We start from the raw sequence: 57,671 nt of genomic DNA on the forward strand, positions 1-57,671 counted from the left end.
TGGGTGCGCTTGCCCAGAATGTCGGGGATGGTGCCGAGCAGGTTGTGGCCTACGTAAACGTCGTAGTTTTCTGAAGGCTGGGTGCCGGTGACGGGTATGACGGTGGTGGCCTGGTCGCTCACGCTTGACCCTTTCGGTTCTTGATGATGAAGTTCTGAATTTCGGCTGCCATGTCGGCAATTCCCCTGCCGCCACAGGCATCCAGGGTGTAGCTGGCGAGCTCTTCATAGCGGTCCCGGCGGGCCTCGAAAATTTCGGTCCACTTTTGTACCGGGTTGGGCTGGAGCAGGGGTCGGGTTTTGCTGTTTTGGATGCGGGGGGCTACGGTTTCAGCGTCAACCTTGATGTAGATAACGGTTTCATCTTTGAGCACCCGTGCCACCTCGGGGGTCATGGGCGCTCCCCCGCCCAGGGAGAAGATGGTGTTGCGCCGGGCAGGTGAAGTGAGCACCTCACGGATTACTTCAGCCTCGATACGGCGGAACTCAGCTTCGCCGTAGTCAGCAAAGATTTGTGACACCTCACCGTATTTTTCGACGATGAGGTGGTCAGAGTCGAGGAACTCGTAGCCGTAGAAGCGCGCGAGGTGCGTGCCTATATACGACTTACCCGCCGCCATGGGGCCGATGATCACGACCGGGCGGGATTTTTCGATATAGGTTTCTTGCACCTCGCGCACCTGGTTGGGTGCGAGCACCTCGGTCATGTCGATCGCGTGGTCACGTGATCGGGGGGTCATGGTTAGGCGTCCCACCCTGCTACGTTGGATTCCCAAGCCAGGGATTCGGGGATGGCTGCCAGGTAGGAGTCCATGTTGCGGCGGGTTTCGGTGATGGAGTCGCCGCCGAACTTTTCGAGGGCTGCCTCTGCCAGCACTAGGGCGACCATGGCTTCTGCGACAACGCCGGCTGCGGGCACAGCACAGACATCTGAGCGCTGGTGGTGGGCGCGGGCAACTTCACCGGTGGAGGTGTCGATGGTAGCCAGGGCCTTGGGCACGGTGGCGATGGGCTTCATGGCGGCGCGTACACGGAGCAGGTCACCGATGGTCATGCCACCTTCGATACCGCCTGCGCGGTTTGAGACGCGCTGGACGCCGTGCTCACCGGGTACGATTTCGTCGTGGGCGCGGGTGCCGGGGCGCTTGGCGGTTTCAAAGCCGTCGCCAACTTCTACGCCCTTAATGGCCTGAATACCCATGAGGGCTGCGGCCAGGCGGGCATCGAGGCGGCGATCCCAGTGCACGTAGGAGCCGAGTCCCGGGGGAAGACCGTAGGCCAGAACTTCTACCACACCGCCCAGGGTCTCGCCGTCCTTGTGGGCCTTATCGATGGTAGCGACCATGGCTTCGGAGGTTGCGGCGTCGAAGCAGCGCAGAGGGTCGGCATCGAGGGCAGCAACATCGCGAGGGGTAGGACGCGGGGCGTCGGCGGGGGCTGCTACCTCAGCGATAGCGGTGGTGTGGCTGACCAGTTCTACGCCGAGAGCCTTAAGAATCTGGGCCGCAACGACGCCCAGGGCTACGCGGGTTGCGGTTTCGCGGGCGCTGGCGCGTTCAAGGACGGGGCGGGACTCGTCAAATCCGTACTTCTGCATACCGGCGAAGTCTGCGTGGCCGGGGCGGGGGCGAGTCAGGGCCGCGTTGCGGGCGCGCCCCTCAATCAGGGCGGGATCAACGGGGTCTGATGACATTACATCAACCCACTTGGGCCATTCAGTGTTGGCGATTTCGATGGCTACAGGGCCGCCCTGGGTTTTACCGTGACGGACACCGCCGAGGATGCGCACGCGGTCCTCTTCGAACTTCATACGGGCACCACGGCCGTAGCCGAGGCGGCGGCGGGCTAGAGCATCGCGCACCATCTCGCTGGTAAGTTCGACACCTGCCGGTACGCCTTCAATAATTCCTACCAGGGCTTCGCCGTGGGATTCACCGGCTGTGAGCCAACGTAGCATCTCTAACCTTCTTTACGTTTGCCTGTGGGTCTTGTGTTCTAAGATTTCCAAAAATAGCGGTCGATAGCAAACCGCTACTTCACGATTCGGTACGAGTAGTCTCAGCGTGTGAGCCAGGCTGATTCGTTCACCGATTCGGGTTCAAAGTCTGTAACCGGTAGCCCTACCGCCTGACGCATGGCGGTGAGCACTTCGTCCTGCCGGGGTAAGGGGTGGCTCCTGTCGTGGCCGGTAAAGAGCTTGACCTGGTCTACTGCCTGGTACATCAGCATCTCAAGGCCGCTGGTCACGGTACCGCCGCGAGCTTCCCACTCCCCCGCTAGAACCGAGGGCCAGGGGTCATAGGAGACATCCAGCAGGTAGCCCGCAGATTCACCCTGTTCAGCGGTAGCCAGCAGCCCATCGGCTGCTCCAGCAGGCAGGGTACAAACGGTTACATCAAACTCCGCATAGCTTTTTGCGAAGCTATCGATGGGCAGGAAGTCAAGGTGCAGGCCCAGGCGGGTGGCGGCGTCCGCAACCCCCTGAGCCCGGCCAGCATCGCGCACAAAGACGCGGACGCCGTCCGCCCCCATGGCGCGCAGGGCAGCGAGGGCTGCGGTAGCGGTACCACCGCCACCAATAATCGCAGCACGAGCAGGCTTGCCGACGAAACCGGCCTGGCGCAGGGCATTGACGATACCCGACACATCGGTGTTATCGCCCCAGCAGGTCAACTGACCATCAGCATCGTGCCGCCAGTAGACGGTATTGACCACACCGACCGCTTGGGCAAAGGGGGTCAGATAGTCCAGCTGCTCTTTGACCGCTGATTTCAGCGGCATGGTGACAGAAAAGCCGCGGGTGCCCCGCTCGGGAGTGTAGCGGGCAAAAACGTCGGCCAGCTGGTCCTCGCGAGTATCTAGCCGGTCGTAGCCCATCTCAAGCCCCATAGCCCGGTAAGCGGCCAGATGCAGCAGGGGTGATTTACTGTGCTTAATGGGGTGCCCCAAGACATAAGCCTTGGGGCACTCGGTAACCTGCTTACTCATTAGGAGCAGACACCCTCGTGAGCTTTACAGAATTCATCGTATACTTCAACATTCTTCAGATGCTGTTCGTAGGTCTTAGCGAAGAGGGTCTCACCGGTGAAGAGGTCAACGGTGACCCAGAAGTAGTAATCGTTCTTCTCAGGGTTGGCAGCTGCCTTAATAGCCGCTAGACCGGGTGAACCGATAGGACCTTCGGGCAGGCCCTTGTAGTAGAAAGTGTTGTACTTGTTACTGGCGTCCTGCTTCTGTTCATTAGAGATATGGTAGCTCTGAATACCCAGACCGTAGGCAACGGTTGCATCGGACTGCAGGAAGCCGCTGGTTTCGCCATCTGGGTTATTCAGGCGGTTCTCGATAGCACCGGCAATCGGGTAGTAGTCAGCCTCGCGACCTTCGAACTCCAGGATTGAGGCAACGGTAATCACGTGGAAGATTCGGTCATCGCCAGAAACACCGGCCTCTTCTAGAGCGTTGAAGGTGTTATCAACCATCATTTGCAGGATTTCTTCAGCACCGGCGTCCTTGGGGAAGCGGTATTCGCCCGGGAAGAGGAAGCCCTCAATGGTCGGGAACTGTGAAGGAATACCGAAGCGGGTGGGGTCGGTTGATAATGCCTTGAACTCTTGGGCGCTAATACCGGTGCCCGTAGCAAGAGCTTCAAAGGTCTTATCCATACGCCAGGTGCGGGCAACCGCCACGTAGTTGGTGTTGGCTTCGTCAAAACGCAGGAGCTCACCCAGAGCAGCAGCGCTGCTCATTTCTTCTTGCATTGTGTACTCACCGGGTTGGAAGAACTGGTCCTGGCCTTTATCTGAGTACTCCTGCAAGAAACGGTCGGCGTTTGCAATGATGCCCTGCTCTTCCAGAGAGTTAGCGATGCTAATAGCCGATGCGCCCTCGGGAATAGTGAAGGTGACTTCGGTGCCGTTGCCCTCGCCCGCGTAATCCTTACGTTCGAACCAGCCGTACTGGGGGGCCAGAATCGATACGACCAGCACCAGGGCGACCGCAAACACAAGGCCTGCGGAAATCACAAAGTTGCGGGAGCGACGGCGGGTGCGGTCACGGTCTGCTGCGGTGTATTCCTCTTCGTCGACGGCGGTGAAGAACCCACCGTTAGCTCCGTCTTCGGTTGAGCCCAGCAGGCCGTCAAGATCGGTCTGCTGGTTCTTGGTGCGGCGGCGCGGCGGGCGGCTAGAACTCGAGTTCTCAGACATTCGGGTTCTCCGTTTCGTCGTTGGAGGTGCTGGAATCAAGCTCATCGTGAGGGATCGTGAGCTCAACACGGTAACCGGCCAGATGCTGACCAGCCTTGAGGGTATCGACGGCATGCTGCAAGATATTGACGGCAGCAACCTGGTCAACCATGGTCTTGAATTCTCTGCTTGAAACCCCGGCCTCGTGGAGCGAGCGGTGGGCGCTCACCGTGGTGAGTCGCTCATCGACCAGCCACACGGGCACGGAGGCATCGTCAGCAGCAAGTTCCTGCACCAGGGCCTCGGCATACTCGCGGGCCATGAGGGTCGAGGGGCTCTCTCCCCCGCGCATGGTCTTGGGTAGCCCCACAAAGACTTCGGTGACTTCGTTAACCTCAATGAGCTTGCGAAGTACCCGCCGGTCTGAGTTCTTTTTCAGGTCGCGACGGAGGGTCTTGAGGGGCGTTGCGAGTATGCCGTCGGGGTCGCACAGGGCAAGGCCGACGCGGGCATTGCCCACGTCGACTCCCATGCGGCGGCCTCTGGTGAAGGTCACTGGGTTAGGCCCCCAGCTCTGAAATGGTGGATCGGATAGCGGTGAAGGCTTCGTCGATCTTGGTGGCGTCCTGGCCGCCGCCCTGGGCGACGTCGTCCTTACCACCGCCACCGCCGCCGAGCACACCGGCAGCGACGCGGACGAGGGCGCCCGCCTTAACACCGGCATCGCGGGCGGCCTGGTTGGTGGCAACCAGAATAACCGGACGGCCGTTGTTCACACCGGCAACTGCTACGGTAGCAGCGTCCTCACCCAGGCGTGAGCGCAGGTCAAGAGCGAGTTCGCGCACGGCGTTGGCATCCAGTTCCCCTGCGTTGTGCAGAAGGGTGCGGACGGAGCCCACCATCTGGGCGGTTTCGGTCAGCTTACCGGCCTCAGCCTGCAGCTTTTCCTTGCGGAGCTTAGCCAGTTCCTTCTCAGCTTCCTTGAGCTTGGCCAGGGTCTGGTTGATCTTTTCGGGCAGTTCGGTGGAGGACTGCACCTTCATCAGACCGGTCAGCTGGTTAACCAGGGTACGCTCGGCAGCCAGGTGGTTGAAGGAGTCCAGGCCGACCAGGGCTTCAACGCGGCGGTTGCCTGAACCGACGGACTGCTCGGTGAGCAGGGTCAGCGAACCGATCTGAGCGGTTGAACCGACGTGGGTACCACCGCAGAGTTCGCGGGAGAAGTCGCCGCCCATTTCGACCACGCGCACGATGTCGCCGTACTTTTCGCCGAAGAGGCTCATGGCGCCGAGCTTCTTGGCTTCGTCCAGCGGCATTTCGCGGGTAATGGTCTGGAAGTTGTCGCGGATAGCGGTGTTAGCGACCTCTTCAACTTCCTGCTTGGCAGCATCGGAGAGCCCCTCGCCCCAGGCGAAGTCGAAGCGCAGGTAGCCTTCCTTGTTGAAGGAGCCGCGCTGGGTTGCCTCGTTACCGAGTACCTGGTGCAGGGCTGCGTGGATGATGTGGGTACCGGAGTGGGCCTTTTCGCCGTCCCGGCGACGCTGTACGTCAACCTGGGCAACAACGGGGGTACCTGCGACAACTTCGCCCTCGCGCACAACCGCGCGGTGCACAGAAAGACCCTTGACGGGCTGCTGGACGTCTGAAACGTCAATAGTGAAGCCGTTACCGGTGATGACGCCGGTATCTGCGGCCTGGCCGCCAGCCTCAGCGTAGAAGGGGGTTTCGTCGAGTACGATTTCAACCTTCTGACCTGCGGACGCCGCAGGTACAGAAACACCGTCGACCAGGATAGCGCGCAGGGTGGTTTCGGTGCGCAGCTCGTCGTAACCGGTGAAGATGGAGCCTCGTTCGTCGGCCAGTTCGCGGAAGACTGAGAGGTCGGCCATGCCGCCCTTCTTGGCCTTAGCGTCGGCCTGGGCGCGGTGGCGCTGTTCTTCCATGAGGGCACGGAACTGGGCTTCGTCGACCTTCACGCCGGCTTCTTCGGCCATTTCGAGGGTCAGGTCGATGGGGAAACCGTAGGTGTCGTGCAGGGCGAAGGCGTCTGCACCTGAGACTTCGCCCTTACCAGAGGCCTTGGCTGAGGCAACAGCCTCTTCCAGGCGGGTGGTGCCTGATTCGATGGTCTTGAGGAAGGCCTTCTCTTCGGCGTAGGCGATGCGGGAGATGCGCTCGAAGTCTTCGGCTACGTAGGGGTAGGCACCAGCCATGGCGTCCTTAGAAGCGGGGAAAAGGACGGGCAGGCAGGGCTCGGTGACGCCCAGCAGGCGCATGGCGCGGATAGCGCGGCGCATCAGGCGGCGCAGGATGTACCCGCGGCCCTCGTTGGAGGGGGTTACACCGTCTGCAATGAGCATGAGAGAAGAGCGGATGTGGTCGGCTACTACGCGCATGCGCACGTCGTCTTCGTAGCCTTCGTCGTTGGCGTTTTCGGAGCCGTGGTACTTCTTGTCGGAGAGCTTGGCTGCGGCATCGAGGACGGGGCGCACCTGGTCGGTTTCGTAGAAGTTCTCTACGCCCTGTAGCAGCATGGCCAGGCGCTCTACGCCCAGGCCGGTGTCGATGTTCTTCTTGGGCAGGTCACCCAGAATCTCGAAGCTGTCCTTGCCGGTACCTTCACCGCGCTGGTACTGCATGAAGACCAGGTTCCAGATTTCGATGTAGCGGTCGTCGTCGGCTGCGGGGCCGCCTTCCTTACCGTACTCGGGGCCGCGGTCGTAGAAGATTTCGGAGTCGGGGCCTGCGGGGCCGGGCTGGCCGGTGGACCAGTAATTCTCTGCCATGCCCATCTTCTGGATACGTTCGGCGGGGAACTTTACGTCGTTGACCCAGATGTCGTAGGCTTCGTCGTCACCCTCATAGACGGTAACCCAGAGACGCTCGGGGTCAAGGCCGTAACCGCCATCTTCAATGGATGAGGTCAACAGCTCGTAGGCCCAGGGGATGACTTCTTTCTTGAAGTAGTCACCGAAGGAGAAGTTACCGGCCATCTGGAAGAAGGTGCCGTGACGGGCGGTTTTACCCACCTCTTCAATATCGAGGGTACGGATGCACTTCTGCACGCTCACTGCGCGGGAGAACTTGGGGGTTTCACGGCCCAGGAAGTAGGGAATGAAGGGCACCATGCCCGCGATGGTGAACATTGCACCGGGTTCGTGTGAGACCAGTGACGCTGAGGGTACTACGGTGTGCCCGCGCTTTTCGAAGAATTCGATCCAGCGCTTTGAGATTTCCTGTGAGAGCATCGAGGCTTTCTTCCTTCAGTTGGTAGTAAATCTTGGGGTGGTTCGCTTATGCGAAGAAGTCTTTGCCGAGTTCGGCATCGCGCTCTAGGCGGCGCCTGATATCGGCTTCTCGTTCTTCCAGGCTTCCGGCCTGTGGCAGGGCAACAGATTCGATGAGCTGGTCGCCCGCTAGTTGCTGGGGCTCGCTCCCCTGCTGCCAGGTGTCGAGGGAGCCGGGGCGGGCGTCCTTGGCCTGGGCGTCGAAGCGGTCTTTGAGTTCTGCTTCTTTTTCGTCCATGCCCGCTTTGACGGTCGCGGCGAAGCCGATGGCCTTGAGGGCGGCACCTTTAAAGGGGGCGCCGTATTTTGAGTCAAAGAATTGAGCCATGGTGCTACCTTCTGCTGTGAAGCGCTGCAGGGGATGATTCGCTGAGACTTCAAGGTCGGTGGACGCCGGTGCTGAGGTGCGGGAGCGTGAGGCAAGATAGCCTGCGGCGGCTCCACCTGCGATAAGGAGTAAGTTTTTGAGCAGTCCCATTTAGTGGCCTTCGGGTGAGGTTCCAGTGAAACCCTGGCTTTCGGTTCGGGGTGCTGCCTGGTGTGAACTAGCTGGCGCACCGCCGTCCCCCTTTACCGCCTTGCGGATACCGTGAGAGAAAGCTGCAACCTTGATGAGGGGCTGGCCTACGGTTGAGGTGACCAGTGACGAGAGAGCAGAAACGTTTGCTGAGGCGTCAGAAACGTTGCTGGTGATGTTATCAACCTTTTCGATCTGGGCGTTGGTGCTGGCGACGGTTTTAGTGACTTCACCGATGAGGGGGGTGGTTTCGTTATTGAGGGACCGAATGGTTGCGGTGAGTTCGTCGAAGACCTTGCCGAGTTTGATGATGGGCAGGGCTAGCAGGGCTACGAGAATCGCGAATACGCCTGCGGCTATGAGGCCCGCGATATCTGCTCCGCTCATGGCTTTCCTGCTTTCTGCCGAGTTACCCGGCTGTTAAAGGACACGATTTGATAACAATCTTACTTTACACGGCATTAAGGAGCCAGCCCGCTCCCCTGTTCCCGTGTGGGTGCAGGTGGGCGGGCTGGTTAAGCTTGGCGTGATTAGGCCAGGCGTGAGTAGTATTCAACCACGAGCTGCTCTTCGCAGGTCACGGGGATTTCTTCACGCTTGGGTGCGCGCTCGAGCTTTGCGTGGAGCTTCTCGATCTCTACGTTCAGGTAGGCAGGGGTGTCGGGCAGGACGTCCTGGTGTGCGCCGGTGGCTGCAACCTGGAAGGGTGCCATCTTCTCTGACTTGGGGTGAACGTGGATGAGCTGGCCGGGCTTGACGCGGAAGGAGGGGCGGTCAACGCGGATGCCGTCTACCATGATGTGGCGGTGTACGACGAGCTGACGTGCCTGTGCGATGGTGCGAGCGAAACCTGAGCGCAGGACGAGGGCGTCGAGGCGGGTTTCGAGGATCTCGACCAGGTTCTTACCGGTCTGGCCTTCGATGCGCTTTGCTTCGAGGTAGGCGCGGCGCATCTGTGCTTCACGGATGTTGTACTGTGCGCGCAGACGCTGCTTCTCGCGCAGCTGTACGGCGTAGTTTGAGTCAGCCTTCTTGCGGCTGCGGCCGTGCTGGCCGGGGCCGTAAGGACGACGCTCGAGGTACTTTTCTGCCTTGGGGGTCAGTGCGATGCCGAGGGCACGTGACTGACGCACGGTACGGCGGGTACGGTTGTGGTTTGCCACAGTTCGTATTCCTTTTCTTTAGCGGGTGGCACGGCTCTTAACGCATATACGGTGGTGTGCTGAGCGTTTCCCACGGGTGTGGGTGTGCCATTGTTCTGGTGGTCTGGCCTCCGGTGGGCCGCCCACGGTTTGGGCGGTGGAGAGTAGAGAGCAGCCGCACTCTCGGTACTACGAGCTACCCGGTGATCAGTTTCTGCCCCGATTCCGGGGCGGACGCTGCGTTTTGGGTAGTCTGCCAGCCAAGCTTTAAGCATACAGGCCTGCCCGCCGCTTGTCAGCAGCGGGCAGGGAAGAAAGGGGTGTGCGGTTATGCACAAACGGATTTACATGGCTTAGAAAATGCCATCACGGTAGTAAACCTGCTTGCCAAATCCGGTATCTCGAGAAGCCCATAATCCACCAGCATATCGATTGACCTGCTCCCAGGCGCTACCGGTGGTAGTGTCCACAAAACGGGTACCTTCACCCTCATAGGCAGCATGTGAATTAAAGTTACCGATTTCATGAGACCAGAGGAAGTCACCAACGGGAGCGGGGATTTCCTCGATGTTGCCTGAAATGCCCCAGCCGCTGAAAACAACCTGGAGTCCGCCCAGACCCTTACCCTGGGAAACCCACTCATCTACTAAACGGTAGTAGGCATTTTCGAAGAAGGTTTCAAACGGAGTCGGAGAATTGGCCGGGTAAGTACACTTCACAGTTTCTTTGATGTAAGTCAGAGTCTGCTGGTAAGTGGGAGGTTGCACACCGATAGGGCGAAGGCCATAGGCAATGTAGATTGCACCGCCGTTACGGAGATCAGTGCCGTCACGAGGTGCCAGGCGGATGAGGTCCTGGGTGTTACCGCTGAAGAGTTGGTTACGATAGAAAGGCAATGACGGGTCAAGTGCGAAACGGGTGCTGAGGTAATTTACACCGTTCAGTGAAGCTGCCTTAAACTGAGTTTCATCGAGAGAATCATGCCAGCCACCAGTGCGGTTCCATTCAAACTGCCCGAATGACGATGACCAGCCACCATCACGACGGATAGTTGTATCGTTTACACCAACAGCTTCCGGAGCGCCGAAAGGTGTGTTGCCGTTACGGGTATCCCACCCACCAGAAGCATGGTAGGGGTTAGGCAGCGTTACGTTTTTATAAGAGCCAACTCGTTCTGACAAGTGGGGTGCAAAGAGACGGTTAACTGCGCCGGAAGTATCTACGTTACGGATGCCGAACTCGAACCCAAACTGCTGACCAAAGTTTTTGTCATTTTTAGCAGAGATAAGCGCAGGAACATTTTGTCCCTGTACGCGAAGTGCACCAGCGGTTATGAATCCATCACCACCACCGTTTGGGTGAGGCGGGGCAACATACCAAAGACGTAGCTTGGTGTTGCTGAGGTCGGGAACCTTGCTAGCGAAATCGGCAAAGTATTTGGCCATTGCTTCTTCATACTGCGCTGCAGTACTGCATGTGGATGAAGCTGCGTAAGCGGGGATAGCAGTGGTTGCAACAACTGCAGGTGCTGCCCAGGCGGCACCCTTAGCAAGGGTGCGGCGAGAAACGTTGTGAGTCATGGTGTTCTATATCCTCATAGAAGGTGTGAAAAAGACACGACCTCATAGAGTACAAGCACACCCTAGTGCCAGCGACTTGCCCGCTATGAAAGGTCTGAATACCATCATAGAGGCTTATCACGGAAAATTCATCAACAGATTCCATCAAAAGTTAAAGAGCCACGCAATCCTGTGTGTACCCATAACTACCCTCACATCAGCGATAACCCCTAGCATGACTTATCAAATTCATTGATATACCTAATAGCATCGCACTTGATCCATTAAAAACATCAGGATGCAACGAGCTAACTTTCCGACCAACATCCAACCATGTGCTTTTTAGCACATGTTGCGTGTCGTCCTTTCGCCCTACAGTCCATGTGCAGCCTTGGAATCAAATTTTAATCCCAAGGCTGCAAACTATGCATGCGTACGAGGATTTTAGAAGATACCGTTATTGCTGATGCCGGTAGCGTTGTTGATAACACCCGGGGGGTAAGTATCGCTGCGGTAGTTACCCGAAACATTAGACCAAACAGAGCTTCCGACAGACCAGGCAGTCGCACCACCGAACAGGGTGCGGGTGGTGCCACCGTTGCCCCAAATCGCAGTCCCTTCGGTAAAGAGGGGCCCAGCAAACGAGATAGTTACAGGAACCACGGTGCTGAGCTTGGACTGGTAGTAGGCCTCACAAGCGGCAAGGTCTAGGCCTGATTTTGTGGCAATGCTCGACAGGGTGGGGTAAATGACGGGGGCCTGAATTAGGGTTGCCCTCACTTTAATGCCGTCAATATTGGTTCCGGTCGAGAAATTGGTATCTGAAACGTTGTCATTACCACGAGCGTTGCCCACCAGGTTTTCTCCGGTAGCAGTCCACGTCCAGGTACGAGCGGCCTGGCCATCAACCACAGCTTCAGTCACCCTTGAAGTTTTTCCCCAGGAGGTTGCTGCGGTCAGTGGGCCATTGGGTAAACGTGTATCACCATTGGCGCGCACAGCAGCAAATTCAACGACAAGTCCCTGGGTGCCCGAGAGTTCAACATCGTAGCTGGAGTTGTTAATGATGTTAAACGAGGGCACCTTAGAAAAGCCGTCTGCCAAGCCGACCGACGGCTCTGTCCAGTAGGCGGTAAAAGTGGAGGTCTCCATCTCCTTAAAGGCGGCGTCAATAGAAGCAATCGCAGTAGTTGAGCAAGAAGTTGAAGAAGCTGCATAAGCAGGAATAGCGGTTGTAGCTATAACAGCAGGAGCAGCCCATGCGGCACCCTTAGCTAGGGAACGACGACTAATAGGGTGAGTCATGTGTATACCTTCAGTGCGAGTTATCAAGACGTGTTGTTCAATCTAAAGAAGTACACTTGAACTTCTTTAAGTAACACAACCATAATACACAAAATTACATACGTATTTGCAAGAAGATAGAAAATTGGGTGGAAGTCATACACAATCCCATTAAACTGGGTGTCTAGTCAGGCAGCCTGCACTACCTAATGACAGCTGTTGAACCAACTGCGCCTGTACGCTCTAGCTTTTACGTAGCACACCAATGCGCTTAAGCCTTTCCCCCAGCTCCTTTTCCGCCCCAAAAACCGTTGGCCTGTAATAGGCCTTCCCTACAAGTGCATCGGGGGCATACTGCTGGCGGGCCACTCCGTTCTTTTCATCGTGGGGGTAGATATAGCCCCTGCCGTGCCCCAGGGCAGCAGCTCCCGGGTAGTGCCCATCGCGCAGGTGCAGGGGAACCGGCCCTGCCAAGCCGGCGCGGACGTCCGCCAATGCCCCATCGATAGCCCGGTACACAGCGTTTGACTTAGGGGCAGACGCCAAATGAATCGTCGCCTGCGCCAGATTCAGACGGGCCTCGGGTAGCCCCACCAGCTGAACAGCTTGGGCAGCATTCACCGCGGCGGTCAGGGCCGTGGGGTCAGCCATGCCGATATCCTCACTGGCATGAACAATCAGGCGGCGGGCAATAAACCGGGGGTCCTCCCCCGCCTCAATCATGCGCGCCAGATAGTGCAGGGCGGCATCCACGTCTGAGCCGCGAATCGACTTAATAAAGGCACTGGTGACGTCGTAGTGCTGATCCCCCTGCTTGTCATAGCGCACCACCGACCGGTTGACCGCCAAGCTCGCGTGCTCAGCCGTCACCTGCAGAGGCTGACTGACGGAGTACTCAACCCCGGCATCCTCAGCCTCACCAAACGCCACAGCGGCAGCAGCTTCCAAAGAGGTCAGAGCCTTGCGGGCGTCCCCATTGGCCATTTTGACCAGGTGCGCAGCAGCATCGTCATCCAGAGAAATCACACCGGCAAAACCCCGGGCGTCAGCAACCGCCCGTTGGAGCAGTTCAGCAATATCTGTATCGGTGAGCCCCTGCAGGGTCAACAGAATAGAACGCGACAGCAGGGGTGAAATCACCGAAAACGAGGGATTCTCGGTGGTTGCCGCCACCAGCACCACCCAGCGGTTCTCGACACCCGGCAAGAGGGCGTCCTGCTGGGCTTTAGTGAAGCGGTGAATCTCATCAAGAAAAAGTACGGTAGTAAGTCCGCGAAAATCGCGGTCCTCAAGGGCCTGCTCCATCACGGCGCGAACGTCCTTTACACCGGCAGTAATAGCAGAGAGCTCAACGAACTTGCGCCCGGCTCCCCCGGCAATCACGTTGGCCAGCGTAGTCTTGCCTGTACCGGGTGGGCCCCACAAAATAACCGAGCTCGGCCCCGCAGGCCCGCCCCCCTCACCCGCCAGAACCCGCAGAGGTGAGCCCGGGCCCAGCAGGTGCTTCTGCCCTACCACCTCATCGAGAGTGCGGGGGCGCATACGCACGGCCAGCGGAGCCCGCTCCCGCCGACGCGTCACCTGCTCGCTATCGGTATCTGGCTGAGAATCATCAAAAAAGAAGAGAGAGGGTTCCACGGTCAACTTGCCTTAAAGGGAGTCGGTATCGAGAATCAGGGTCACAGGGCCGTCGTTCGATAGACTGACCTGCATATCGGCGCCAAAGAGGCCGGTCTCCACGGTTACCCCCAGGTCGCGCAGGGCCTGCACATAGGCCTCAAAGAGGGGTTCACTCACCGGGCCGGGAGCAGCTGCCGACCAGGACGGACGCCGCCCTCTCTTTGCATCCCCATAGAGAGTAAACTGGCTGACCGCCAGCACCGGTGCACCCTCATCGAGCACAGACCGCTCCCCTTCTAAGAGGCGCAGGTTAGCGGTTTTATCTGCCAGCTTAGCTACCTGAGCGGGGCCGTCCTCGTGGGTTATACCCACCAGAACCAGCAGGCCTGGCTGGTCAATTTTCCCTACTGATTGGCCGTCGACAGTGACGGCGGCTGAGGTAACCCGTTGAAGAACTGCGCGCATGGGTGCTCCTTTGTCTGGAGGGTGGCTGACGCTTCTAGCCTATCAACTGCCCTAGAAAAGACCAGAAAAACCAGAAATACCCACCTAGTTCGTGGGTATTTCTGGTTTAAATGGTACCTACCGGGTGAAGGTCAGACTCATCGGATGAGGCACCCCCTCCACTACCTGCAGGTTACTTTGCCTGTTCTTTCCGGCGAAGATTCTTAAAGTATGAACGAGGCTTTGCTAAATTAGCCTCAATCTCTGCAATAATTTTCAGTTGTTCTGCCACTTCTTGCTGTCGGCGGCTTTGAGACACATGTTGGACCTTACGGCCAGCCCTATCAATCGACTTTGGTGAATGGGTAACTACTATCGAAGTCATCAGGTGTACCCCTTTCTCAGTTAACTCAATTATCGTCGGTTGCGGCTGAATCTCCAAGACTTTCTAGATGATTCTTGTCTGGTTTCCTGTTCGAGCTCTTCCTTATAGGTCTTAACTATTGGTAAGAGGAAGGTAAGCATTTTTCACTCCCGGCTAGAAAGGACCATTTAAACCAGAAATACCCACCTAGTTCGTGGGTATTTCTGGTTTAGATGGTACCTACCGGGAAGGGGCGTTTACTTCTCGCCGTCCTTCTTGGGCTTGAAGTCCACACCGGCTTCCTTACGCTGCTGCGCGGTAATCGGCGCAGGGGCTGCGGTCAGCGGGTCGTAGCCGCCACCGGTCTTGGGGAAGGCAATGACGTCGCGGATAGAATCGGTGCCACCGATCAGCTGCAGCACGCGGTCCCAACCAAAGGCGATACCGCCCATGGGGGGCGCACCGAAGCTGAAGGCCTCCAGCAGGAAGCCGAACTTCTCGGCAGCCTCTTCCTCGGTAATACCCATGACCTTGAAGACACGCTCCTGCACGTCACGCTGGTGGATACGGATTGAACCGCCACCAATTTCGTTACCGTTGCAGACGATATCGTAGGCGTAGGCCAGAGCCTCACCGGGGTTCTCGTCGAAAGAATCCAGGTACTCGGGCTTGGGTGAGGTGAAGGCGTGGTGCACTGCGGTCCAGGCTGAGTGGCCCAGGGCGACGTCGCCGGACGCGGTCGCGTCAGCAGCTGACTCAAACATGGGGGCATCCACAACCCAAACGAAGGACCAGTCACCCTCCTTGATAAGCCCGGTGCGGTGGCCGATTTCCACGCGGGCTGCGCCCAGTAGGGCGCGGGAGGCCTTTGCCTCACCGGCTGCGAAGAAGATGCAGTCGCCGGGCTTGGCGCCGGTAGCCTCAGCCAGGCCCTCACGCTCAGCATCGGTGATGTTCTTAGCAACGGGGCCGGTCAGCTCGCCGTCCTCCTGAATCAGCACGTAGGCAAGACCTTTAGCACCGCGCTGCTTAGCCCATTCCTGCCAGGCATCCAGGGTGCGGCGGGCCTGGGAGGCGCCACCGGGCATCACAACGGCACCGACGTAGGGTGCCTTGAAGACGCGGAAGGTGGTGTCCTTGAAGTAGTCGGTCAGCTCGGTGAGTTCCAGGCCGAAGCGAAGGTCGGGCTTGTCAGAGCCGTACTTCTCCATGGCGTCCTTGTAGGTAATACGCTCGATGGGGCGGGGCACCTTGACGTCAATCAGGTTCCAGACGGCCTCAACGATACGCTCGCCCAGGTCGATGATGTCTTCCTGGTCAACGAAGGAAGCCTCGATATCCAGCTGGGTGAACTCGGGCTGACGGTCAGCGCGGAAGTCCTCGTCACGGTAGCAGCGGGCAATCTGGTAGTACTTCTCGATACCGCCCACCTGCAGCAGCTGCTTGAAGAGCTGGGGTGACTGGGGCAGGGCATACCAGGAGCCGGGTGCCAGACGGGCGGGCACCAGGAAGTCGCGGGCACCTTCGGGGGTGGAGCGGGTCAGGGTGGGGGTTTCTACCTCGGTGAAGTTCTGGCCGTGCAGAACCTCGCGGGCGGCTCGGTTGGCCTCTGAACGCAGGCGCATGAGACGAGCAGGCTCGGGGCGACGCAGGTCCAGGTAGCGGTACTTGAGGCGGGCTTCTTCGCCCACTTCAACGTGCTCATCAATCTGGAAGGGCAAGGGGGCTGAGGTATTGAGCACCTCGGTCTCCTTGACCATAACCTCGATTTCACCGGTGGTGAGGTTGGGGTTTTCGTTGCCCTCGGGGCGGCGGGTTACTTCGCCCACGACCTTGAGGACGTACTCGTTGCGCAGGTGCTCGAAGTCGGCTTCGTTGTGGAAGACAACCTGGGTGACGCCTTCGCGGTCACGCAGGTCAACGAAGGCCACGCCACCGTGGTCGCGGCGGCGGGCTACCCAGCCAGAGAGGGTAACGGTTTCTCCGATGTTCTCGGCGGTTAGTTCGCCGAGGGTGTGAGTGCGTAGCACTGAGTTCCTTTCGATGGGGCACGGTACCGGGTGGCACTGTCTTAAGTTCAGTTTGCTCCCGATTTTACCGTGTTGTGGTGCGCCTGGCACCGGTTGGACGGGTGTGAATTAGGCGGTAGGGAGCACGCGCACGTGCAGGTCGTCGGCGGGCGGGGCCCAGGTACCGGGGTCAGCAGCTACCTGCTCGCCGGTGCGGATGTCTTTCACCTCGTGGGTGAGTTCGCCGTTCTCCCCCGCTGAGGTGAACCAGACGAAGGGGATGCCGCGCTTTTCGGCGTATTTAATCTGCTTACCAAACTTGGCGGCGGTGGCTGAGACCTCGCAGGCGATACCGCGGGCGCGCAGGGCGTCGGCGACGTCCTGGGCACCTGACCACATATCGTCGTTGGTGAGGGCGATGAGGACGGCGGTGGGCACCTTGCGGGTTGCTTCGGCAAAGCCCTGGGACAGGATGCGGGCCACCAGGCGGGTCACGCCAATGGACAGGCCCACACCGGGGTAGGTCTTCTTGCCGTTTGAGGCCAGGGACTCGTAGCGGCCACCGGAGCAGATAGAACCCAGCTGTTCATGGCCTACCAGCACGGTCTCGTAGACGGTGCCGGTGTAGTAGTCCAGACCGCGGGCGATGGAAAGGTCAGCTACTACCTTGCCGGGGGCGCGCTTAGCTGCCTCACCGATAACCTCGGTCAGTTCAGCTAGGCCCTCTTCGAGCAGGTCATGGGTGACGCCCAGGGCACGTACCTGATCAGCAAAGGAGGTATCTTCAGCGCGGATACTGGCAAGCTTCAGGGCGGCAGCGGCCTGCTCATCGGTAGCACCGACCTCGTCCTTAAGAAGCTGGGCGACGGCGTCCGCACCGATCTTTTCAAGCTTATCGATATTGCGCAGCACCCCGGCGGTGTCGGTCAAGCCAAGGCCCAGGTAGAAGCCCTCGGAGAGCTTGCGGTTGTTGACGCGCAGCTTGAAGTCGGGAATCGGCAGCTTGGAGAGCGCATCGACGATGACCAGGGCCAGTTCCACGTCGTAGCGGAAGGGCAGGACGCCGTCGCCAACGACGTCCACGTCGGCCTGGGTGAACTCGCGGGCGCGACCCTCCTGGGGGCGCTCACCGCGCCAGACCTTCTGAATCTGGTAGCGCATAAAGGGGAAGGAAAGGTAGCCGGCGTTCTCTACCACGTAGCGGGCAAAGGGAACGGTCAGGTCAAAGTGCAGGGCCAGCTTTTCCTTCTTGCCGCCCCGGGCTTCGTCCGCATCATCAAGCAGACGGGAGACCGCGTAGACCTCTTTATCGATATCGCCCTTGCGCAGCAGCTGCTCAATGGTCTCTACCGAACGGGTCTCAATCGACGAAAAACCGTGAAGCTCAAAGGTCTCTCGCAAAGTATCGAGAACAAAATTCTCTACCAGGCGTTCCTCGGGCAGGTGCTCCGGAAAACCAGAAAGCGATTGTTTGCGAGCCATGTGCTCCCCTTTTATCGGTTGAAAACGGTCGAAGTAGGTAACGTGCCCTCGCGAAACAAGCGGTCTCACAGCAGAGCACAGTCCCTTTAATACTAGACCGAAGGCGCACCTGCCGGGTAATTGCACCCGCTTTCGCCCTAAACACGCTATGCTGGTAACTGCGCCACCTGCGCCCGATAGATTATTGCCACCTCTTCGCGAAGCGGCAACCAGCCCTATCGACACGGCCCGGTCTGGTGCACTTTTCATTACTTAAACGGGGGTTCGCCCCCACTACTGATGCGAAAAGAGTTATAGCGGTGACTACCCAATCCGACGACACCACCCTCAACGTAGACCTCGACAAGGCCCGCAAGTTCGGCCGCGTGGACGAGGACGGCCACGTTTTCGTTATCGTTGACGGTGAAGAATACGCCGTAGGCCAGGTACCCGGCGCATCTGCCGACGAAGCCCTCGCCTACTTCGCCCGTAAGTTTGAGAACTTTGAAGCCCAGGTTGCCCTGCTCGAAGAGCGCGTAGAGCGCAAGGCCAAGGCCGCTGACCTGCAGAAGGCAGCTGCCCACCTGGGCCAGCAGGTTGCTGTGCGCAACATGGTGGGCGACTACGCCGCCCTGCAGGAACGCCTGGTTGCTCTGGTTGGCAAGATCAATGAGCGTGAGGAAGCAGAGAAGACCGAGAGCGCCGAAGCTCGCCAGGCAGCCCTCGAAGCCCGCGAGGCCATTGTGTCTGAGGCTGAGGCTATCGTGGCTAAGGACGACTCCGCTATTCACTGGAAGAACTCCCACGCCCGCATGAACGAGCTCTTCGAAGAGTGGAAGAAGACCCAGAAGGAACACCACCTGGCCAAGAGCATCGAGGACGAGCTGTGGAAGCGTTTCCGCGCTGCCCGCACCAGCTTTGACCGCCGCCGCCGCGCCCACTTCTCCCAGCTCGATGAGGCTAATGCCAAGGCTAAGCGCGTGAAGGAAGCCCTCATCGCTGAGGCTGAGGCTCTGCAGAACTCCACCGACTGGGCAGCTACCGCCGCTAAGTACCGCGATCTGATGGACCAGTGGAAGGCAGCCCCCCGCGGCACCCGCAAGGAAGATGACGCCCTGTGGGCCCGCTTCCGCGCAGCCCAGGACGTCTTCTTCGACGCCCGCACCGCTGTGAACGCTGAGCTGGATAAGGAATTTGAGGCTAACCTGCAAGCTAAGGAAGCCCTGCTGGAAGAGGCCCGCGGCATTCTGCCCGTTACCGACATCGCTGCGGCTAAGAAGACCCTTGAGGGTATTCTGGACCGCTGGGAAGCTATCGGACGCGTACCCCGCAACTCGGTGCGCCGCGTTGAGCAGGAACTGCGTAAGGTTCAGGACGAAATCCACCGCGCCGAGAACGCCAAGTGGCAGAAGACCGACCCGGCTAAGCAGGCTCGCGCTAACTCCATGCTGACCCAGCTGGAGGACGCCATCGCCGGTCTTGAAGCCGACCTGGCCAAGGCTGAGGCCAGCGGCAACGCCCAGAAGATCAAGAAGGCCCAGGAAGCCCTGGACGCCCGCAAGCAGTGGCTTGAGACCCTCAAGGTTTCTTCTGCTGAGTTTGGCGCCTAAACCTCAGCTTTATCTGTGACGTCTTTGTGACGCAGAATCCCCCGTCTACCGGCCGGTAGACGGGGGATTTTTGTGGATAAGTAATTTTAGGCGGGAAAGTTATCCACAGCCTGGCAACTTTTTATCGTGCATCCTGCGTTGATGTGCTAAAACGTAGGCATGGAACATCTCAACTCACTCGGTGCTCTCTCAGAGCTCCCCTTCCCCCTCGCCCCGGGAAGGCCCAGCCCCCACAACTCTCTGCAGGTGATCGCCCACGACAGCAGTTCTTTTCAGCCTGCCCGGGCAGAGCACAAGCAGCCTGAATCGCGGGAGTTACCGGCGCTCGTCCGCCTGTATAGCCAGCAGACCACGGGGCTCCCCGCAGCTCAGTGGCGGGCCTTCCTCAAGGAGCGCGAGCTGGTGCACTTTCATCACGGCATCTACCGGGAACCGCAGGACGAGCCCACCCCACTTATGCGGGCAGCCAGCCTGGGTTTACTTACCCCGGCAGGCTACCACCATCGGATTCGCTATAGCCGAACCACCGCAGCCTGGGTGTTGGGCTACCTGCCCGAGTTACCCGAAGGGCGACTGCATGTAGACTACGACCGCGATAACCGGTGTAACCTCCCCCGCTCCTACCGGGCAGACTTTGCCACCCATCAGGCCCAGCTTCGCCCCTACGACACCATGACCATCGGGCCGATCCGTCTCACCACGCCGCTGAAAACCGCACTGGACATCATTACCCACTCGGTCGATGAGGGCGACCTGGCTATCGTCAAAGCAATCCTGCTCGATAGCCAGAACAGTGTTACTCCTGAGCTTCTGCTCCAGAGTGCCCGGGAGCAGATGAGCCTTAAAGCTACAGCCCTGCTCAGGGCCCAGCACCTGGCCCACCAGCTTGAGGCGGCAGAAATAGCCGGGGTCTAGCCCTGCTGGTTCATGAGCGGACGCGAGCCGGTCAGGCGGTAGGCATTATAGATGCCGGGGACGTTGCGAATCTGGTTCAGCAGGTGCTCCATCATGAAGCGGTCAGAGAGCTCTACGGTGTAGCGGTTGACCACAAACCGTTCGTCGCTGGTGTGAACCTTGGCGTCCACGATATTGCAACCGGCCTCAGAAATAACCCGGATGGTGTCTGAGAGCAGGGCCTTACGGTCGATGCCCTCCACCTGAATCGATACCCGATAGACGGAGTTACCGTGGGAAGCCCATTCCACCGCGGTCTGGCGGGGATCATCGGCCTGGCTTAGCACGTTGGGGCAGTCAGTACGGTGCACCGAAATACCCTGCAAGCGGGTGACGATACCGACGATTTCGTCGGGCGGTACGGGGGTGCAGCAGCGGGCGATCTTGGTCAAGATACCCTCAGCACCGGGAACCACAACGCCGTTATCATCGCCCACCGTGCGGCGGTTAGACACCAGGGACGCATCGAAGCTATCGATTTCAACGGTCTGATCGACATCGTCCTCGCCATAGTAGAGGTTCACCAGGGAGGTAATGACGGCCTGGGTCTCCACCTCGTTCTCGCCCACAGCGTGGTAGAGAGTAGCAACGTCGTGCTTGTGAAGGTCCTGGGCTACCTGCAGCATGAGCTCAGGGGTCATCATCTTGGTCAGGGGCAGCTCGTGCTGGCGCATAGCCTTGACCACGCGCTCCTTGCCCCGGTTCATGGCCTCAATACGGCGGCCCTTGGCGTAGTGTTGGCGAATCTTGGTGCGCGCCTTGCTGGTGCGCACGAACTTGAGCCAGTCCTCACTCGGGGCGTGGTTCTCATCCTTGGTTGTCTGAATCTCAACCGTTGAGGCGGTCTCGAGCTCGGTGTGCAGGGGCACCAGCTTGCCGTTGACTTTAGCGCCAATGGTGCGGTCCCCCACCTCGGTGTGGATAGCGTAGGCAAAGTCAACCGGGGTTGAGCCCACCGGCAGGCTAATAGGCTTACCCTGCGGAGTCAGCACCACAATCTCATCGGTCTCAAGCCGCTCAGACAGCTGCTGGTAGAATTGCTCAGACTCGGGGTTGGAGTTCGAAATCTCAGAAATCGACTGCAAAATGCCGATGTTGAAGGCAGCGGTCTGGGTGCTAGGTTCCTTGGGTGAAAGGTCTACCTTTTCACCGCGGGAGGCAGCCTTGTACCGCCAGTGGGCAGCCACACCGTACTCAGCCTCTTCGTGCATCTTGTAGGTGCGGATCTGGATTTCTAGGGGCAGGCCGCCGGGCCCGTGCACCGTCATGTGCAGTGACTGGTAGTGGTTGTGCTTGGGCTGCTTGATGTAGTCCTTGAAGCGCCCAGGAACCGCCATCCACAGGGACATCACGTGCCCCAGGGCGGTGTAGCAATCGTTCTCGTCCTCGACCATGATGCGCACGGCCAGAATATCGTTGATATCGTCGAAGCTCTTACCCTTGGTCTTCATCTTCTGATGAATGGAGTAGTAGTGCTTGGGGCGGCCCGTTACGGTGGCCTCAATACCTACCTGGGCCAGGCGATCCTCAATCGTCACGCGGGCCTCGGCCAGGTACTTTTCGAGCTTAGGGGTACGCTCGCCCACCATCCGCACAATCTCGGCGTAGATATCGGGGCTCATAGCGGCAAAGGAGAGGTCTTCCAGCTCCCACTTGATGGTGTTCAGGCCCAGGCGGTGGGCCAGTGGGGCATAGATCTGCAGGGTCTCTTCGGCCTTACGCGCCGCGGAGGCACCGGAGACAAACCGCCAGGTACGGGCATTGTGCAGGCGGTCAGCCAGTTTGATGAGCAGCACGCGAACGTCCTGCGACATAGAGATAACCAGCTTGCGAATTGTCTCGATGGGGGCGTTATCGCCGTAGCTGACCTTATCAAGCTTGGTGACGCCATCAACCAGATAGGCGACCTCGGTACCGAAATCAGCGGTGAGCTGCTCCTGGGTGTACTCGGTATCTTCGACCGTATCGTGCAACAGACCAGCGACCAGCACGGGGCCGGTAGCACCTATCTCAGCCAGGATGGTCGTTACGGCTACCGGGTGGGTGATGTAGGGGTCCCCGCTCTTGCGCTTCTGCCCCCGGTGGTAGTGGTTAGCGACCTGGAAGGCCCGCTGCAGCACCTCAAGGTCTTCGTCGGGGTGGTACTTCTTGACGGTGCGAATCACCGGTGCCAGTACCGGGGAAAAACGCGGGGCGGGGCCCTCTTGCTGCTCACGCCCAAATACCAGGCGGGTTGGCACACGCCCCGAAGCAGACATGACCCGGTGCGACCCGCGAACCGGCCGCTTACCCTCTGTGCGAGAATCCTTCTGGCTGCTCTCTTCTGACCGGCTCATGCCCAATTCCCCCTCAAACTGAAATATTCGTGTGGGACTATCTTAGATTAATTCCACACTGTGTGTAATAAAAACGGGAGCGGACTCTCGTCCACTCCCGTTTCTAGGGTAAAACACCTAGCTGTTTGGTCTACTTGCTATCGAGGTTTACCGAATGCACGGTGACCATCACCGGGGCATCCTGCTGCGCGACGGCGTCCTCGCGCTCCTCGCCCTCTTCTACCTGCCCCTGGCGGGCACGGCGGACGAGCTCGGTATGCTCACGCACGCCCTTCTCGCCCAGGCGCAGGGCAGCGTAGGTAGGAGCCGCTACAAAGAGGGTGCCCAGGGTACCGATGATGATACCGACGAAGAGGGCCAGGGAGAGGTCCTTGAGGGTGCCCGCCCCCAAGAGTAGGGCGCCGATAAAGAGAATCGAGCCCACCGGCAAAATACCCACAATCGAGGTGTTGATAGAGCGCACCAGGGTCTGGTTAACCGCCAAGTTCACCTGCTCAGCGAAGGTGGTGTCGCGGCGCTTCTCTAGCCCCTCGGTGTTCTCACGAATCTTATCGAAAACCACCACGGTATCGTAGAGAGAGTAGCTCAGCACGGTCAGGAAGCCGATAATCGCACTGGGGGTAATCTCAAAACCGATAAGAGCGTACAGGCCCACGGTAGTCACGATGGTAAAGATCAGGCCAGCAATTGCCGAGACCGACATCTTCCAGGTACGGAAGTACAGGGCCATACCGATCATCACCAACAGAATAAACCAGACCAGACCCACCAGAGCCTGCTGGGTCACCCCGGCACCCCAGGTGGGGCCTACGAAGGACGAGGTCACCTGGTCAGAGCTCACGCCGTAGGCTGACTGCAGGGCCTGACCCACAGCCAGAGTCTCATCGTCGGTCAGCTCACTCATCTGAGCACGTACGGTACCCGCAGCGATATTAGTGACGCGCACGTCGGTCGCCTCGGGGGCGGCGTCCGCAATCGCCTGCTGACCGATAGAAATATCGGCATCGGCCACCTGCGACACGGTGAACTCTGAACCACCGCGGAACTCAATACCCAGATTGAAGCCACCGCGCACCACCGGCACCAGGGCCGCCAGCACAACCAGAGCCAGGGCAATCGTCAGCCACAAACGACGCTTAGGCACAAACCCAAACGACCGCTGACCAGAATGCAGTTCGTTACCGAACTGAGCGAGTTTATTAGCCACGGCGGGCCTCCTCGGTAGTGGTGGAATCTGCGGCAGGCAGGGGCTCCGCATCAGCACTCCCCTGCTCCGCTTCGGCTTCAGCCGCCTCAGCGGCAAGGCGCTCGCGGCGCTTACGCTCAGCCAGGGAGAGGGAACCTTCGGCTTCCTCAGGGGTGCGGACGCGCCCCGCACCCCTGTAGAGCGGGGTAGAGCCGAGGGCTACCGGGTCCATGCCCGAGAAGCGGCCGCCGTTACGGAAGTAGTCCTTGCGGCCCAGCAGAACCATAAGCGGGTGGATGAAGAGGAAGGTGATGATCAGGTCTGAAATAGCGGTGAGACCCAGGGTGAAGGCAAAGCCGCGCACGTTACCAACCGAGGCGAAGTAGAGAACCACCGCTGCCAGCAGGTTCACGGCCTTGGAAGCCATGATGGTGCGCTTGGCGCGCAGCCAACCGTGGTCGATAGCGGCAGGGATGGTGCGGCCGGCACGAATCTCATCGCGAATACGTTCAAAGTAAACGATAAAGGAGTCTGCCATCAGGCCGATTGACACAATCAGACCGGCCACACCTGCCAGAGACAGGCGGTAGTTCATCAGGTGACCCAACAGCACAATCACCCCGTAGGAGAGCAGGCCAGCCACGATAATCGAGGTGATATTGACCAGGCCCACCAGGCGGTACTGGAAGAGGGAGTAGATAAATACCAGCAGCAGGCCAATCAGACCGGCGATCAGGCCCATCTTTAGCTGGTCAGCACCCAGGGTTGCAGAAATCTGCTGCTCCGACTGGATAGTGAAGCTAATGGGCAGGGCACCGTATTTGAGCTGCTCAGCCAGGTTGGCCGCCTCTTCTTCGGTAAAGTTACCGGTGATTTGGGGCTGGCCGTTGGTAATCACTGCCTGGGTGACGGGGGAAGAGAGCACCTGGCCGTCCAGCATGATGGCGAACCGGGCGCGGGGGTCGGACGCGTTGGTGCCGCGAATAGCGTTCAGGCGGGTGGTGACGTCCTTAAAGGTCTGGGTAGCAGCCTCGTTGAAGACGATGTTCACGCCCCACTGGCCGGTCGCGTAACCGGTTGAGCTAGCCACCTGGGAGTAGGAGGCTGTGTCGATATCGGTACCCTCGATTTCGATGGGGCCCAGGATGTACTTCTCACTTCCGTCTGAGGCACAGGCGACAATGGCGGAGTTGGGGTCCTGGTTAGAGGTATCGACGTTGGCGGGTACGGTGCAGTCCAGCTGCTCGTACTGGCGCCAGAGGTCGCCAGTAACCCAGTTGTAGTCCGACCCGTCGGTGGGTTCAGCGGTCGGTGAGGGCAGGGCGTCCTCGGCTGCAGCGGCGTCCGCTGCAACCGCTTGGGGGGCACCGGCGTTAATGACGGCGCGGAAGCTCATCTGCGCCGAGGTCTGAATCAGGTTACGGGTTTCGGAGCTCAGAGTGCCGGGTACAGAAACCACGACGTTCTGGCCCGACTGGGTGGTGACTTCTGCTTCCGCCACGCCCGCGCCATCGACGCGCTGGCGGATAATTTCAACAGCCTGATCGAGCTGTTCAGCGGTAATAGCCTCGCCAGAGGAATCGTTGGTCTCGGGCGAGAGAATGAGCTGGGTGCCGCCAGAGAGATCTAGGGCCAGTTTGGGAAGCCAGGTGCCCCCGGCAAAGGTCGTGCCGAAGATACCTCCGGCCAGTAAGAGCAACACCAGGGCCATCGAGGCAAGTGCGCCTCTGGCTTTGGTGACGTGGGATGGTTGAGCCATCGGTACCCCTTCAGGTGAGTGGGTTCGTGAAACGTGAAAAAGCGCGCCACCTCTAGGTTGAGAGGTAGCGCACCCTAAGCTGTGGTTTAGTTTTTGGGATCGTCTGCGACTTCACCCTGGATGACAGGACGCTCGGCGTCGGCTACCGGCGCGGCAGCGGTGTCTTCCTCGATGCTGGTGACGGTCATGAGGTGAACCTTGGCCACGGTGCCGGGAGCGATTTCCAGGTGGGCGGTGTTAGCTTCCTTGTCGATGGAGACTACCGATCCGTAGAGGCCGAAGTTGGTCATGACCTGGGTACCTGGCACCATGGCGTCCTGGCGTTCTTTAATCTGCTGCTGGGCCTTTTTGGCGCGACGTGCGGGGAGCACGATGAGTACCAGCATCATGATGCCTAGGAGTAGGAGCATAAACAGGGGTGAGCCTGACTGCACGAGAATCCCTCTTAACGTGGTTGATGGGGGGTGAACAAACTAAGTCCCCATTCTATGCTAAGTTCCTTGCCCTTGGCTGGCTGCCCCTTGATATTACAGGCACCTAGCCGCTAGGGCAGGTCCGGAGCCTCCAGTCCCAGGTGCTCCCAGGCAGCAGGCAGGGCAACACGTCCGCGGGGTGTTCGCCCGATTAAGCCCTCTCGAACTAGATAGGGTTCAGCCACGGTTTCAACGGTTTCCGTCTCTTCGCCCACGGCTATAGCCAGGGTAGAAAGGCCTACCGGTCCCCCGCCGAACTTGGTAATCAGAGCTTCAAGCACCGCGCGATCGAGGCGGTCAAGGCCGCGCTCATCGACCTCATACATGTTCAAGGCTGTGGCCGCAGCTGAGGCTTCGATACGGTCAATGCCATTCACCAGAGCCCAGTCACGCACGCGCCGCAGAAGACGGTTGGCGATGCGGGGGGTACCGCGGGAGCGGCCCGCGATTTCAGCGTAACCTTCGGGGCTGATGTTGAGTTCCATCAGACCAGCCGACCGGCGGATGACGCTTTCCAGCTCGGTCACGGAGTAAAACTCTAGGTGGCCGGTAAAACCGAAGCGGTCACGCAGGGGCCCGGGCAGCAGACCCGCACGGGTGGTTGCCCCTACCAGGGTGAAGGGCGGTAGCTCTAGCGGGATAGAGGTGGCACCGGCCCCCTTACCCACCACGATGTCCACTCGGAAATCTTCCATGGCCATGTAGAGCATTTCTTCTGCCGGGCGACTCATTCGGTGAATTTCGTCGAGAAAGAGCACCTCGCCCGGGGTCAGGGAGGAGAGAATCGCAGCGAGGTCACCAGAGTGCTGAATAGCCGGGCCGGAGGTGATACGCAGGGGGGCGTCCATTTCGGCAGCAATAATCATCGCCAGGGTAGTCTTACCCAGGCCGGGAGGGCCCGACAGGAGCACATGGTCGGCCGAGCGTCCGCGCATCTTCGATGCCTCAAGCACCAGCGACAGCTGCTGACGCACGCGCTGCTGCCCCACAAAGTCATCAAGAGACTTGGGGCGCAGGGCCGCCTCAATCATTTTTTCTTCTGGCTCTTCATCCATCGAAACCAGGCGCTGGCCGGGAATCTGGCCATCGGCGTGAGGGAACTGGCTCATACTCTACCTATCGCCCCACCGTATTCTGGTTACCCAGCGAAGCCAGCACCGCCCGTAGCGCTTCGGCAACGCCCATGGTTTCAGCCTTCGGGTTGTGCTCAATGAAGGACTCAATAGCGCTCACGGCGTCCCGCTCGTTCCAGCCCAGGCTGGTCAAGGCGTCCTGCACCTGGGGCTTCCAGCTCACGCCCTGGTCGATAGGCAGCTGGTCGGTAGCGCCGTCCGCCAAAATCAGCTTGCCAGCAAGCTCCAGGACGATACGGCGCGCCCCCTTGGGGCCAATGCCTGGAACCTTGGTGAAAGCCTTATCATCACCGGTTGCTACAGCACGCTCAACCTCGGCCGGGGTATGCACACCCAGCACGGCCAGGGCAATGCGCGGGCCGATACCTGACACCGACAGCATCATGTCAAAGACCTCACGCTCGGCAGGCTCAGCGAAGCCGTAGAGGGTCATGGAGTCCTCACGCACAATCATGGTGGTCAGAACCGTAGCCTTCTCCCCCAGGCGCAGCTGCGAAGCTGTACGGGCATTGAGATGCACCAGCATGCCAAAACCGTTAACGTCGATAACAGCGGTCTCCAACCCCAGATGGGTCACGGTACCGGTCAGTGAGCTAATCATGAAACCAATTCTATTCGAATATATGTACTAATACAAGAGGTGGGTGGGGAGCTACTTCTGCCTGTCACATATGAGAAGCGGACTCACAGCGAAGCTGCTGGCTCGGGGCTGGCGTGAATCGCTTGTGAGCGCCAGCGAACCAGCGAGAGGGTCGGCAGCGAGCGTGAGTCCGCTGATCATTAGACCGCGATCTACCTTCTTGCCCTTGCCTCCGCCTCCATCCAGGCGCGCTGGGCGGGGGTGAGCTGCGCGTTGCGGCGCGCTGCCGCCGGGTTGGAGCCCTGGTGGGTCTGGGTGGTGGCTGCCATGTTGATGCCGGAGCCAATACCCCCGCCGCGCCAGCCGTGGCAGATAGCCAGGGCGAGGGCGTCCGCCGCGTCCGCCGGCTTGGGCATAGTGTCAAGCCCTAAAATGCGGGTTACCATGCGCCCCACCGAGGCCTTGTCGGCGCGTCCGGAGCCCGTGACTGCCGCCTTAACCTCTGAGGGGGTGTGAAAGTGCACCGGCACACCGCGTGCAGCGGCAGCTGCGATGACCACGCCTGAGGCATGGGCAGTTCCGATAACGGTATTGACCTGCTCCTGGGCAAAAACTCGCTCAATTGCCAGGGCGTCGGGCTGGTAGGTGTCGAGCCAGGCTTCTGCGGCGCGCAGAATCTTGAGGATGCGGGCATCCAGGCTCTCCGATGCAGCGGTACCTGCCACCCCCACGTTGACGAAGTGGGCCTTGCGGTTGGCCGTCATATCTACCAAACCGAAACCGCACCTGGTGAGACCCGGGTCGACCCCCAGAATGCGGGCAGCGCCCGGAACTCGCGGGGCGGGTTCCGGGCGCTGGTGTGAGGTGCCGTGAGCCGGGGCCACGCGCTCCTCCTTTCCCTGCTGGTTACTCAGCTTCGAGCTCGGCCATAACGGCTTCGCTGATGTCTGCGTTGGAGTAGACGTTCTGTACGTCGTCCAGTTCTTCGATGGCGTCAGCGAGCTTGAGGAACTTCTTAGCACCTTCGGCGTCGAGGTCTACCTGCATGGTGGGGCGGAAGACCGGGTCGTCGTTGTTGTACTCGAGCTCAGCCTCTTCCAGAGCCTTGCGGATGGCGGGCAGGTCGGTTGCCTCGGAGACAACGGTGAAGATCTCGCTTTCGTCGATGACTTCCTCTGCGCCGGCGTCGAGCACTGCCATGAGGACGTCGTCCTCGGTCAGGCCCTCGGTCTTAGCAACTTCGGCAACGCCCTTGCGCTCGAAGAGGAAGGCTACGGAGCCGGAGTCTGCCATGGTGCCGCCGTTGCGGGTGACGGCGGTGCGAACCTCGGCAGCTGCGCGGTTGCGGTTGTCGGTCAGACACTCGATGTAGAGGGCGGTACCCTGGGGGCCGCGGGCCTCGTACATGATTTCGGTGTAATCAACGGCTTCACCGGTCAGGCCGGCGCCGCGCTTGATTGCGCGCTCAACGTTGTCGTTGGGAACCGAGTTCTTCTTGGCCTTTGAGACTGCAAGGTCGAGGGCGGGGTTACCTGCCGGGTCGGGGCCACCCATACGAGCTGCAACTTCAATTGCCTTGATGTACTTAGCGAAGGCCTTGGCGCGCTTGGCGTCGATGGCAGCCTTCTTGTGCTTGGTAGTGGCCCATTTGGAGTGACCTGACATGATTCTCCTTGTTCGTCTGGTGCGCCCGCACGCGGGCGGGCGCGATGTACCTCGTACTATTCTAGCGTGGACGGGCGGACGCTGAGGCGCGCGCCTTTTCCACGAGGGTGTCGTCAATAACGACGGGGGTGAATTCACCGTACTTCTTGATTGCTGCCTGCTTGATGAGGAAGTCCGAGATGGCAGGGTTCTTGGGCAGCAGGGAGCCGTGCAGGTAGGTTCCGATGACGTTGTGGACGCGGGCGCCCTCGCCGGAATCTTCCTTGTTGTTGCCCTCGCCCTTGGTGACGGTGGCCAGGGGCTTGGTGTCGCCGGAGAGATAGGTGAGCCCCGAGTGGTTTTCGAACCCGATGATGGTGCCGAACTCTTCAGATTCCTCTACGATGTTGCCGATCAGGCGTTCTTCGCCGCCGACGGTTTTAGCGTCAAAGACGCGAATACCGTTGAGGGTGACGCCGCCTACGGTTTTGAACTCTCTACCGAAGAGCTGGTACAAACCGCAGATGACCAGCATGGGGGTGCCGTCTTCTGCCAGCATGCGCAGGGTTTCAGCGTTGGCGAGCAAATCGTCCTGAATCACGGACTGGCCTGAATCCTGGCCGCCGCCACCCACAAAGATATCGCCATCGAGCGGGAATTCATCACCGGGGTTATAGTCAACGATTTCGGTGGTGAAACCGTGGGCCTGGGCCCGGCGGGAAAGCGACAGGGTGTTGCCCCAGTCCCCGTAGATGTTCATGTCTTTGGGGTAGAGCTGCACAATTTTCAGGCTCTTGTTGTTGCCGGTCTGGGTGATAATCTGCTCGCCCACTTCGACCGGTGCGTTCTCAAAATCGCTCATTAGATTTCCTCCACATCGGTGATTTTCGCCAGTTCCTTACGGATGGCCAGCATGGCGGTGTAGGTGCAGAAGATGCGCATGGGGCGCCCCTCTGACTTGGCAATAAAGGTGGCGAGGGCTTCTTCGAGGTCCTCGTTGATGTTTTCTACATAAACATCGTCGTGCTGCAGGCGCAGGGCCATGTCGTAGGCGCGCACGCCCGACACCATGGTGACGCCGCCCTGGGTCAGAGAGTGGAAGTCAACGTCCCAGAGCCAGGAAACGTCGCGGCCGTCGGCGTAGGCGTCGTTGATGGTGATCATGGTGGCGTAGTCCTTGGCATCGGCGGATGCCAGCGACAGACGGAACCCGCTGGGGTTCTTCACCAGAAGTAGCTGCAGGGTCTGGCCGTTAACGTTGAGGGTTTCACCGCGGCCAAAAGCCGGGGCGATATGCTCAAGTTCAGCCAGAAGTTTAGTCTCGTTGAGGGAATCCCCCATGACTTCGCGCGTCAGGGCCATTGCCGCAGCGGCATTGAAGATGTTGTAGACCCCGTAGAGGTTAATAGTGCCCGCTAATTCCTTACCGGCAACGTCGAAGGTGGCGGCGGTACCCTTGAAGTCCTTGAGCAGGACGGACGCCGCCGGCAGCTCCGGTGCCAGAAGGCCGGCGTCCGCGCGCTCGGCACCCTCGGGGCTGGTGCGCAGGTCGTCATCGGACGGGAACAGGGCACGGAGCTTCTCAGACAGGCCGAAGTAGCTCACCCGGGTGCCGGGCTGAATATTCTCAGCAAGAGAACGAATACGCGGGTCTTCTCGGTTGAGCACCACGGTGCCCGTCGTGGCACCGGCAACCGTAGCCAGCATACGGCGGGTCGTATCAATCTCACCGAAGCGATCTAGCTGATCACGCAGGACGTTGAGCAGCAGCGCGTAATTGGGCTTGACCTTGCGGACAAAGTGCACCGCGTGAGCCTCGTCTAGCTCAAGTACCGCGATGTCAGCGTCCAGCTTACCCGTTAGGTTCATCTCACCCAGCAGAGCAGCAGCCACACCCCGCACGAAGTTCGACCCGGTGCGGTTGGTAAAGACCTTCAGGCCCTGGGCTTCCAGCAGCTGCACCACCATCTTGGTAGTGGTCGTCTTACCGTTCGTACCCGAAACAACGACGACACCGCGCGGCAGCTTAGCCAGCTCCTCCGCCACAAAATTAGGGTGCAACTTCTCCATGACCAAGCCCGGGAAGGCAGAGCCGCCCCCGCGCAACTTGGTCGCATAACGAATGCCTTGGCCAACAAGGCGAACAACAGGTCGTGACATGGTGACTATCTTACCGGGTTTGTGTATGCTTCGAACCTGTAATGACTACTTCCATGAACCAGCTTGTACCCTTCCCCGAATTTATCTGGCGTGACATCACCTGGCGCGACAGGGCTCCCTACCTTAAAGTTGAGCCTCTTCTTGACGGTCAACCTAGCGGTGAGATTGAAACTATCGCCATTACCCCGGGTAGCTTCCTCGGCCTTAGCGCCATCCCGGCGGACGTCCGCGGCGCCGGCACCTACTGCAGCGGTTACTCACGGGCCAACCTCGATAACGTTGGCTTTCATCTGGAGCCCTGCCCCGCCCACACCATCATCACCAAGGGCAAGCAGTGCGACTCCTGTTTTGCCCGCGACGAATTCGCGCCCATCCATCGTATCCACCTGGGTTCTCGAATGAACGAGGCAGCCCTGGCCTACGTCAATCTCGAACACTACCTCTACATCGCAACCTTCCCCGACGGCACTTCCAAGGTCGGCACCGCCTCCCTGCACTCCAACCCCCGCCGTCTCGACGACCAGGCCGTCGCAGCAGCTACTTTCGTTGCCCGGGCAGACACCGGCATCATCGTGCGCCAGCTCGAAGACCTGGTCTCGCAAGAAGCCAACCTCACCCAGTTCAAACGGGCATCCACCAAATACAAGGCCTGGGTCGACCCCGCCAGCACAGAGCGCCTCAAATCTGAACACTATATGGCCGTAGAAAACGCCACCTGGGCGCTCGAAGACGCCCAAGATTCTATCGACGGTTTCGATATCACCGCAGACCGCTGGGTGCCGTCCGTCGCGATGAGCCGGGCCTACGCGTCCTTACGCGCTGAAAACCCCGAGCCGCTCACCGGCTACCCCACCCTCACCGAAGGCACCCACGGCTTCTACATCACCGGTGGAACCGGGAAGTTCCTCACAGCCCACTTCGGCGACCCCGACCAGACCTTCTTCATCAACACCGCAGAACTCTCCAACAAGGCCTGCCGCCAACACGGGGAACTCACTCCCCCGGCGTCCGTGCAGGAATCGCTGTTCTAGGAAGGCGGTGGGTAAGCCAATAAGCCCGCTGGCACGGGGCTGGCGTGAATGATATCGAGCGCCCCAGCGCGAGATGTCAGAGGGTCGGCGGGCGGTTGGCTTACCTACTGCCCTCGACTATCCCAGGCAGTACTGAGTAGGTCTCGGATCTCGTCCAGGGTCTGTGTGACCGTCTTGGTGCCGGCGACGATGGGCAGGAAGTTGGTGTCGCCGCTCCAGCGGGGCACGATGTGCTGGTGTAGGTGGGCGGCGACCCCTGCCCCGCCGACTTTGCCCTGGTTCATGCCGATATTGAAGCCGGCTGCGCGGCTCACCTCCCGCAGGATTCCCATAGCTTTCTGGGTCAGGGCAGCAATCTCGGCAGTTTCCTCCAGCGTTGCATCGTCGTAGTTAGGAATGTGCCGATAGGGGCAAACCAGCAGGTGCCCGGGGTTATAGGGGTAGAGGTTGAGAATGACGTAGGCATGCTCACCGCGGTGCACAATCAGCGACTCAGTGTCGTCATGGTCAGGGGCGTCGCAGAAGGGGCAGGTGTTCTCGGTGTAGTCTTTCTGCCCACCCTTCACGTAGGCGCGGCGGTGGGGGGTCCAGAGCCGCTGAAAGGCGTCCGGAACCCCCGGTAGCTCAAAATCATCGGTGGTGTAGTCGGGAATTTCTACCATACCCCTCAGTTTATCCCGAAGGGCAGGCAGGACGCCGGTTCAGCGCCGGGTGCCCCAGGCCCGGCGGTACTGGGCGGGCACGTAGTCGATATCGACCTTGAGTTCGTTAGCCCAGTGCAGGGCAAAGGCTGGGTTGCGTAGGGCTTCCCGGCCAACCAGCACCACATCGGCCTGGCCTGACCCCACAATGAACTCGGCAAGTCGCGGTGAGTTGATCATGCCAACAGCGCCTACCGGCAGACCGCTCTCGCGCTTGACCTGAGCAGCCATTGGAACCTGGTAACCCGCATAAACATTAATCTTTGCCGGGTAGTTACCGCTGGTGGAGATATCGGCAAAGTCCACGCCGTCCTCGGCGAGCCAGCGCACCACCTGTGAGGTTTCCTCAACGGTAATACCGCCGTCAAGGAACTCGGTAGCCGACAGGCGCACAATCAGGGGCATCTCGGCGGGCATGACATCGCGCATGGCACGGGCAACCCTGCGCGCGAAGCGGGCCCGGTTTTCCAGGGAACCACCGTAGGAATCTTCACGTCGGTTAGAGAGGGGCGAGAGGAACTGGGTGATCAGGTAGCCGTGGGCCCCGTGAATCTCAATGAAGTCAAAGCCGGCAGCCACCGCGCGGGCTGCAGCCGCGGCGAAGGCCTGCACTAGGTCGTCAATTTTCTCTTCGGTCAGGGCCTGCGGTTCTTTCATACCGGGGTAGGCAAGAGCGGACGGGGCCAGCGTGACCCAACCGCCCTCGTCCTCGCCCAGGGAACCGCCATCGTGCGGAACGAGCTCACCGGGCGTCGATGCCTTCCGCCCGGCGTGAGCAATCTGGATACCTGCCTTAGCTCCCCCGGCGTGAATGGCGTCGACGACGGGCTTGAAGGCTTCGATGTGTTCATCGCTCCACAGACCCAGGCAGTAGGGGCTGATGCGGGCGGCGGGTTCAACGCCGGTCATTTCGACGATGACGGCACCGGCTCCACCCCGGGCTAGAGCCCCGTAATGGGACACATGGTAGGCGGTTGGCTTACCGTCCTGCTGGTCAACCGAATACTGGCACATGGGCGGAACCCAGAGACGGTTACGGGTGGTCATAGAACGCAGGGTAAAGGATTCAAAGAGGGGCGAAGTCATGTTCATTCGGCCTTTCAAGTGGTGTTGTGCACCTGTTTCAACCGGGTGCGGGGTCGGGATATTCCCGCATTAAAGGGTAAACTTGCAGGTATGCAAGAACTGACCGAAGCTGCCGTCCGCTCGTCTTTTATTAACTGCTCTAAGGGCGAGGCTAAACGCCTCAACCTGCCCAGCCTCAAAGACCAGAACTGGGAGGACCTGATTTTCCTGTCCTGGCTCGACCCAAAAAGCCCGCTCAAGGGTTGCCTGGTCGTGGAACACGAAGGGCAGGTGCAGGGCGTGCTGCTGCAAAAGTCTAAGGCCCAGAGTAAGGCCGCTCAGATGTGCCAGTTCTGCCTAACTTTGCATCCGGGGTCGGGGATTTCGCTGTATACGGCGGCCCGGCCGGGTGAGTCGGGGCGACGCGGCAACACCATCGGCACCTACCTATGCTCCAACCTGGCCTGCACCGACTATGTGCGGGGCAAGAAAAAGCCGGCGGGTATCCGCCAGATGGACGAGACCCTGTCCCTCGAAGAGCGCATAGCTCGCACCCGCGATAATGCAGTCAGGTTTATTGAGCGACTGGTGGCGGGAGCCGCATGATTCAGGTTGGGGCGCTCGCGCCCACCTAGGCTGATTTGGTCCAGGCACTCTATGACCAGAACCCTGATTACTTCCTACGAATTTCGGGCCGCCCCGCCGAGCCCGGCTCTGCGCTGGAAAACCTGACGTTCTTCCCATCCGGTTTATCCCACTCCCCTATGCTGTTGGGGGCCTTTGAGGACGGACGCCTGGTCAAGGACTTTTCCCAGGGTGATGTGGTTTCAACGATGGAGATTTTTACTCGGCCCATTGATCTCAACTGGAGTATTCATCATCAAGGGTGATGTCTTCTTGCATAGACAGCTCTCGGAGAAACCGTGCCCCATCTGGTTCAACTCGACCACCGATTTTGATGAAGTATTCAACTGTAGCGCGAAGAGATTTCAAATCCTCATTGAGAATGTCGTGGATTTCTTCAGCAGATACTGAGAAGTATTGATGTACTAGAAAGTTTCTTAACCCTACGATTGCCCGCCACTCTACCTCTGGAGCCTGGTCTTTTAGGGCTTTCGGAAGATGATTTACCGCTTCCCCGATAATAGCCAGGTTCCGCAAGATTGCATCTAGGGCCATTTCTTGAGTATCGGAAACCTCGAGGTATTTTTGGTATCTGAAACAGCTGTCGATGGCCTCTTGGATGTCCATCAGTCTAAGTTCTATCGGACGGCTCATAGAGCAACCGCCTCTTTGAGAGCGAGGTCAGATACCTTGTTCCTGAGAATACCGGGTGTTACTACATCAACAGACACGTTAAGAATTTCACAGAGCGTCTGCGACATTCCCGCTAATCGCATGAGTCTTCTACGGTCTGGTTCGTGCAGGTCCACCATAATATCAATATCGCTCGTTTCGTCTGCATCCCCACGTGCCACAGACCCAAAAAGTCGCGGGTTACTTGCACCGTACTGTTCAAATACTTGATCTATTTCAGCTCGGTGCTCTTCAACGAGGCTCCGCAGTTTGAGGGTTTCGGGTGTGGCTTTCACAAGTACTAGTTTAGTTGGTCAGGGCTTTGTCGCGGTAGTCTCTCATCGCTGCTGCCAGGTCTTCTATGCTCATACCCTCTGGTAGTTTCATGGCCATAGTTGAGATAACGATGGTTGAGTTCGCTGCACCTTCATGCGTGACCCGGGTGAATGCGCGGATACCGGTTAGGGTCCAATTATAGGCGTGGGTATCGGCGATGACCGCCCTGATCTCCTTGCCCTGCTGATCGGCGGTAATGTCGCCGATGACGCTCCACAAAATCAGGTGGTTACCGTGGTCGAGGACTGTTGAGTGGTTATAGAACCCTTCGGGCGTAAGAATAAGGGCGTACCTGCGCCGGTAGTAGTTGATAAAGGTGAAGATTCCAGCGGCTACACACCCCACTCCAGTTGCCAGGGTGCGGTGGTATCTCCAGTCCGGTGGGTTGTGGAGGAACCACACGCCCACCGCTATCCAGCCCACGCCAATCAGGAAGCTCATGCCGAGCTTCTTGGGGATTCTCATCGTTGAGTTTTCTGGGGTGTCCACAGTGCTATTGTACTGAAAGCCAGGCATAGTGCTCACTCAGATTTTGCATAAATCAAGGTTTACGGGAGGACTGAGCGCCCTGGTGGCCTATACGGAATACCCTTCTATTTTCTGAATAGCTGATCGTGCGTTCCGGTTCTTTGGAAGTAAGCAATTTCTTTATCTTCACGCCAAATTAATAACCAGTCGCCAGCATTAGCTATATGGCATTCCTGGCTCCCCAGCCACTCACCTTTAAGAGTATGCATACGGTGCCGTTGACGCAGTACCTGTTGAGCTTCTGTAGTATTTTCCAACACTAGGCTGATGACTTCGCGCAACGCGCGCATATCCATGTGCTTCTTTTTCAGACGCTTAATATCACGCTGGAAAGCGGAGCTATACTCCGCGGCAAGACTCAATTAAATCCCTAGGTCATCGAAGAGCTCTTCTGCGTTAGCAAACCGTCCCTTGCGGCCGCTGGCGAAGAATTCTTCTGCTTCCCGAATTGCTTCGAGCGAATCGGCATTGGGTTTGGGGTCGCCCACCATAAAGGGGATTCGATTCTCGCGGATAGCCTGCTTGACGAACATGTTGATCGCGGTGGACATGTTGAGCCCAAGCTCCTTAAAGAGAGCTTCGCCTTCTTGTTTCGTTTGAGCATCCATGCGGACGCTAATACTGGTAGTAGCCACCACAAACCTCCTGAAGAATAATACACTGTATATACAGCATAGTATTTTGAGTGCTGGAGTGGCACCCCTGCTGGCAATCTAGAAACACCTTTTTACCCCCGACTGTCGGCTAATGCTTGTTTACCTGTAGCCACCAGATGAATTGATTACAAAGAAAAGAGTGCCCTTGTATATACGTGGGGCGTTCTTTCTTGTTCTACGATCGAGGCGAACTGGGTTTAAGCAGCGATTTTCGCACTGAGTAGACGATTAAGGCTTATCCCTTGTTCTTGGGCTTCCATAGCTACGCGTCGGTGGAGTTCAGGCGGAATGCGCAGACTGAGATTACCTGAATAAGTTCTGTCAGCAAAGGCCTGGGGAATTTCCTCACCATTGGCGTGCATATCTTGAGCTACCTGAGCGACGAGTTTTTTGATTCCACTCAGGGCGGCTAGCTCGTCGGGTTCCAGCCAGGAGAGGGAAGGCATTTCGAGTACGGTTGCGATGTATTCTTGGTCTTCTGGCGACCAGGTAACACGGTAGGTGTAGTGTTCAATCATTGGTCTGTCCTTTAAGTTTGTTGATAGCTTGGAGGGCTTGCTTGACCTGGTATGGCTTTGCGTAACCATTTTTGTTTTGAATATTGACGCGGGGGTCGCCTTGCCATGGTGTTTTAAACACAGCATGGGAAGTGCCAGATTGTCGCGCGGGGCCAAAGAACCTTTCGCAGATAGAGACCAGCTCTGCATAGCGGACGTTTTGGGGTGCACTTTGCATTTGAGCTAGTATCTTTTCTTCCTTACCCATAAAATTATGGTATCGCTATTGATACCATCACTCAAGGGGCAAAAACCCTCTTCAGACAAAATTCTTCAGGCGCACCTCATCGAGGATGCTTCTCAACTAAACTTAGCAGTAATTACCATCACAGCTAAGAGGGAGTTCCCATGAATCAGGTAACTCAACAACTGACCGGGTATTTTAGGGACGTTCAAAAGCGTTCAAACCTTGTAGATCAGGCATTCGGTCAACAGAACAAATACAAGGTCATTCCTTTCCTCGATGTCAGATTAGGCAAGCTTTCTGAAGAGGACACCCAGGAACTCTTTGACTGGGATGCCGATGCCCAAGGGCGTTTCAAAAAACCACGCACTCAGTCTGGCTCGCAGAAAGCTAAGCCAATCGACGTCATTATCTCGGTGGTGACCCTTACCGATACTGAGAGTGACACTAAAAACGGTCTAGCTCTAATCGCCGCAAAGCTAACCGACAAGGGTGAGCTCCAGGCTGATATCACCTCGATAGCTCCGTGGATTCCGAGTTCTCGCCTACAGTCCCCCAGCGTCATTGACCACGAGTTTATGGTAGGAACTCTCGCTAACTATTGGCGATGGAGCAATACGAAGGGTAGCGAGCTAGCGTCAAAGATTGAGACCTGGGCGGACGTTGTCGATTACAGTACCAGCATGTATGAGGGCGTGTTTGAACCCGCTTTACAGGTAGGAGTTGACCCTCGGTGGGTCGTTGACGTTGATAACTGTTATGTCACCCCTGGCACGGTAATTAATGCTAACGCCAACGTCCTTAGCCTGTACCAGTTCCTTCACGCTACGGACCTGAGCGTCCCCTTGTACGAACGCCTATTATCGACTAATAAACCGCAGAGCTTCCAGTCCGATGTTATTGACACGAATTCTGATACGTTGCTGGAATCTGCCCTACGTGCTTGTGGAAGTATGAGCGGTCAGTTCCCGCTGACGGCGTCCCAGCGTCGAGCGGTACACGCTTTCTTACACGATGGTTACGGGGATATCACGGCTGTCAGCGGCCCTCCGGGCACCGGCAAAACCACAATGCTTCAATCTGTAGTTGCGAGCATGCTGGTTTCTCATGCTTTAGAGGCTAAGCCGGCACCTCTGATTGTGGGCATGTCGACTAATAACCAGGCTGTTACCAACATTATTGATTCCTTCGGGTCAGTCACGAAGGACGATCCGGGTGTGCTTGAACACCGCTGGCTGCTGAAGGCTGAGGACGGGGCAGCGTCTTCAGATTTCCTAGGTGGCCTGGCAACCTACTGCCCCTCCCAGGCTAAAGCAAAGGAAGCACGTTCTAAGGGTTACCTGTTGGAAGACACTGCCAAGAAAGGTGTCTACAGCGAGTATTCCTCAGAGGCTTACCTACAGGAAAGTACACAATATTTCCTAGAGCAGATCAGCGATTACTACGCTGCCTTTTCGCTCCCAGCCGTCAACAGTCTTGAGCAAGCACAACGAGGATTGGCAGCTTTCCTTAAATCCTGTGAAGAGCAGAAACGTGCCCTGCTGCATGCCCGTCGGGAAGCAGACCGACGCGTCCACTCAACGAGTGCCCAGCTCACAGAAGATCTGGCTAGACTTTCGCAGGAGCAAAGTATCGTTCAGAGCAGGCTGGACGCGTGGAGCGCTCAGTCAGCCTCTCCCCTGCCAGCTGAAGTAATCATCAGCGCCACCTATGACCCTCAAGAGCCAGCGGCGGAGTTCTCTACTGTAAAAGATTTCGTTGATTTTTACCGGGGTCGCCTAGATGAAATCGGTCTTGCACTTTCGAATATCGACAACCGAATCGCTGCAGCTGTAACTGAGGAAGAACTTGCTTTACACCAGTTCAGACAGCAAGCTGAACCGATTATCAGCCAGGTTCGCTACCTTGCACTTCTTAGTGACGCTCAGGTATCTCGGCTGATGAATGCAAGGTCCCTTCTAGAACTTGACCAGGCACTTGATATCACCCTACGCTATGTCGAGTTCTGGCTAGCTATACACTACTACGAGGCTGAGTGGCTACTTTCCGCTACTGATGAAGAGCAGCTCATTGCTGATAAGGAACGATTCAAGAACACTCCCGAGTTAATGGTGAGGTACTGGGAGCAGGTTGCCTCCTTGACGCCCTGTTTTGTGATGACTGCCTACCAGGTGCCGAGATACTTTAAGCTCTATGCCCCGCAAGGTGAGCCCGATAACTTCGATATAGAGCGTATTGACCTGTTGATTGTTGATGAGGCTGGACAGGTTGATACCTCTGTGGGTGCTGGCGCTTTTGCTCTTGCAAAGCGTGCCCTCGTCGTTGGCGATGTCCAGCAGCTAGCTCCGGTGTGGAGTCTTGACCCAGAAACCGATCAGGGTATCGCCGAGGCGCATGAGCTGGGTTGGCGCTGGGATTCCATGAAGGAATTCGGGCTGACTTCCTCTCACTCATCGTCCCTGATGTTAGCAGCTGCCCAGTCTTCGAATTGGGTATATAGCGCCAAGAACTATCCTGGCTTGTTCTTGTCTGAGCATTTTAGGTGCCATACAGACATTATCGAGTACTGCAATGATTTGCTCTATGACGGCTTGCTTGTTCCTTCGCGTCCCCTCAAGGGCTACAAGCTTGAGGGCAAAACCCCGGGGGCTTTCCTTTTCCAGTTAGTTGAGAATTCCCAGGATCGCCGAAACGGTTCTAGCCGGGTGAATAGTCAGGAAGCTGAGGCTATTGCTGACTGGATTATCGGTAATTTTGAGTACTTCCGTGCCATCTACAACCCCGATGCTGATGCTGCAAAAGATAAGTCTCTGTTTGCTGTGGTAACCCCGTTTGCGGCTCAAGCACGTGAAGTCAGGAAGACCTTACGGATGAAGAGTGAGGATCTAGCCAACAAGGTAACCGTCGGCACCGCCCACACTTTGCAGGGCGCTGAGCGTCAAGTTGTTCTGTTCTCACCTGTATACGGTGATAATTCTGATAAGGCTTCTTTCGTGGACGGCACTCTTGAGCTAATGAACGTTGCTGTTTCCCGTGCCAAGGATTTGTTTATTGTCTTCGGTGGCCAGCGACGCTGGGAGGATACCGGCCCCGTCTTTGGGCTAGTGCGCCAGCGTGCGGTTATTGGCCCGCACTGGTTTGGCAACGGTGGCTCGCAAGGTTTGACATCGGAGGCACCTGTCAGCTTTGAGGAGGAGAGGACGCCGCAGCCTACTCCCCCTGCACCTGTGCCAGCATCTGCACCCACGCCGGTGCAGCAAGCACCGTGGGCCCGGCAGACTGAACCCCCAATGAGCGTTCCGCAGCCAACACTTGTTCCCCCTCTGGCACCAAAACCTAAAATGGTTGACCGGCATGAGCCAGGTTATCTGATTGCTACAGAGCTCATTAAGGTCTGGAAGGAGCAAAATATTCTTCTAGAAAACTCAAACACTAAGGCGCAACAATTCAACAAAGCTATGGGTCAGGCTGGACTGCTCAGCAAAGAAAGCGGATCTTGGGAACCAACCCCTGAGGGTATAGCGCTAGGAATTGCTGTGTATCAGGGTGGCTCGGGAAATAACACCTATATCAGTCCTATTTATTCGCCGCAGGCTCAGGAGTCACTGACGCAGATGTTGGTATCGGACCAGCTAGCTTTCTAACAACTCCTAATATCGCGGGACTGTGAGATGCCGTCACGTAGCCCCCGATTAGTTTTACCCTTCTTATATACAGCCAATGACTAAAACTGCCGCTTTGTACCCGTCGGAAAGTGGCGCGCAGGGGTAACCACTCCATTTACTCTGTGACGGCAACGCCCATGAGATCATTATCTATGAGCAGCTCAGTTGACACTGGCTACACCTTTGAGGCGCTAGCCTTTATGCTTGATACACTCTCGGATTTCACCGCTATTACTATATCCCTCACCCGCCCCACCGACAAATGATTAACAACAAACAATGAAACTCAAACGACAAGCATCCCAGCACAATAATATTCTGGGATACCTCTATTTTCCCTTGTATGGACATTGCCTTAAATCAAGGAACTTTTGGCTTTATCCCGATGTTTCCTCGCAGCTTCTGCCAATAATAATTCTCAGTTGATTACTTGCAGAAACTAAATAAACATAATCGAGGGTGAAATAATAAATTTTAATAGCCCTTCCATGAGTGATTTTTGTAAATGTTCACCAGTTAGCGAGTACCCGATTATAGGCGTGAATATCAATATTAAAGAATCGATACTGCTGGGGTAATAGGATCCCTAAGGAGTAAAGGTGAGAACAAAAATCTTTCGATTAATATTGAAGTCAGTGAAAATCACACTGAGCATAAATAGAACACTGTAATCATAACCGCAAGCCTACCCCAATCCAAGATTGTGATAAAATAAACCATTGCCCAAAAATGTTGTTTTACCGGCAATTTTTGAAAATATAGAATATCCAATCCACCCTGACAGTCGCACACTTGATATATATTTCTGAATAGAGAAAATATACAGATTTATCCGAGTCGATTAAAAGATAGGTTCTTATTTATAACTAAAGCCATCTAATTCCAGCATAGGATACTCAATACAATTTCCTATCAAGAAATATAAATAGCTAGCGTAAGAACAGATTTTGGATACTTATCAATCATTTGGGGAAAAGTATCAGATTCTATTTCAAGAAAATCGTGTTTCTTGTTTAGTAAATTACTAGTAAATGTTGAAAATATATTATGAAGCGGCATATTCCCTAAATTATTTAGTAGAAATTTAATAAATAAATACCCAATTGCGTCATGTAGATTCCAGAAAGAGTATATTGAACATTGGAAACCGCGTTTTGCCATAATCTGGCCAGGTGGACTCATAAAAATGGAAGGTTTGCTATTATCGAATAGGCTTTTAACACCGGGCATACCAGATAAGCAGGTATTCAGTAAGATAAAGCTTTGAGAAGACTCACTAAGCCCCGAATTTTTACTTATTTTCAATATATCAAATTTTCCTCCCTCACTATTGTATTTAAATCGATAATAACCATCCGCCTCTTCTTCAATATCTACTATCCCATGACCAGAGATTACTAAGGAATCAGTGGATAACTCTGACAATTTTGATACTTCATCAATAATTTGAACTTCCTGATGCTCTTCTTCAATATACTCAAGTTCCTTGGTAACTCCTTTAAGATTTTCAATACCAGAATAGATACCTGCAAAGTATGAAATATCCGATAAATTTTTTTTATGAATATAATCATAAAATTTGGAAGGATAGTCCGTATAAATTATTGAGTGATCCTGTGCAAGAAACTTATTACTTATTGGATTTTTTGCAGCATGGAAAGGGATAATAGGATAAACATTTAAAGGTGTTATCAAGATTATTGAACTTTTATCAATATATTTTTCTATATCTTTAAAAGTGTAGTTGTATACATTGGTTGCAACATGTTCAAAATTTTCAGGGTTTCGATTACAAAACAAATTCAAGTCAATTAAATCGAATCTGATATTCTCATTATTAGTCTTAGGAATAAGCATTTTATTTATTGTAAAATTGCTTAATTTCTTGTAGTTTATTTCCTGGTTACTATCGATAATAATAGCTAGACCAGTATTTTCTACTTGGCAATTAAAATGATTACCCCCGATTAAAAACAAAATGTGGGCTAAGGAATCAGAGTTTTCTAAATCAGATAGTTGTTGGCTCGCCTCGTGACCCGTAGCTTGATCAATCAAAAATTTGAACAGTTCAATATTTTCAAGTTCACCTAAACAAATATCACCAATAAGTTCTAATATTTTTTCCTCATAATATTTCTTATAGGATAAATCTTTGATTTCTGATATTTTTTTTATCAATCCTAATATTTCCTGCCTACACTTCCTTGCGCTTGACTGTTTTGAACGAATACAAGAATAGTATAGATATTTAGCTATTAAATATTCAATTTCATCAGTCTCAGATTGAAATTCAAGTGATTTTGCCTGTTTATTTATTTCCCTACTATACTTCTCGCATATTTCTTTCATTCCACAATTTTTTATATATGCGTAGGAAAACTTATAGAAAGTTCTGAAAAATAAGGGCTTTAAAGCGATTCCCTCTCTAGCGGAGCGCCCTAAAATTTTAAATAACTTTTCAAAAAGCTGAAGGATTTTCTTATCTGTATAATTGATTCCACCAAACGGAATTACATGGTAAAAATCAAGCAGAAGGTCAATTACCGGTTGGAAGTATCCCATTGCATCAAAATTTGCATGGTAATAGTTAATAAAAGCTTCTACATAATCGATTACTCTACTAAGTTCTTTAGAGTCTAAAGTATAAATGTTTATATTTGTTTTTGCAATAAGATAAATAATATTAAGAGAATCCTGGAGCGGCAGTATATGGCGGTAGTGCTTCCAATATTCGTAGGTGAATTCACTATACTTTCTCCATAAATCTGGCAAAGAGTTAAGATCCCGACACTCCCCTCTGTTTTCATTTGAATTGCTACAGTTAAATACGTTTTTATTTTCTGTATCATAGATGTAGCCTACACAGAATTTGCTAAGAGCCCAAACAAAATTCCTGGGAGATATCTTTTGTTTTTCAATTAATTGTATTACTAATTGCAAAATTGTAGTAACAAATGGCATCTCTTTAGAATCTACCTGCTTGTATAAGTCCAGGAGCATTAATTTATTGCTTTTACTTAAAACATCTATCGATCCAAGATTTAAGTGGGCAATTTTATAGAGAATGCTATTTACATCTTTACTCTGCGGTTTATCAAGGTTACTTCTCAACCAATTTTCTAGTATCGAATTGAACGTTGAGTACTCAGAAACCCGAACTTCACTTAAAGCGAGATCTCTATCGTTGTCTTCAAGATCGCAATCGGGATATTTACTGACATTATTAATAATGTCACGAAACAAATGATCATCTGTCATCTCAGTCGCTTAGGATTAAACTTATAGACGGTAAAACTTTAAATGTAACTAAATTTTATTATGCAGCAGGGAAGTTAAGGTTTTTAAATCCAATATATTAATATTAGATAGCTCTTTCTAGTATCAACTAGGACTTAAAAATTGAGGTGGATGTTAATTTTTTCTTATCGGATCCTCATTCACCCGCTCTTCAATATGCTTCACGATCCGTTCGACAGCCTCGTCCACGGGCACGCCGTTTTCCTGGGAGCCGTCGCGGAATCGGAAAGACACGGCGCCGTTCTCGGCGTCCTCGCCACCGGCAATCAGGATGAAGGGCACCTTTTCCTTAGACGCGGTACGGATCTTCTTGGGGAAGCGGTCGGTTCCGTAATCCACCTCGACGCGCACGCCGCGGGCCTTGAGCTTAGCAGCAACCTCACCCATGTAGTCATTGAAAGCCTCAGCAACAGGCACACCAATCACCTGAACAGGAGCCAGCCAGGCAGGGAAAGCACCAGCATAGTGCTCAATCAGCACACCCATGAAACGCTCAAAAGAACCGAACTTGGCTGAGTGAATCATGACCGGCTCCTGGCGGGTGCCATCTGATGCCTGGTATTCCAGACTGAAACGGGAAGGCTGGTTGAAGTCGTACTGCACGGTCGACATCTGCCAGGTGCGGCCAATTGCGTCCTTAGCCTGAACAGAAATCTTGGGGCCGTAGAAGGCAGCGCCACCCGGGTCAGCAACCAATTCCAGACCGGTCTCAGCAGCAACCTTCTCCAGAACAGCGGTAGCTTCTTCCCACTGCTCGTCCGTACCGATGAACTTGTCCTTCTTATCGCCCTCGGTGTCACGGGTTGAAAGCTCCAGGTAGAAGTCCGTCATGCCGAAATCTTCGAGGAGGGACAGCATGAACTTGAGCAGGTGGGCAACCTCAGCAGGTGCCTGCTCCTTGGTCACGTAGGAGTGGGAGTCGTCCTGGGTAATCATACGCACGCGGGTCAGACCGGAGAGCACGCCGGACTTCTCGTCGCGGTAGACAGAACCAAACTCAAAGAGACGCAGGGGCAGCTCACGGTAGGAACGGCCACGAGAACGGAAAATCTCGTTGTGCATGGGGCAGTTCATTGCCTTGAGACGGTAGGCCTGGCCCTCGTCCTCCATAGCCGGGAACATGCCGTCCGCATAGTAGGGCAGGTGGCCGGAGGTGTAGAAGAGATCTTCCTTAGAGATGTGGGGGGTCTTGACGTACTCGAAGCCCTCTTCAATGTGGCGGGCGCGCACGTAGTCTTCCATGGCACGCAGAATGACGCCACCCTTGGGGTGAATTACAGGCAGGCCCGGGCCGACGGTCTTGGGGAAGCTGAAGAGGTCGAGCTCTTCACCCAGACGGCGGTGGTCGCGGCGCTCAGCCTCAGCAATGCGCTCCTTGTAGGCAACCAGCTCTTCCTTAGAAGGCCAGGCGGTGCCGTAAATACGCTGCAGCATGGGGTTCTTTTCAGAACCGCGCCAGTAGGCGCCACCGGAACGCATCAGCGCGTAACCGTTAGCAATCAGCTTGGTATTGGGCACATGGGGGCCGCGGCAGAGATCCTTCCAGACGGTCTCCCCCTTCTTATCCACGTTGTCGTAGATGGTGATTTCACCGGCGCCAACCTCAACGGAGGCACCCTCGGCGGCGTCCGCACCGGAGCCAGGGCCCTGGGAGAGGGTCAGCAGTTCCAGCTTGTAGGGCTCGTTTGCCATCTCGGCTTCGGCCTCAGCCTGGGTGACCACGCGGCGGCGGAAGGTCTGACCGCTCTTGATAATCTTCACCATGTCCTTCTCAATCTTCTTGAGATCCTCGGGGGTGAAGGGCTCTTCAACATCGAAGTCGAAGTAGAAACCGTCGGTGATGTAAGGGCCGATGCCGAGCTTGGCGTCCTTGCGGTATTCCTGCACAGCCTGGGCCATCACGTGGGCAGCTGAGTGGCGCAGCACGTTCAGGCCGTCTTCTTCATGGACAGAAACGGGCTCGACAGCGTCGCCGTCGGTCAGTTCGGTAGAGAGGTCAACCAGTTTGCCGTTGATACGGGCAACGACGATCTCGGGGTTCTCTGCGAACAGGTCGGCTGCGGTGGTGCCAGCCTCAACCTGCTGAGCGGCACCTGCGACGGAAATGGAAAGAGCGGACAAATGTGTCTCCTAGGTTTGTGCCCACCCCTACAACGGGTGAGCTGTCGTTACATCTGCACGGTACGAGGGTGCAGAACAAACCTTATTTTACCGCTGGTTAGGCTACTTTGCGCCCTTTGCTAGGGCGCGGGTATCGAAGTTTCTGCCAGCAAGGTAGGAGCGAGCGGTCAGGAAGAGGCAGTAGCCCACTACCAGCACGGGGGCGAAAAGGACGGACGTCTCCCCCAGCACCCCGGTCATGGCCAGGTTAATAGCTTTGACGGCTAGCACCAAGGAAAGGGCCATGCCTGCGAAGAAGGGAACCACAGCCTGAGTCTGAGCGTAGAGACGGCGGGCAGAGTAAACCCGGGCGTCCAGGCCCAGGGCCTGCGCAGCGGCCAACTGGCGCTGCCCCTGCTTGCCCGCGTGAGGTGAAAATGCGTCGTGGGTCTGGGCTGAAGCGTCCTTGCTTGCCATGCGCCCCATGGCTGCCCCACTCCACCAAACCAGGGCAAGAAGAGGAAGCAATATACCTGTCAGCCCGAACACCGACCAGACGCCCTTGTCTACCCAGCCGTCCGCCCGACCCCACAGGTTGTAATGCACCGGCAACTGCTGTGGCAGTGACGGGTAGACCAGGGTCAGGTATATCACCTCAGCTACTACCAGCCCCAGGGCCACAAGGAACCAGGTGCGGTTGGGCTTAATTGGTGGGTAGGCGCTCGTCATGGTCTACTTTTTCGATTTCTTGATAGCAGCCGTCTTGGGCGTGACCTTGGCCCCCGCCAGCGACGCCTTAGCGCGGGACTTCTTGAAAGTCACGTCAAGCCCGTCCACAGCTTTGAGGCGCTTGCGCATGACCTTGATAGCCTCGGGGTTCTGGTCAATCATGAGGAAGTTGCGGTCAAGCTGGGCGCAGGCGTGGCCGGTGGTACCGGAGCCACCGAAGAAGTCCAGCACCCAGTCGCCGGGCGCACTCGAGGCCTGCACAATGCGGCGCAGAATACCCAGGGGCTTCTGCGTGGCATAGCCGGTTTTCTCCTTGCCGCTGGGCGAAACAATGGTGTGCCACCAGACGTCCGTCGGCAACTTACCAATCTCAGCCTTCTCAGGGGTGACAAGGCCGGGCGCCATGTAGGGCTCGCGGTCAACAGCCTCAGAATTGAAGTAATAGTTCTCGGGGTCTTTCACGTAGACCAGGATGTTATCGTGCTTAGCAGGCCACTTCTTCTTGGACTTAGCCCCGTAGTCATAAGCCCAAATAATCTCATTCAAGAAGGACTCGCGGCCAAAGAGGGCATCGAGCACGACCTTGGCGTAGTGGACCTCGCGGTAGTCCAGGTGCAGGTAGAGGGTGCCGGTGGGCTTGAGCAGACGCCAGGCCTGCATGAGACGGGGTTCTAGGAACTCCCAGTAATTCTCAAAAGAGTCCGAATACCCGTAGATATCGCCCTTGATAGTCTCGTAGGTGTGGCCCTTGTAACCGACCCGGCTACCGCCCTCGGTACGTACCGTCTTGATGCTCTGACGCTTCTGCACCTTGCCCGTATTGAACGGCGGGTCAATATAAATGAGCTGGAAACTCTCTGCGGGCAGGTTTTTGAGCACGGCAAGATTATCGCCGTGAATCACCATGCTGGTGCTATCTGCTGACCACAAAGAACGTTTTGACACAAGGTACAGAATACCCCAAGGTCACCGCCTACTGCCCGCGCGGCGGGTGAGGGTTAAGCCACGCAAAACCGTTGGGGCGGAGCGCAGGCATGCGTGGAGCCGACTGGCTGGGGCTGGCATGAATCGCCCGTGAGCGCTAGCGAACCGGCGAGAAGGTTAGTCGGCAAACGCATGCCTGCGCAGAGCCAAAAATACGGTCGGCACGCGGAGGGTAATCACCACTCCCGTTTCGCAACCCTCACACCTGCTCGCACCGGTTGGTCAGTGTGCCGATACCCTCGATTGAGGTCACCACGGTCTGCCCGGCGCTCAGCCACTTGCGCGGGTGCAGTGAGAGCCCGACCCCGGCGGGGGTTCCCAGGGCGATGAGGTCACCGGGTTCAAGCGTCATAAAGGTAGAGATGTAGCTGACCACCTGGGCCGGGATGAAGACCATGTTGGCGGTGGTGCCCTGCTGGCGTACTTCACCGTCGACGGTGCAGGTCATGGCTAGGCCGCCCGCGATGTCGAGTTCATCGGGGCTGACGATGACCGGGCCGAAGGGCGTCATGCGGTCCCAGTTTTTGCCCTGGAACCATTCGGACGTGCGCCCCTGCCAGTCGCGCACCGACACGTCGTTGAGTACGGTGTAGCCCAGCAGGTAGTCGCCCACTTGATCTTCGGCGATGTGGCGGCCGCGGCGTCCTACTACCGCGCAGAGCTCGACTTCCCAGTCAATTTTGGTGCTCTCAGCAGGCAGTTCAATCGCCTCACCTGGCCCGATGAGGGCATTGCCGAACTTGGTGAAGATGGTGGGATAGGTGGGCAGCTCAGCCCCCACTTCTTCGGCGTGATCCGTGAAGTTCAGCCCGACGCACAATACCCGCTGCACCTTGTTCAGCGGGGCAATGAACTCTTCAGGGCTTACATCAACCGGCCTAGCCCCCAGTTCAGCAGGGCTCACCGACCCTAAATCACTCGACCCCACAAACTTATGCAGGGGCCGGCCCAGCTCGTACCAGCGTCCGCCGCTTTCAACCACCGCGCGGGCCTTACCAGCCCGCCTGACCTGCGCAAACTTCACCCCGGCCGTCCTTTCTGTTACTGCACCTAGTTTCACCCCGCGGGGGCGGTCAACTAGACTTTCTATGACGCAATATTCCGTTGACAAGGTGAATAAACGGTAAAACCGTAGGCAATCATCAGCCAACAGAGTATTCTATACATCACAGTGTAAATCAATACCCGACCCACAAGGAGGCCAACCATGAGCGGCTTGATTACTCTGATTTCACACACTTCAAAGGCGCGTAAGCCCGTAACTGTCAGCACCCGCCCCGCGCAGCTCGACGACGCCGAAGCGCTGGCACGGCTCTACTTCGCCTCCTACAGCGGCGAACGATTTGCATCCCAGGCCGACGCTGCCGCCGAGATGGAGCGCATTCTCAAGGGTGAGCACGGCGAGTTCTACGCCGAGGCCTCCCCCGTGGTAGTTGATGAGCACGACCGCATTATTGCCGCGTCCCTCTGTCTCAAGCACCGCGTGGTCACCGACCCCAAGGACATCCCCACCATCTACGAGCTCTTCACCGCAGCCTCCCGCCGCCGCGAAGGCCTGGCTGAACAGCTGATTCGCCGCAGCATCGACCAGATGTTTGAGGACGGCTACGAGCAGGTTTCAGTGCGCATCAGCGAGAACAACGCTGCTGCCCTCGCCCTCTATCTAACCCTTGACTTCAACCGCTGGTTCCCCGAAGACGACGACATTCTCTAGACAAGCGGTACACTAGAAAACAGTTGAGCCCTCCCCCTCACCAGCAGCAGGGGTGGGGCTCAGCTGTTTGATTGTAAAAGCTTAAGGTGATGCAGGCTCACGCTCGCTGCCGACCCTCTCGCCGGTTCGCTTCGCTCACTAGCGATTCACGCCAGCCCCGAGCCAACAGCTTCGCCATGAGCCTGCATCACCTATCTCCCGCATCAAGCTTTCTATAGACCACTCAGCAAATCTTCGACCGGCTCTAGCAGGTAGGGGGCGTTGTTGCGGACGTTGCCGACGTCCTTACTCACCTCGCGTAGGGCCCAGCCTGCGGTTTCGGCGAAGGCCTGCTCGCGGATGAGCTGCAAGGACGCCTGCGCCTGGGTGCGGTAGGCCCTTTTCTGCTCAGTGCTGGGTTTAGGGGAACCGGCTGGCCGGCCTGACCGCAGCCAGGTTGTGAGGCTATCTGACTCGTTTATTTCTGTATCACTTGCCACATGAAGAGGTATGGGCAGGCGGTTGTGCAGCTGGCCCAGTTGCCGCTCAATCTCGTTTGTGTAGCCAGGGTCGCCACCCAAGTCGGCCATAATTCCGGGGTCGAATTCACCGTTGCCGGGTGAATCCATGGTCACAATGGAGCAAGAGAGCAGCCACTCCCCTTCCTTACCTGCAAAAACCCCGCCTGGTTCTGCAAATTCTGCGGGGATTTTCCACCATTCATACAGACCGGCAAAGTAGATAGGTCGCCCGTCGGTACGGTGCACAAAGTAGGGGGTCTTCACCTGCTTGCCCGCTGCTGTAGTTTCAGTTTTCCACTCGTAGTAACCGCTCACGGGTACGGCGCAGTGCCCCGAAACAGCTGCCTCGCGGAAGGTCGGCTTTTCAAAAATAGTCTCGCTCCGGGCGTTGAAGGCACGCGATGAGAAGGCGGGGTCCTTAGCCCAGCCCGGTAGCAGCCCCCAGCGGGCCGAATGCAGTTCGCGGGTGAAGACCAGTGCGCTGCCCTGCCCACCGGTCGGGTTGGCGGACGCACCCGCCCGCGCGGACGCGTCCGCACCTGTGACCTGCTCGGCGGGGCTCACGAGCCGGTCCACCAGAATGGGAACTGTGCTGGTGGGGGCGACATTATAGTTGGTGATGGGGTCGGTGATCTCAACCCCTGCCATGTATTGGGGGTGATCCTGGGCCAGTTCAAGGGCGTAGCGTCCGCACACTAGAACCCCTCGCTTTCGTAGGCTTCGATGACAGCGTCTTCAATATCATCGACGGTGATGAGGGGCTCGATGTCGGCGGCAGCACCCACTGTCGCGGGGTCAAGGGGCAGGCCGAGGGCCTGGTAAACGTCTGTTGTTACCTCGCGCAGGCTATCTGCCCCTGTTACTACGATGCCCGATGAGAACCACCAGGCTCCGGCAACGACCCGCTGGGCCGTGCCAATGAGCTTGACTCGCTGGCCGCCGGGCAGTTGGCCCCAGACCGAATATTCACCGGGGCAGTACTCGCCGGGTAGCTCCCCTACGCCGGCAGGAATGCCCAGACTGGTAAGGGCCTCTGCAAACATGGCTCCGAAGATGCCGTAGCGCTCATGGTTGCCGCTGACAGCGTCCGATGCCTTCTGAAAATGATCCACCACCAGGCAGCCCGAGTGATAGGCGGCGGCGTGTCCGCCCACGGTACGCACCAGGGGCTCAAACCCGCGACCCACCGCAGCCGCGCGGGCCTGAGCGAAGCGGGGGTTGAGCTCGTCCCTGCGCCCAAAAGCCACCGTTGGCTTGGGCCGATAGAGACGCAGGGTACTGGGGGCCTCTCCCCTACCCACTGCGCGGACGGTCGCCATGGCTGAATCAACCATCTCGGCCATAGTTCCGCCGGTGGCGGGGTCAACGCGGTCAAGGTGCAGCATTAGTCCACCGAAATTTCGTTCAAGCTGGTAGAGACGAACTCCCACCAGGCCGGGCGCAGGCCCGCGTTCAGCGCGACCTGCTGGCTGATAATGTGCGAAGGGCTGGTGCCGTAGAAAGGCACGAACCCCTCGGTGAGAATAGCCTGCGACAGCTCTCTGACAAGGTAAGACGCCAGCCCCCTACCGCGATGGCCGGGCAGCACATCAATACCAATTTGGCGGCACCAGTCGGAGTCTTCACTAGCACCGGCTAAGGCTACGAGCTTCCCCTCGGCGTAGGCACCGAGCACCTGCACATCGGGGCGCAGCTCTTTGAAACCGAGCGCGTTCTCAAAATCGGGGTTGCCGCGATACTTCTCTAGCTCTGAAGGTTCCAGCCACCGCACCGAGTAGCCCTCGGCGGGTAAGCCGGGGCGGGCGTCCGCACCCCGGGTAAAGAAATCCCTACCGGGGGTGAAAAAGAGGGATGTGCCGCTCATCTGCAGGGCGTAGGGGGTGAGGTAGTCGTTGAGTTTGCGCAGCTCGGAGTAGTCCCCCACCCAGTTCCCATTATCGCCAGCCAGCAGGTTGTCGGCGGCCTCGCGCACGCGCGGGTGCTGGGCACAAATGACGGTAAGCCCTCGGTAGTTAATCAGGCGTAGCTCCCAGTGGTCGCGGTAGCGGCGGCGGGCCGGGTGCATCTCATCGAGAGGAATTCGACGGGCTGAAAGATGGGTTGAGCCGTGCTGCTGCGCTATATCAATGGCCTGTTCGGGTAAGCACAGGTCAATGGACAGCTGCGCAGCCAGAATCTTCTCGGCCTGCTGATAGCTGGTGATAGGCGCGGGCATGGCTCACTTTCTGCTCGATGGGGTCAGTATCTAGGGTACTCGCTTTGGGAAGGGCGCGGACGCCGGCGGCCCCTTTGCCTTTCGGGGCAGGCTGGTGGGGTGCGCGGGTTACGCCCCGCATTTATTCTGTTTTACCCGCAACTAGTTGCGGCTTTTTCAGAATAAATGCGGGGTGTCGGTGTTTATGCTGGAGGTATGAAGATTCTTGTTCTGGGTTTGAGCGGCGCCGGTAAGTCCACCTGGGCGCGACGGTTGGCTGCCGGATACGGGGTGCCGCTGCTGCACCTTGATACCGTTCACTGGTTGCCGGGGCGGGTCGAGCGGGACCTAGCGGACGAACGCGCTCTGGTGGGCGAGTTTCTGGATGAGAATGAGTCCTGGGTGATTGAGGGCGGCTATTCCGATGTGCATTTTGAACGGCGGCTGGCTGAGGCTGACCGCATCTATGTGCTGTTAGCACCCCGCCTGGTGCGTCTATGGAGGGTAGGACGCCGCTGGCTCACCTACCGCGGTACCAACCGACCTGATATGACCGAGGGCTGCCCCGAGAAGCTCGACCTTGAATTTGTAAAGTGGATTCTGTGGGACGGCCCCAGCCGCGCCCGTATGAAGGCCCTGGCGGACGTCCGCCGCACCTACCCCGAAAAAACGGTGTGGAGAAGGTGGTGGGGCTAAGCCCCCTGCTGCTCGTTTTATGAAAACGGCCCCTCGCCGTTCCCGCAGAAAGGGGTTCAACAAGGGGCCATTTTATAGCTCTGACTAGGGCATTTAGAAGTCCCAGTCCTCATCTTCCGTATTGACAGCCTTGCCAATCACGTAGGAGGAGCCGGAGCCGGAGAAGAAGTCGTGGTTCTCGTCGGCGTTGGGTGAGAGGGCTGAGAGGATCGCGGGTGACACGTTGGTGACGGAGGCCGGGAACATGGCCTCATAACCCAGGTTCATCAGTGCCTTGTTGGCGTTGTAGTGCAGGAACTTCTTGACGTCCTCGCTCAAGCCAACGCCGTCGTAGAGGGAGTGGGTGTAGGCCACTTCGTTCTCATACAGTTCGTAGAGCAGGTCGAAGGTGTAGTCTTTGAGCTCTGCCTGGCGCTCCACGGTCTCCTTTTCGAGGCCGCGCTGGTACTTGTAGCCGATGTAGTAGCCGTGTACAGCCTCATCGCGAATAATCAGGCGGATCAGGTCAGCGGTGTTGGTGAGCTTGGCACGTGAGGACCAGTACATGGGCAGGTAGAAGCCTGAGTAGAAGAGGAAGGATTCCAGCAGGGTTGAGGCGACCTTCTTCTTCAGGGGGTCATTGCCCTGGTAGTAGTCCATGACGATGCGGGCCTTCTTCTGCAGGTGCTCGTTCTCGGTGGACCAGCGGAAGACCTCGTCAATTTCCTTGGTGGAGCAGAGGGTTGAGAAGATCGATGAGTAAGACTTAGCGTGTACCGACTCCATGAAGGCGATGTTGGTGTACACGGCCTCTTCGTGGGCGGTAACGGCGTCGGGCAGCAGGGAGACAGCGCCGACGGTGCCCTGGATGGTGTCGAGCAGGGTCAGGCCGGTGAAGACGCGCATGGTCAGCTGCTTTTCTTCTTCGGTCAGGGTCTTCCAGGACTGCACATCGTTTGAGAGCGGCACCTTTTCGGGTAGCCAGAAGTTAGCGGTCAGACGGTCCCAGACCTCAAGGTCTTTTTCGTCTTCGATGCGGTTCCAGTTGATGGCTTCAACGTGGTTGACCAGTTCGACCTTCTCACTCATGGTGATGGGTTCTCCTCATGTCGGGGTGTTGGAGTGCCTGAAATAGGCTTGGTTCTATTCTTTCACCGTTGGGCGGTTTTCGCACCAGCGGCTCGGTTTGCTTAATATCTCAGGTGCGGACGCCGTCGCCCGCATCCTCTTGTAGGGCGGCTTGGCGTTCTGCTTTGGTTTCCCTATCGACGAGGCGACGTAGGAGCGGCAGGGCCGCAGCAAGCTGCGCGGCCTCGTCCGCATTGAGTATCTCGTCGGCGCGTTCTACTATCCAGCGGTCGCGTCGGCTGATGATGGAGTCGATGGTCACACTCCCCTGCTCTGTCAGATAGAGCTCCTTACGGCGCTTATCGTGCAGATTCCTGCCCGAGGCAATGTAGCCGCGGCGAAGCAGTGAGGCAACGATCTTGTTCATGGACTGCGGAGTCATCCGCTGAAAGCGGGCCAGCTCGGCACAGGTCTGCCGTGGCCCGGCCTGGAGCTGGGCAAGCACGGTTTCCTCTGCAAATGAGAGGGGCGAGTGCGAGTCGGTCTCGTTCCTCAGTCGTCGATGCATCCTAAAGACCGAATACCTTAAGGTACCCGCCTGCTCATACGAAAAATTTTCCAAGGGCGCCAGCCTAAAATAATCAGTTTAACTTATCAGTTATATAGATTATATACCTTGAAAAAGAAAGCCCGCCACCCACGCAAGATGACGGGCCCGCCCAGCCGGGGCGGGCGTCCGCGCCTTTTTAGCGCAACGCCCTACCCCGCCTGAAGCTTTAGAGCATGCAGCTCACGCAGCCCTCAACCTCGGTGCCCTCAAGAGCCATCTGACGAATACGTGAGTAGTAGATGGTCTTGATGCCCTTACGCCAGGCGTAAATCTGGGCCTTGTTGACGTCGCGGGTGGTGGCGGTGTCCTTGAAGAAGAGGGTCAGCGACAGGCCCTGGTCGACGTGCTGGGTAGCAACGGCGTAGGTGTCGATAATCTTCTCGTAGCCGATCTCGTAGGAGTCCTGGTAGTAGTCCAGGTTCTCGTTGTCCATGTAGGGAGCCGGGTAGTAGACACGACCCAGCTTGCCTTCCTTACGGATCTCAATCTTCGAGGCAATGGGGTGAATCGACGAAGTAGAGCCGTTGATGTAGGAGATAGAACCGGTCGGCGGAACAGCCTGCAGGTTCTGGTTATACATACCGTGCTCAGCAACCTCAGCTGCCAGCTGCTTCCAGTCCTCAGCGGTGGGCACAAAGTGGCCGGCAAAGAGCTCGCGGGCGCGCTCCGTCTCAAAGTCCCAGGTGCCGTTGATGTACTTCTCGAAGTACTCCCCCGAAGCGTACTTGGACTTCTCAAAGCCTACGAAGGTCTCCTTGCGTTCGCGGGCAATCTCCATGGAGGCACGAATCGCGTGGTAGGTGACGGTGTAGAAGTAGATGTTGGTGAAGTCCAGGGCTTCTTCAGAACCGTAGTAGACGTGCTCGCGGGCCAGGTAGCCGTGCAGGTTCATCTGGCCCAGGCCAACGGCGTGGCTCATGGAGTTACCGCGCTCGATGGAGGGAACAGAGGTGATATCGGACTGATCAGACACAGCGGTCAGGGCGCGAATAGCGGTGCCGACGGTCTGGCCCAGGTCGCCGCCGTCCATCGCCAGGGCTATGTTCAGGGAGCCCAGGTTGCAGGAGATGTCCTTACCGATGGTCTCGTAGCCAAGGTCAGCGTTGTAGACCGAGGGCTCTGAAACCTGCAGAATCTCGGAGCAGAGGTTAGACATGATGATCTTGCCGTCAATGGGGTTAGCCTTGTTGACGGTGTCTTCGAACATGACGTAGGGGTAGCCCGACTCGAACTGAATCTCAGCCAGGGTCTGGAAGAACTCGCGGGCGTTGATCTTGGTCTTCTTGATGCGGGCATCGTCGACCATCTCGTAGTACTTCTCGGTGACGTTGATGTCTGAGAAGGGCACACCGTAGATACGCTCAACGTCGTAGGGCGAGAAGAGGTACATGTCCTCGTTCTTCTTGGCCAGTTCGAAGGTGATATCGGGAATCACAACGCCCAGTGAGAGGGTCTTAATGCGGATCTTCTCGTCGGCGTTCTCGCGCTTGGTGTCGAGGAAGGAGTAGATGTCGGGGTGGTGGGCGTGCAGGTAAACCGCGCCTGCCCCCTGGCGGGCACCGAGCTGGTTGGCGTAGGAGAAGGAGTCTTCCAGCAGCTTCATGACGGGAATGACGCCTGAGGACTGGTTCTCGATCTTCTTGATGGGGGCGCCGGCTTCGCGCAGGTTGGTCAGGGCGAAGGCCACGCCGCCGCCGCGCTTGGACAGCTGCAGGGCTGAGTTGATGGAGCGGCCGATGGACTCCATGTTGTCTTCTATACGCAGCAGGAAGCAGGAGACCAGTTCGCCGCGCTGCTTCTTACCGGCGTTGAGGAAGGTGGGGGTGGCGGGCTGGAAGCGGCCGGAGATGACCTCTTCAACAATCTTGGTTGCCAGAGCCTCGTCGCCTTCTGCCAACAGCAGGGCGACCATAACCACGCGGTCCTCGAAGCGTTCCAGGTAGCGCTGGCCGTCGAAGGTCTTCAGCGCGTAGGAGGTGTAGAACTTGAAGGCACCCAGGAAGGTGGGGAAGCGGAACTTCTTGGAGTAGGCCAGCTTAGAGAGGGACTTGACGAAGTCAAAGGAGTACTTCTCGA

At 57.2% G+C, this 57,671-nt stretch carries 52 protein-coding genes (2 of these 52 running past the window's edge); 7 read left to right on the plus strand and 45 right to left on the minus strand.

The genetic code is table 11. The features are described from left to right. The 16 genes from aroB to hisS form a co-directional block, all read right to left on the minus strand. On the minus strand, nt 1-122 hold the 5' end (the start) of the coding sequence (gene aroB / locus L6758_RS02200) for a 3-dehydroquinate synthase (RefSeq protein ID WP_237205266.1). 973 nt of this gene lie to the left of the window's left edge; only the first 122 of its 1,095 coding nucleotides appear in the window; the start codon lies at nt 120-122; the stop codon falls past the left edge of the window. Continuing rightward, nucleotides 119-739 carry a shikimate kinase gene (locus L6758_RS02205; protein ID WP_237185725.1) on the minus strand — a complete coding sequence of 207 codons (621 nt, stop codon included), beginning with the start codon at nt 737-739 and terminating at the stop codon, nt 119-121. Before L6758_RS02205 ends, aroB begins: the two co-directional genes overlap by 4 nt. A 2-nt stretch (nt 740-741) precedes the next feature. Beyond that, a complete protein-coding gene (aroC, locus tag L6758_RS02210; RefSeq protein ID WP_237193836.1) occupies nt 742-1,956 on the minus strand; it encodes a chorismate synthase in 1,215 nt (404 codons plus the stop codon). A 101-nt stretch (nt 1,957-2,057) separates the two neighbouring features. Next, the gene (locus tag L6758_RS02215) at nt 2,058-2,987 is read right to left on the minus strand and encodes a shikimate dehydrogenase (RefSeq protein WP_237205267.1); all 930 of its coding nucleotides are present in this window, start codon (nt 2,985-2,987) and stop codon (nt 2,058-2,060) included. After that, nucleotides 2,987-4,204 (minus strand): endolytic transglycosylase MltG, encoded by a 1,218-nt coding sequence (gene mltG / locus L6758_RS02220; RefSeq protein ID WP_237205268.1) that lies wholly within the window; start codon nt 4,202-4,204, stop codon nt 2,987-2,989. The genes L6758_RS02215 and mltG overlap by 1 nt, the downstream gene beginning before the upstream one ends. After that, on the minus strand, nt 4,197-4,715 hold the full coding sequence (gene ruvX / locus L6758_RS02225) for a Holliday junction resolvase RuvX (RefSeq protein WP_135012387.1): 519 nt from the start codon (nt 4,713-4,715) through the stop codon (nt 4,197-4,199). The genes mltG and ruvX overlap by 8 nt, the downstream gene beginning before the upstream one ends. A gap of 28 nt (nt 4,716-4,743) precedes the next feature. Next, nucleotides 4,744-7,431 (minus strand): alanine--tRNA ligase, encoded by a 2,688-nt coding sequence (gene alaS / locus L6758_RS02230; protein ID WP_237205269.1) that lies wholly within the window; start codon nt 7,429-7,431, stop codon nt 4,744-4,746. 46 nt (nt 7,432-7,477) lie between these two features. Beyond that, the gene (locus L6758_RS02235) at nt 7,478-7,948 is read right to left on the minus strand and encodes a peptide chain release factor 4 (protein WP_237205270.1); all 471 of its coding nucleotides are present in this window, start codon (nt 7,946-7,948) and stop codon (nt 7,478-7,480) included. Continuing rightward, complete coding sequence (locus L6758_RS02240; RefSeq protein WP_237205271.1) at nt 7,949-8,374, minus strand: DUF948 domain-containing protein; 426 nt, start codon at nt 8,372-8,374, stop codon at nt 7,949-7,951. A gap of 143 nt (nt 8,375-8,517) precedes the next feature. Next, nucleotides 8,518-9,150: a 30S ribosomal protein S4 gene (rpsD, locus tag L6758_RS02245; RefSeq protein ID WP_083091092.1), complete on the minus strand. Its 633-nt coding sequence runs from the start codon at nt 9,148-9,150 to the stop codon at nt 8,518-8,520. Nucleotides 9,151-9,482: 332 nt separating this feature from the next. Then, nucleotides 9,483-10,709: a hypothetical protein gene (locus L6758_RS02250; protein WP_237205272.1), complete on the minus strand. Its 1,227-nt coding sequence runs from the start codon at nt 10,707-10,709 to the stop codon at nt 9,483-9,485. Between the two features lie 423 nt (nt 10,710-11,132). Further along, nucleotides 11,133-11,993 (minus strand): hypothetical protein, encoded by an 861-nt coding sequence (locus L6758_RS02255; protein WP_237205273.1) that lies wholly within the window; start codon nt 11,991-11,993, stop codon nt 11,133-11,135. Between the two features lie 222 nt (nt 11,994-12,215). Then, nucleotides 12,216-13,553: a replication-associated recombination protein A gene (locus L6758_RS02260; protein ID WP_237205355.1), complete on the minus strand. Its 1,338-nt coding sequence runs from the start codon at nt 13,551-13,553 to the stop codon at nt 12,216-12,218. 69 nt (nt 13,554-13,622) lie between these two features. After that, nucleotides 13,623-14,057, minus strand: coding sequence for a D-aminoacyl-tRNA deacylase (gene dtd, locus L6758_RS02265; RefSeq protein WP_237205274.1), 435 nt, complete (start codon nt 14,055-14,057; stop codon nt 13,623-13,625). 600 nt (nt 14,058-14,657) lie between these two features. Continuing rightward, entirely contained in the window at nt 14,658-16,430 is a 1,773-nt protein-coding gene (gene aspS / locus L6758_RS02270; RefSeq protein ID WP_237199408.1) for an aspartate--tRNA ligase, read from the minus strand. Nucleotides 16,431-16,538: 108 nt separating this feature from the next. After that, complete coding sequence (hisS, locus tag L6758_RS02275; protein WP_237199409.1) at nt 16,539-17,891, minus strand: histidine--tRNA ligase; 1,353 nt, start codon at nt 17,889-17,891, stop codon at nt 16,539-16,541. Between the two features lie 299 nt (nt 17,892-18,190). Between hisS and L6758_RS02280 the strand changes: the two genes are divergently transcribed. Together L6758_RS02280 and L6758_RS02285 are read left to right on the plus strand one after the other, a co-directional pair. Continuing rightward, complete coding sequence (locus tag L6758_RS02280) at nt 18,191-19,480, plus strand: DUF349 domain-containing protein (protein WP_237205275.1); 1,290 nt, start codon at nt 18,191-18,193, stop codon at nt 19,478-19,480. 159 nt (nt 19,481-19,639) lie between these two features. Beyond that, entirely contained in the window at nt 19,640-20,395 is a 756-nt protein-coding gene (locus tag L6758_RS02285) for a type IV toxin-antitoxin system AbiEi family antitoxin (RefSeq protein WP_237205276.1), read from the plus strand. Here the strand turns inward: L6758_RS02285 and L6758_RS02290 are convergent. The 10 genes from L6758_RS02290 to L6758_RS02335 all read right to left on the minus strand — a co-directional run bounded on the left by L6758_RS02290 (nt 20,392) and on the right by L6758_RS02335 (nt 31,714). Beyond that, complete coding sequence (locus tag L6758_RS02290; RefSeq protein WP_237205277.1) at nt 20,392-22,770, minus strand: RelA/SpoT family protein; 2,379 nt, start codon at nt 22,768-22,770, stop codon at nt 20,392-20,394. The two genes, L6758_RS02285 and L6758_RS02290, sit on opposite strands and share 4 nt — an antisense overlap. 130 nt (nt 22,771-22,900) lie before the next feature. After that, on the minus strand, nt 22,901-23,977 hold the full coding sequence (gene secF, locus L6758_RS02295; protein ID WP_237205278.1) for a protein translocase subunit SecF: 1,077 nt from the start codon (nt 23,975-23,977) through the stop codon (nt 22,901-22,903). Next, on the minus strand, nt 23,970-25,715 hold the full coding sequence (secD, locus tag L6758_RS02300; protein WP_237205279.1) for a protein translocase subunit SecD: 1,746 nt from the start codon (nt 25,713-25,715) through the stop codon (nt 23,970-23,972). Before secD ends, secF begins: the two co-directional genes overlap by 8 nt. An 86-nt stretch (nt 25,716-25,801) precedes the next feature. Then, complete coding sequence (locus L6758_RS02305; protein ID WP_237185745.1) at nt 25,802-26,149, minus strand: preprotein translocase subunit YajC; 348 nt, start codon at nt 26,147-26,149, stop codon at nt 25,802-25,804. A gap of 110 nt (nt 26,150-26,259) precedes the next feature. Continuing rightward, entirely contained in the window at nt 26,260-27,297 is a 1,038-nt protein-coding gene (gene ruvB, locus L6758_RS02310; protein ID WP_237205280.1) for a Holliday junction branch migration DNA helicase RuvB, read from the minus strand. A 7-nt stretch (nt 27,298-27,304) separates the two neighbouring features. Next, nucleotides 27,305-27,922, minus strand: a complete 618-nt coding sequence (gene ruvA / locus L6758_RS02315; RefSeq protein WP_237193875.1) for a Holliday junction branch migration protein RuvA — start codon at nt 27,920-27,922, stop codon at nt 27,305-27,307. Between the two features lie 191 nt (nt 27,923-28,113). Next, nucleotides 28,114-28,785 carry a crossover junction endodeoxyribonuclease RuvC gene (gene ruvC, locus L6758_RS02320; protein WP_237205281.1) on the minus strand — a complete coding sequence of 224 codons (672 nt, stop codon included), beginning with the start codon at nt 28,783-28,785 and terminating at the stop codon, nt 28,114-28,116. A gap of 22 nt (nt 28,786-28,807) precedes the next feature. Further along, nucleotides 28,808-29,566: a YebC/PmpR family DNA-binding transcriptional regulator gene (locus L6758_RS02325; protein ID WP_237205282.1), complete on the minus strand. Its 759-nt coding sequence runs from the start codon at nt 29,564-29,566 to the stop codon at nt 28,808-28,810. 61 nt (nt 29,567-29,627) lie between these two features. Further along, a complete protein-coding gene (locus L6758_RS02330) occupies nt 29,628-30,407 on the minus strand; it encodes a type 1 glutamine amidotransferase (protein WP_272878546.1) in 780 nt (259 codons plus the stop codon). After that, nucleotides 30,407-31,714 (minus strand): Mur ligase family protein, encoded by a 1,308-nt coding sequence (locus L6758_RS02335; RefSeq protein WP_237205356.1) that lies wholly within the window; start codon nt 31,712-31,714, stop codon nt 30,407-30,409. Before L6758_RS02335 ends, L6758_RS02330 begins: the two co-directional genes overlap by 1 nt. Nucleotides 31,715-31,746: 32 nt before the next feature. Here L6758_RS02335 and L6758_RS02340 point away from each other — a divergent pair, with 32 nt between their 5' ends. Beyond that, nucleotides 31,747-32,736, plus strand: coding sequence for a hypothetical protein (locus L6758_RS02340; RefSeq protein ID WP_237199418.1), 990 nt, complete (start codon nt 31,747-31,749; stop codon nt 32,734-32,736). 104 nt (nt 32,737-32,840) lie between these two features. On the opposite strand, the gene L6758_RS02345 is transcribed toward L6758_RS02340, so the two are convergent. Both L6758_RS02345 and L6758_RS02350 read right to left on the minus strand, forming a co-directional pair. Next, entirely contained in the window at nt 32,841-33,398 is a 558-nt protein-coding gene (locus L6758_RS02345) for an HIT family protein (RefSeq protein ID WP_237205283.1), read from the minus strand. Between the two features lie 39 nt (nt 33,399-33,437). Next, a complete protein-coding gene (locus L6758_RS02350; RefSeq protein ID WP_237205284.1) occupies nt 33,438-34,523 on the minus strand; it encodes an NADH:flavin oxidoreductase/NADH oxidase in 1,086 nt (361 codons plus the stop codon). Between the two features lie 90 nt (nt 34,524-34,613). Between L6758_RS02350 and L6758_RS02355 the strand changes: the two genes are divergently transcribed. Beyond that, nucleotides 34,614-35,108: an FBP domain-containing protein gene (locus L6758_RS02355; protein ID WP_237205285.1), complete on the plus strand. Its 495-nt coding sequence runs from the start codon at nt 34,614-34,616 to the stop codon at nt 35,106-35,108. 255 nt (nt 35,109-35,363) lie between these two features. Here L6758_RS02355 and L6758_RS02360 read toward each other — a convergent pair whose 3' ends face one another. The 6 genes from L6758_RS02360 to L6758_RS02385 all read right to left on the minus strand — a co-directional run bounded on the left by L6758_RS02360 (nt 35,364) and on the right by L6758_RS02385 (nt 37,836). Further along, the gene (locus L6758_RS02360; RefSeq protein WP_237211783.1) at nt 35,364-35,780 is read right to left on the minus strand and encodes a HepT-like ribonuclease domain-containing protein; all 417 of its coding nucleotides are present in this window, start codon (nt 35,778-35,780) and stop codon (nt 35,364-35,366) included. Continuing rightward, a complete protein-coding gene (locus L6758_RS10975; protein ID WP_237234063.1) occupies nt 35,777-36,094 on the minus strand; it encodes a nucleotidyltransferase family protein in 318 nt (105 codons plus the stop codon). The genes L6758_RS02360 and L6758_RS10975 overlap by 4 nt, the downstream gene beginning before the upstream one ends. A 10-nt stretch (nt 36,095-36,104) precedes the next feature. Beyond that, nucleotides 36,105-36,575, minus strand: coding sequence for a hypothetical protein (locus tag L6758_RS02370; RefSeq protein ID WP_237218604.1), 471 nt, complete (start codon nt 36,573-36,575; stop codon nt 36,105-36,107). Nucleotides 36,576-36,727: 152 nt separating this feature from the next. Continuing rightward, entirely contained in the window at nt 36,728-37,024 is a 297-nt protein-coding gene (locus tag L6758_RS02375; protein ID WP_237188272.1) for a type II toxin-antitoxin system RelE/ParE family toxin, read from the minus strand. Continuing rightward, a complete protein-coding gene (locus L6758_RS02380) occupies nt 37,025-37,297 on the minus strand; it encodes a type II toxin-antitoxin system RelB/DinJ family antitoxin (RefSeq protein ID WP_237185758.1) in 273 nt (90 codons plus the stop codon). A gap of 218 nt (nt 37,298-37,515) precedes the next feature. Next, entirely contained in the window at nt 37,516-37,836 is a 321-nt protein-coding gene (locus L6758_RS02385) for a type II toxin-antitoxin system HicB family antitoxin (protein ID WP_135012356.1), read from the minus strand. 387 nt (nt 37,837-38,223) lie between these two features. Here L6758_RS02385 and L6758_RS02390 point away from each other — a divergent pair, with 387 nt between their 5' ends. Next, complete coding sequence (locus tag L6758_RS02390) at nt 38,224-41,703, plus strand: AAA domain-containing protein (protein ID WP_237205288.1); 3,480 nt, start codon at nt 38,224-38,226, stop codon at nt 41,701-41,703. Between the two features lie 933 nt (nt 41,704-42,636). Here the strand turns inward: L6758_RS02390 and L6758_RS02395 are convergent. The 5 genes from L6758_RS02395 to L6758_RS02415 form a co-directional block, all read right to left on the minus strand. Next, a complete protein-coding gene (locus L6758_RS02395; RefSeq protein ID WP_237205289.1) occupies nt 42,637-44,982 on the minus strand; it encodes a hypothetical protein in 2,346 nt (781 codons plus the stop codon). A 153-nt stretch (nt 44,983-45,135) separates the two neighbouring features. After that, the gene (thrS, locus tag L6758_RS02400) at nt 45,136-47,142 is read right to left on the minus strand and encodes a threonine--tRNA ligase (protein ID WP_237205290.1); all 2,007 of its coding nucleotides are present in this window, start codon (nt 47,140-47,142) and stop codon (nt 45,136-45,138) included. A gap of 102 nt (nt 47,143-47,244) precedes the next feature. Then, on the minus strand, nt 47,245-47,850 hold the full coding sequence (locus L6758_RS02405) for a DUF1648 domain-containing protein (protein ID WP_237205291.1): 606 nt from the start codon (nt 47,848-47,850) through the stop codon (nt 47,245-47,247). Between the two features lie 3 nt (nt 47,851-47,853). After that, nucleotides 47,854-48,756: a DNA-methyltransferase gene (locus L6758_RS02410; protein ID WP_237205292.1), complete on the minus strand. Its 903-nt coding sequence runs from the start codon at nt 48,754-48,756 to the stop codon at nt 47,854-47,856. Between the two features lie 277 nt (nt 48,757-49,033). Beyond that, complete coding sequence (locus tag L6758_RS02415) at nt 49,034-49,858, minus strand: fumarylacetoacetate hydrolase family protein (RefSeq protein ID WP_237205293.1); 825 nt, start codon at nt 49,856-49,858, stop codon at nt 49,034-49,036. A gap of 183 nt (nt 49,859-50,041) precedes the next feature. On the opposite strand from L6758_RS02415, the gene L6758_RS02420 reads away from it, so the two are divergent. Beyond that, nucleotides 50,042-50,548, plus strand: coding sequence for a GNAT family N-acetyltransferase (locus L6758_RS02420; RefSeq protein ID WP_237199435.1), 507 nt, complete (start codon nt 50,042-50,044; stop codon nt 50,546-50,548). Between the two features lie 212 nt (nt 50,549-50,760). Here L6758_RS02420 and L6758_RS02425 read toward each other — a convergent pair whose 3' ends face one another. The 3 genes from L6758_RS02425 to L6758_RS02435 are packed head-to-tail and all read right to left on the minus strand — an operon-like array spanning nt 50,761 to nt 53,263. Continuing rightward, the gene (locus L6758_RS02425) at nt 50,761-51,744 is read right to left on the minus strand and encodes an SOS response-associated peptidase (protein WP_237205294.1); all 984 of its coding nucleotides are present in this window, start codon (nt 51,742-51,744) and stop codon (nt 50,761-50,763) included. Beyond that, nucleotides 51,744-52,433, minus strand: coding sequence for a lipoate--protein ligase family protein (locus tag L6758_RS02430; protein ID WP_237205295.1), 690 nt, complete (start codon nt 52,431-52,433; stop codon nt 51,744-51,746). The genes L6758_RS02425 and L6758_RS02430 overlap by 1 nt, the downstream gene beginning before the upstream one ends. After that, nucleotides 52,433-53,263 (minus strand): GNAT family N-acetyltransferase, encoded by an 831-nt coding sequence (locus tag L6758_RS02435; RefSeq protein ID WP_237205296.1) that lies wholly within the window; start codon nt 53,261-53,263, stop codon nt 52,433-52,435. Before L6758_RS02435 ends, L6758_RS02430 begins: the two co-directional genes overlap by 1 nt. A gap of 195 nt (nt 53,264-53,458) precedes the next feature. Here L6758_RS02435 and L6758_RS02440 point away from each other — a divergent pair, with 195 nt between their 5' ends. Next, nucleotides 53,459-53,938: a hypothetical protein gene (locus tag L6758_RS02440; RefSeq protein WP_237205297.1), complete on the plus strand. Its 480-nt coding sequence runs from the start codon at nt 53,459-53,461 to the stop codon at nt 53,936-53,938. 93 nt (nt 53,939-54,031) lie between these two features. Here L6758_RS02440 and nrdF read toward each other — a convergent pair whose 3' ends face one another. From nrdF to nrdE, 3 genes are all read right to left on the minus strand, one after another. Next, nucleotides 54,032-55,006: a class 1b ribonucleoside-diphosphate reductase subunit beta gene (gene nrdF / locus L6758_RS02445; protein ID WP_237205298.1), complete on the minus strand. Its 975-nt coding sequence runs from the start codon at nt 55,004-55,006 to the stop codon at nt 54,032-54,034. 109 nt (nt 55,007-55,115) lie between these two features. Beyond that, nucleotides 55,116-55,553 carry a MarR family winged helix-turn-helix transcriptional regulator gene (locus tag L6758_RS02450; protein WP_237218605.1) on the minus strand — a complete coding sequence of 146 codons (438 nt, stop codon included), beginning with the start codon at nt 55,551-55,553 and terminating at the stop codon, nt 55,116-55,118. Between the two features lie 208 nt (nt 55,554-55,761). Continuing rightward, on the minus strand, nt 55,762-57,671 hold the 3' portion of the coding sequence (gene nrdE, locus L6758_RS02455; RefSeq protein WP_377129164.1) for a class 1b ribonucleoside-diphosphate reductase subunit alpha. The gene runs 271 nt beyond the window's last position; the window shows 1,910 of its 2,181 coding nt (coding positions 272-2,181); its start codon lies beyond the right edge, outside the window; the stop codon is at nt 55,762-55,764.

The organism is Rothia nasimurium (assembly GCF_928382285.1).
Classification (GTDB): Bacteria; Actinomycetota; Actinomycetes; order Actinomycetales; family Micrococcaceae; genus Rothia; species Rothia nasimurium_E.

Bases quoted from the DNA above. Each gene is read 5' to 3' on its own strand.
- L6758_RS02360 (WP_237211783.1), bottom strand. From the start codon at position 35,780: ATGAGCCGTCCGATAGAACTTAGACTGATGGACATCCAAGAGGCCATC.
- L6758_RS02350 (WP_237205284.1), bottom strand. From the start codon at position 34,523: ATGACTTCGCCCCTCTTTGAATCCTTTACCCTGCGTTCTATGACCACC.
- L6758_RS02255 (WP_237205273.1), bottom strand. From the start codon at position 11,993: ATGACTCACCCTATTAGTCGTCGTTCCCTAGCTAAGGGTGCCGCATGG.
- nrdF (WP_237205298.1), bottom strand. From the start codon at position 55,006: ATGAGTGAGAAGGTCGAACTGGTCAACCACGTTGAAGCCATCAACTGG.
- L6758_RS02290 (WP_237205277.1), bottom strand. From the start codon at position 22,770: ATGAGCCGGTCAGAAGAGAGCAGCCAGAAGGATTCTCGCACAGAGGGT.
- secD (WP_237205279.1), bottom strand. From the start codon at position 25,715: ATGGCTCAACCATCCCACGTCACCAAAGCCAGAGGCGCACTTGCCTCG.
- L6758_RS02340 (WP_237199418.1), top strand. From the start codon at position 31,747: ATGACTACTTCCATGAACCAGCTTGTACCCTTCCCCGAATTTATCTGG.
- L6758_RS02450 (WP_237218605.1), bottom strand. From the start codon at position 55,553: ATGCATCGACGACTGAGGAACGAGACCGACTCGCACTCGCCCCTCTCA.
- L6758_RS02345 (WP_237205283.1), bottom strand. From the start codon at position 33,398: ATGGTAGAAATTCCCGACTACACCACCGATGATTTTGAGCTACCGGGG.
- L6758_RS02285 (WP_237205276.1), top strand. From the start codon at position 19,640: ATGGAACATCTCAACTCACTCGGTGCTCTCTCAGAGCTCCCCTTCCCC.
- L6758_RS02435 (WP_237205296.1), bottom strand. From the start codon at position 53,263: ATGCCCGCGCCTATCACCAGCTATCAGCAGGCCGAGAAGATTCTGGCT.
- L6758_RS02385 (WP_135012356.1), bottom strand. From the start codon at position 37,836: ATGATTGAACACTACACCTACCGTGTTACCTGGTCGCCAGAAGACCAA.
- mltG (WP_237205268.1), bottom strand. From the start codon at position 4,204: ATGTCTGAGAACTCGAGTTCTAGCCGCCCGCCGCGCCGCCGCACCAAG.
- ruvX (WP_135012387.1), bottom strand. From the start codon at position 4,715: ATGGGAGTCGACGTGGGCAATGCCCGCGTCGGCCTTGCCCTGTGCGAC.
- L6758_RS02420 (WP_237199435.1), top strand. From the start codon at position 50,042: ATGAGCGGCTTGATTACTCTGATTTCACACACTTCAAAGGCGCGTAAG.
- hisS (WP_237199409.1), bottom strand. From the start codon at position 17,891: ATGGCTCGCAAACAATCGCTTTCTGGTTTTCCGGAGCACCTGCCCGAG.
- dtd (WP_237205274.1), bottom strand. From the start codon at position 14,057: ATGCGCGCAGTTCTTCAACGGGTTACCTCAGCCGCCGTCACTGTCGAC.
- L6758_RS02430 (WP_237205295.1), bottom strand. From the start codon at position 52,433: ATGCTGCACCTTGACCGCGTTGACCCCGCCACCGGCGGAACTATGGCC.
- L6758_RS02330 (WP_272878546.1), bottom strand. From the start codon at position 30,407: ATGAGCGATTTTGAGAACGCACCGGTCGAAGTGGGCGAGCAGATTATC.
- L6758_RS02390 (WP_237205288.1), top strand. From the start codon at position 38,224: ATGAATCAGGTAACTCAACAACTGACCGGGTATTTTAGGGACGTTCAA.
- L6758_RS02355 (WP_237205285.1), top strand. From the start codon at position 34,614: ATGCAAGAACTGACCGAAGCTGCCGTCCGCTCGTCTTTTATTAACTGC.
- L6758_RS02235 (WP_237205270.1), bottom strand. From the start codon at position 7,948: ATGGGACTGCTCAAAAACTTACTCCTTATCGCAGGTGGAGCCGCCGCA.
- L6758_RS02205 (WP_237185725.1), bottom strand. From the start codon at position 739: ATGACCCCCCGATCACGTGACCACGCGATCGACATGACCGAGGTGCTC.
- L6758_RS02410 (WP_237205292.1), bottom strand. From the start codon at position 48,756: ATGGTGATTCACGGCGATAATCTTGCCGTGCTCAAAAACCTGCCCGCA.
- L6758_RS02215 (WP_237205267.1), bottom strand. From the start codon at position 2,987: ATGAGTAAGCAGGTTACCGAGTGCCCCAAGGCTTATGTCTTGGGGCAC.
- L6758_RS02325 (WP_237205282.1), bottom strand. From the start codon at position 29,566: ATGTCAGGTCACTCCAAATGGGCCACTACCAAGCACAAGAAGGCTGCC.
- L6758_RS02250 (WP_237205272.1), bottom strand. From the start codon at position 10,709: ATGACTCACAACGTTTCTCGCCGCACCCTTGCTAAGGGTGCCGCCTGG.
- aroC (WP_237193836.1), bottom strand. From the start codon at position 1,956: ATGCTACGTTGGCTCACAGCCGGTGAATCCCACGGCGAAGCCCTGGTA.
- ruvB (WP_237205280.1), bottom strand. From the start codon at position 27,297: ATGAGCCAGTTCCCTCACGCCGATGGCCAGATTCCCGGCCAGCGCCTG.
- L6758_RS02395 (WP_237205289.1), bottom strand. From the start codon at position 44,982: ATGACAGATGATCATTTGTTTCGTGACATTATTAATAATGTCAGTAAA.
- L6758_RS02370 (WP_237218604.1), bottom strand. From the start codon at position 36,575: ATGAGCTTCCTGATTGGCGTGGGCTGGATAGCGGTGGGCGTGTGGTTC.
- L6758_RS02405 (WP_237205291.1), bottom strand. From the start codon at position 47,850: ATGACGAGCGCCTACCCACCAATTAAGCCCAACCGCACCTGGTTCCTT.
- ruvA (WP_237193875.1), bottom strand. From the start codon at position 27,922: ATGATTAGCTCACTGACCGGTACCGTGACCCATCTGGGGTTGGAGACC.
- L6758_RS02440 (WP_237205297.1), top strand. From the start codon at position 53,459: ATGAAGATTCTTGTTCTGGGTTTGAGCGGCGCCGGTAAGTCCACCTGG.
- alaS (WP_237205269.1), bottom strand. From the start codon at position 7,431: ATGCTCTCACAGGAAATCTCAAAGCGCTGGATCGAATTCTTCGAAAAG.
- L6758_RS02240 (WP_237205271.1), bottom strand. From the start codon at position 8,374: ATGAGCGGAGCAGATATCGCGGGCCTCATAGCCGCAGGCGTATTCGCG.